The 56157-nt window shown below is 50.0% G+C and carries 57 protein-coding genes (1 of these 57 only partly in view); 38 read left to right on the plus strand and 19 right to left on the minus strand.

Annotated elements, in window-relative coordinates; genetic code table 11:
- Window positions 1-33: 33 nt before the first annotated feature.
- The 3 genes from C6Y40_RS13185 to C6Y40_RS13195 form a co-directional block, all read right to left on the minus strand.
- Window positions 34-1565, minus strand: a protein-coding gene (locus C6Y40_RS13185) for an IS3 family transposase (RefSeq protein ID WP_420836937.1) whose coding sequence is annotated in 2 segments (ribosomal slippage) — window positions 34-1103 and window positions 1103-1565 — 1533 coding nt in all. Because the reading frame shifts where the segments join, the coding sequence is not laid out codon by codon here.
- Between the two features lie 30 nt (window positions 1566-1595).
- Window positions 1596-2636 carry a hypothetical protein gene (locus C6Y40_RS13190; protein ID WP_170308483.1) on the minus strand — a complete coding sequence of 347 codons (1041 nt, stop codon included), beginning with the start codon at window positions 2634-2636 and terminating at the stop codon, window positions 1596-1598.
- Window positions 2637-2823: 187 nt separating this feature from the next.
- Complete coding sequence (locus C6Y40_RS13195; protein ID WP_105934981.1) at window positions 2824-4128, minus strand: tetratricopeptide repeat protein; 1305 nt, start codon at window positions 4126-4128, stop codon at window positions 2824-2826.
- 362 nt (window positions 4129-4490) lie between these two features.
- Between C6Y40_RS13195 and C6Y40_RS13200 the strand changes: the two genes are divergently transcribed.
- On the plus strand, window positions 4491-5342 hold the full coding sequence (locus C6Y40_RS13200) for a DUF2500 domain-containing protein (protein ID WP_146129570.1): 852 nt from the start codon (window positions 4491-4493) through the stop codon (window positions 5340-5342).
- A 36-nt stretch (window positions 5343-5378) separates the two neighbouring features.
- Here C6Y40_RS13200 and C6Y40_RS13205 read toward each other — a convergent pair whose 3' ends face one another.
- The gene (locus C6Y40_RS13205) at window positions 5379-5807 is read right to left on the minus strand and encodes a hypothetical protein (protein ID WP_105934983.1); all 429 of its coding nucleotides are present in this window, start codon (window positions 5805-5807) and stop codon (window positions 5379-5381) included.
- A 200-nt stretch (window positions 5808-6007) separates the two neighbouring features.
- Window positions 6008-6283 carry a hypothetical protein gene (locus tag C6Y40_RS13210; protein ID WP_146129571.1) on the minus strand — a complete coding sequence of 92 codons (276 nt, stop codon included), beginning with the start codon at window positions 6281-6283 and terminating at the stop codon, window positions 6008-6010.
- A 152-nt stretch (window positions 6284-6435) separates the two neighbouring features.
- Here C6Y40_RS13210 and C6Y40_RS13215 point away from each other — a divergent pair, with 152 nt between their 5' ends.
- Genes C6Y40_RS13215 through can form a run of 3 tightly spaced genes read left to right on the plus strand, consistent with a single transcriptional unit; the run spans window position 6436 to window position 8179 of the window.
- Window positions 6436-6939: an RNA polymerase sigma factor gene (locus C6Y40_RS13215; protein ID WP_105934985.1), complete on the plus strand. Its 504-nt coding sequence runs from the start codon at window positions 6436-6438 to the stop codon at window positions 6937-6939.
- Window positions 6932-7525, plus strand: coding sequence for a hypothetical protein (locus C6Y40_RS13220; RefSeq protein WP_105934986.1), 594 nt, complete (start codon window positions 6932-6934; stop codon window positions 7523-7525). Before C6Y40_RS13215 ends, C6Y40_RS13220 begins: the two co-directional genes overlap by 8 nt.
- A 54-nt stretch (window positions 7526-7579) precedes the next feature.
- Entirely contained in the window at window positions 7580-8179 is a 600-nt protein-coding gene (can, locus tag C6Y40_RS13225; protein WP_105934987.1) for a carbonate dehydratase, read from the plus strand.
- Here the strand turns inward: can and C6Y40_RS13230 are convergent.
- Window positions 8176-11841 (minus strand): translocation/assembly module TamB domain-containing protein, encoded by a 3666-nt coding sequence (locus C6Y40_RS13230; RefSeq protein WP_105934988.1) that lies wholly within the window; start codon window positions 11839-11841, stop codon window positions 8176-8178. The genes can and C6Y40_RS13230 overlap by 4 nt on opposite strands.
- Window positions 11838-13589, minus strand: coding sequence for an autotransporter assembly complex protein TamA (locus C6Y40_RS13235; RefSeq protein WP_105934989.1), 1752 nt, complete (start codon window positions 13587-13589; stop codon window positions 11838-11840). The genes C6Y40_RS13230 and C6Y40_RS13235 overlap by 4 nt, the downstream gene beginning before the upstream one ends.
- Before the next feature lie 196 nt (window positions 13590-13785).
- Between C6Y40_RS13235 and C6Y40_RS13240 the strand changes: the two genes are divergently transcribed.
- The 5 genes from C6Y40_RS13240 (at window position 13786) to C6Y40_RS13255 (ending at window position 19020) form a co-directional block, all read left to right on the plus strand.
- On the plus strand, window positions 13786-15726 hold the full coding sequence (locus C6Y40_RS13240) for an alpha/beta hydrolase family protein (RefSeq protein WP_105934990.1): 1941 nt from the start codon (window positions 13786-13788) through the stop codon (window positions 15724-15726).
- Between the two features lie 166 nt (window positions 15727-15892).
- Window positions 15893-16825 carry a polyphosphate kinase 2 gene (ppk2, locus tag C6Y40_RS13245; RefSeq protein WP_240621959.1) on the plus strand — a complete coding sequence of 311 codons (933 nt, stop codon included), beginning with the start codon at window positions 15893-15895 and terminating at the stop codon, window positions 16823-16825.
- A 191-nt stretch (window positions 16826-17016) separates the two neighbouring features.
- Window positions 17017-17181 (plus strand): hypothetical protein, encoded by a 165-nt coding sequence (locus C6Y40_RS24770; RefSeq protein ID WP_170308484.1) that lies wholly within the window; start codon window positions 17017-17019, stop codon window positions 17179-17181.
- A 15-nt stretch (window positions 17182-17196) separates the two neighbouring features.
- Window positions 17197-17499, plus strand: coding sequence for a hypothetical protein (locus C6Y40_RS13250; RefSeq protein WP_105934991.1), 303 nt, complete (start codon window positions 17197-17199; stop codon window positions 17497-17499).
- A 285-nt stretch (window positions 17500-17784) separates the two neighbouring features.
- Entirely contained in the window at window positions 17785-19020 is a 1236-nt protein-coding gene (locus C6Y40_RS13255; protein WP_105934992.1) for a multidrug effflux MFS transporter, read from the plus strand.
- Here C6Y40_RS13255 and C6Y40_RS13260 read toward each other — a convergent pair.
- Both C6Y40_RS13260 and ilvC read right to left on the minus strand, forming a co-directional pair.
- The gene (locus C6Y40_RS13260) at window positions 19017-19364 is read right to left on the minus strand and encodes a hypothetical protein (RefSeq protein ID WP_105934993.1); all 348 of its coding nucleotides are present in this window, start codon (window positions 19362-19364) and stop codon (window positions 19017-19019) included. The two genes, C6Y40_RS13255 and C6Y40_RS13260, sit on opposite strands and share 4 nt — an antisense overlap.
- Before the next feature lie 298 nt (window positions 19365-19662).
- Window positions 19663-21144, minus strand: coding sequence for a ketol-acid reductoisomerase (gene ilvC, locus C6Y40_RS13265; RefSeq protein ID WP_105934994.1), 1482 nt, complete (start codon window positions 21142-21144; stop codon window positions 19663-19665).
- A gap of 155 nt (window positions 21145-21299) precedes the next feature.
- Between ilvC and ilvY the strand changes: the two genes are divergently transcribed.
- Window positions 21300-22163 (plus strand): HTH-type transcriptional activator IlvY, encoded by an 864-nt coding sequence (gene ilvY / locus C6Y40_RS13270; protein WP_105935034.1) that lies wholly within the window; start codon window positions 21300-21302, stop codon window positions 22161-22163.
- Here the strand turns inward: ilvY and C6Y40_RS13275 are convergent.
- Entirely contained in the window at window positions 22145-23656 is a 1512-nt protein-coding gene (locus C6Y40_RS13275; RefSeq protein WP_105934995.1) for a YifB family Mg chelatase-like AAA ATPase, read from the minus strand. The two genes, ilvY and C6Y40_RS13275, sit on opposite strands and share 19 nt — an antisense overlap.
- 508 nt (window positions 23657-24164) lie before the next feature.
- Here C6Y40_RS13275 and C6Y40_RS13280 point away from each other — a divergent pair.
- The 9 genes from C6Y40_RS13280 (at window position 24165) to C6Y40_RS13315 (ending at window position 32739) form a co-directional block, all read left to right on the plus strand.
- Window positions 24165-25097 (plus strand): branched-chain amino acid transaminase, encoded by a 933-nt coding sequence (locus C6Y40_RS13280; protein WP_105934996.1) that lies wholly within the window; start codon window positions 24165-24167, stop codon window positions 25095-25097.
- Between the two features lie 29 nt (window positions 25098-25126).
- Entirely contained in the window at window positions 25127-26977 is a 1851-nt protein-coding gene (gene ilvD / locus C6Y40_RS13285; protein ID WP_105934997.1) for a dihydroxy-acid dehydratase, read from the plus strand.
- Window positions 26974-28512, plus strand: coding sequence for a threonine ammonia-lyase, biosynthetic (gene ilvA, locus C6Y40_RS13290; RefSeq protein ID WP_105934998.1), 1539 nt, complete (start codon window positions 26974-26976; stop codon window positions 28510-28512). The genes ilvD and ilvA overlap by 4 nt, the downstream gene beginning before the upstream one ends.
- Before the next feature lie 133 nt (window positions 28513-28645).
- Entirely contained in the window at window positions 28646-29020 is a 375-nt protein-coding gene (locus C6Y40_RS13295) for a hypothetical protein (protein ID WP_105934999.1), read from the plus strand.
- 97 nt (window positions 29021-29117) lie between these two features.
- The gene (locus C6Y40_RS24775) at window positions 29118-29261 is read left to right on the plus strand and encodes a hypothetical protein (RefSeq protein WP_170308485.1); all 144 of its coding nucleotides are present in this window, start codon (window positions 29118-29120) and stop codon (window positions 29259-29261) included.
- 12 nt (window positions 29262-29273) lie between these two features.
- The gene (locus C6Y40_RS13300) at window positions 29274-29522 is read left to right on the plus strand and encodes a hypothetical protein (RefSeq protein ID WP_105935000.1); all 249 of its coding nucleotides are present in this window, start codon (window positions 29274-29276) and stop codon (window positions 29520-29522) included.
- A gap of 207 nt (window positions 29523-29729) precedes the next feature.
- Window positions 29730-31145, plus strand: a complete 1416-nt coding sequence (gene nhaC, locus C6Y40_RS13305) for a Na+/H+ antiporter NhaC (RefSeq protein WP_105935001.1) — start codon at window positions 29730-29732, stop codon at window positions 31143-31145.
- A gap of 79 nt (window positions 31146-31224) precedes the next feature.
- Window positions 31225-31686, plus strand: coding sequence for an NADAR family protein (locus C6Y40_RS13310; RefSeq protein WP_105935002.1), 462 nt, complete (start codon window positions 31225-31227; stop codon window positions 31684-31686).
- Window positions 31687-31974: 288 nt separating this feature from the next.
- A complete protein-coding gene (locus tag C6Y40_RS13315) occupies window positions 31975-32739 on the plus strand; it encodes an SDR family NAD(P)-dependent oxidoreductase (protein WP_105935003.1) in 765 nt (254 codons plus the stop codon).
- A gap of 91 nt (window positions 32740-32830) precedes the next feature.
- On the opposite strand, the gene C6Y40_RS25480 is transcribed toward C6Y40_RS13315, so the two are convergent.
- The 4 genes from C6Y40_RS25480 to C6Y40_RS13335 form a co-directional block, all read right to left on the minus strand.
- The gene (locus C6Y40_RS25480) at window positions 32831-33436 is read right to left on the minus strand and encodes a putative quinol monooxygenase (RefSeq protein WP_105935004.1); all 606 of its coding nucleotides are present in this window, start codon (window positions 33434-33436) and stop codon (window positions 32831-32833) included.
- A gap of 25 nt (window positions 33437-33461) precedes the next feature.
- Complete coding sequence (locus C6Y40_RS13325) at window positions 33462-33941, minus strand: WbuC family cupin fold metalloprotein (RefSeq protein ID WP_105935005.1); 480 nt, start codon at window positions 33939-33941, stop codon at window positions 33462-33464.
- Window positions 33928-36405, minus strand: a complete 2478-nt coding sequence (plsB, locus tag C6Y40_RS13330) for a glycerol-3-phosphate 1-O-acyltransferase PlsB (RefSeq protein ID WP_105935006.1) — start codon at window positions 36403-36405, stop codon at window positions 33928-33930. Before plsB ends, C6Y40_RS13325 begins: the two co-directional genes overlap by 14 nt.
- Before the next feature lie 83 nt (window positions 36406-36488).
- Window positions 36489-36914, minus strand: coding sequence for a DUF2177 family protein (locus tag C6Y40_RS13335; RefSeq protein WP_105935007.1), 426 nt, complete (start codon window positions 36912-36914; stop codon window positions 36489-36491).
- A gap of 218 nt (window positions 36915-37132) precedes the next feature.
- Between C6Y40_RS13335 and C6Y40_RS13340 the strand changes: the two genes are divergently transcribed.
- The 4 genes from C6Y40_RS13340 to tmpT are packed head-to-tail and all read left to right on the plus strand — an operon-like array spanning window position 37133 to window position 40174.
- Window positions 37133-37681 (plus strand): hypothetical protein, encoded by a 549-nt coding sequence (locus C6Y40_RS13340; RefSeq protein WP_105935008.1) that lies wholly within the window; start codon window positions 37133-37135, stop codon window positions 37679-37681.
- Window positions 37674-39131, plus strand: a complete 1458-nt coding sequence (locus C6Y40_RS13345) for a PepSY-associated TM helix domain-containing protein (RefSeq protein WP_105935009.1) — start codon at window positions 37674-37676, stop codon at window positions 39129-39131. The genes C6Y40_RS13340 and C6Y40_RS13345 overlap by 8 nt, the downstream gene beginning before the upstream one ends.
- A 12-nt stretch (window positions 39132-39143) precedes the next feature.
- Complete coding sequence (locus tag C6Y40_RS13350; RefSeq protein WP_105935010.1) at window positions 39144-39476, plus strand: antibiotic biosynthesis monooxygenase family protein; 333 nt, start codon at window positions 39144-39146, stop codon at window positions 39474-39476.
- A 56-nt stretch (window positions 39477-39532) separates the two neighbouring features.
- Window positions 39533-40174: a thiopurine S-methyltransferase gene (tmpT, locus tag C6Y40_RS13355; RefSeq protein WP_105935011.1), complete on the plus strand. Its 642-nt coding sequence runs from the start codon at window positions 39533-39535 to the stop codon at window positions 40172-40174.
- Window positions 40175-40254: 80 nt separating this feature from the next.
- Here the strand turns inward: tmpT and C6Y40_RS13360 are convergent, their stop codons facing one another.
- Complete coding sequence (locus tag C6Y40_RS13360) at window positions 40255-42198, minus strand: beta-propeller domain-containing protein (RefSeq protein ID WP_170308486.1); 1944 nt, start codon at window positions 42196-42198, stop codon at window positions 40255-40257.
- Window positions 42199-42362: 164 nt separating this feature from the next.
- Here C6Y40_RS13360 and C6Y40_RS13365 point away from each other — a divergent pair, with 164 nt between their 5' ends.
- The 9 genes from C6Y40_RS13365 to C6Y40_RS13405 all read left to right on the plus strand — a co-directional run bounded on the left by C6Y40_RS13365 (window position 42363) and on the right by C6Y40_RS13405 (window position 49436).
- A complete protein-coding gene (locus tag C6Y40_RS13365; RefSeq protein WP_170308487.1) occupies window positions 42363-43241 on the plus strand; it encodes a MipA/OmpV family protein in 879 nt (292 codons plus the stop codon).
- A 54-nt stretch (window positions 43242-43295) separates the two neighbouring features.
- Window positions 43296-43625 (plus strand): DUF3019 domain-containing protein, encoded by a 330-nt coding sequence (locus tag C6Y40_RS13370; protein ID WP_105935014.1) that lies wholly within the window; start codon window positions 43296-43298, stop codon window positions 43623-43625.
- Window positions 43625-44329, plus strand: a complete 705-nt coding sequence (locus C6Y40_RS13375; RefSeq protein WP_105935015.1) for a response regulator — start codon at window positions 43625-43627, stop codon at window positions 44327-44329. The genes C6Y40_RS13370 and C6Y40_RS13375 overlap by 1 nt, the downstream gene beginning before the upstream one ends.
- The gene (locus C6Y40_RS13380; protein ID WP_105935016.1) at window positions 44326-45549 is read left to right on the plus strand and encodes an ATP-binding protein; all 1224 of its coding nucleotides are present in this window, start codon (window positions 44326-44328) and stop codon (window positions 45547-45549) included. The genes C6Y40_RS13375 and C6Y40_RS13380 overlap by 4 nt, the downstream gene beginning before the upstream one ends.
- Before the next feature lie 111 nt (window positions 45550-45660).
- Entirely contained in the window at window positions 45661-46326 is a 666-nt protein-coding gene (locus C6Y40_RS13385) for a response regulator (protein ID WP_105935017.1), read from the plus strand.
- A gap of 3 nt (window positions 46327-46329) precedes the next feature.
- Window positions 46330-47631 (plus strand): ATP-binding protein, encoded by a 1302-nt coding sequence (locus tag C6Y40_RS13390; RefSeq protein WP_105935018.1) that lies wholly within the window; start codon window positions 46330-46332, stop codon window positions 47629-47631.
- Entirely contained in the window at window positions 47628-47984 is a 357-nt protein-coding gene (locus C6Y40_RS13395) for a cupredoxin domain-containing protein (protein WP_105935019.1), read from the plus strand. Before C6Y40_RS13390 ends, C6Y40_RS13395 begins: the two co-directional genes overlap by 4 nt.
- Complete coding sequence (locus tag C6Y40_RS13400; protein ID WP_105935020.1) at window positions 47974-48741, plus strand: FTR1 family iron permease; 768 nt, start codon at window positions 47974-47976, stop codon at window positions 48739-48741. Before C6Y40_RS13395 ends, C6Y40_RS13400 begins: the two co-directional genes overlap by 11 nt.
- Complete coding sequence (locus C6Y40_RS13405) at window positions 48738-49436, plus strand: hypothetical protein (RefSeq protein ID WP_105935021.1); 699 nt, start codon at window positions 48738-48740, stop codon at window positions 49434-49436. The genes C6Y40_RS13400 and C6Y40_RS13405 overlap by 4 nt, the downstream gene beginning before the upstream one ends.
- On the opposite strand, the gene C6Y40_RS13410 is transcribed toward C6Y40_RS13405, so the two are convergent.
- Window positions 49433-49672: a hypothetical protein gene (locus C6Y40_RS13410; protein WP_146129572.1), complete on the minus strand. Its 240-nt coding sequence runs from the start codon at window positions 49670-49672 to the stop codon at window positions 49433-49435. The genes C6Y40_RS13405 and C6Y40_RS13410 overlap by 4 nt on opposite strands.
- A gap of 349 nt (window positions 49673-50021) precedes the next feature.
- Here C6Y40_RS13410 and C6Y40_RS13415 point away from each other — a divergent pair, with 349 nt between their 5' ends.
- The 6 genes from C6Y40_RS13415 (at window position 50022) to C6Y40_RS13440 (ending at window position 55324) form a co-directional block, all read left to right on the plus strand.
- Window positions 50022-50753 (plus strand): substrate-binding periplasmic protein, encoded by a 732-nt coding sequence (locus C6Y40_RS13415; RefSeq protein WP_170308488.1) that lies wholly within the window; start codon window positions 50022-50024, stop codon window positions 50751-50753.
- 280 nt (window positions 50754-51033) lie between these two features.
- Entirely contained in the window at window positions 51034-51744 is a 711-nt protein-coding gene (locus C6Y40_RS13420) for a thermostable hemolysin (protein ID WP_105935024.1), read from the plus strand.
- The gene (locus tag C6Y40_RS13425; RefSeq protein WP_105935025.1) at window positions 51741-53186 is read left to right on the plus strand and encodes an AMP-binding protein; all 1446 of its coding nucleotides are present in this window, start codon (window positions 51741-51743) and stop codon (window positions 53184-53186) included. Before C6Y40_RS13420 ends, C6Y40_RS13425 begins: the two co-directional genes overlap by 4 nt.
- Before the next feature lie 16 nt (window positions 53187-53202).
- On the plus strand, window positions 53203-53874 hold the full coding sequence (locus tag C6Y40_RS13430; RefSeq protein ID WP_105935026.1) for an iron-containing redox enzyme family protein: 672 nt from the start codon (window positions 53203-53205) through the stop codon (window positions 53872-53874).
- Window positions 53874-54683 carry an SDR family oxidoreductase gene (locus tag C6Y40_RS13435; RefSeq protein WP_105935027.1) on the plus strand — a complete coding sequence of 270 codons (810 nt, stop codon included), beginning with the start codon at window positions 53874-53876 and terminating at the stop codon, window positions 54681-54683. The genes C6Y40_RS13430 and C6Y40_RS13435 overlap by 1 nt, the downstream gene beginning before the upstream one ends.
- Window positions 54680-55324: a tetratricopeptide repeat protein gene (locus C6Y40_RS13440; protein WP_105935028.1), complete on the plus strand. Its 645-nt coding sequence runs from the start codon at window positions 54680-54682 to the stop codon at window positions 55322-55324. Before C6Y40_RS13435 ends, C6Y40_RS13440 begins: the two co-directional genes overlap by 4 nt.
- A 98-nt stretch (window positions 55325-55422) precedes the next feature.
- On the opposite strand, the gene C6Y40_RS13445 is transcribed toward C6Y40_RS13440, so the two are convergent.
- The 3 genes in view from C6Y40_RS13445 to C6Y40_RS13450 are tightly spaced (at most 33 nt apart) and all read right to left on the minus strand, a layout consistent with a single transcriptional unit that may run on beyond the window.
- Window positions 55423-55824, minus strand: a complete 402-nt coding sequence (locus C6Y40_RS13445) for a VanZ family protein (protein ID WP_105935029.1) — start codon at window positions 55822-55824, stop codon at window positions 55423-55425.
- Window positions 55821-55943: a hypothetical protein gene (locus tag C6Y40_RS25420; RefSeq protein WP_276309521.1), complete on the minus strand. Its 123-nt coding sequence runs from the start codon at window positions 55941-55943 to the stop codon at window positions 55821-55823. The genes C6Y40_RS13445 and C6Y40_RS25420 overlap by 4 nt, the downstream gene beginning before the upstream one ends.
- 33 nt (window positions 55944-55976) lie before the next feature.
- A protein-coding gene (locus tag C6Y40_RS13450; protein WP_105935030.1) for an SDR family oxidoreductase crosses the window boundary here: on the minus strand, window positions 55977-56157 show its final stretch. It continues 566 nt past the right edge of the window; the window shows 181 of its 747 coding nt (coding positions 567-747); its start codon lies beyond the right edge, outside the window; its stop codon occupies window positions 55977-55979.

Here is a 56157-nt window from a genome sequence, read left to right on the forward strand (position 1 = left end):
CGGCGTTTTTCAAGGTAGTTGTCGCCTGAGCTGTTAAGCTGCTTCTTTTTTATTCTCCGGATTTAGCTCTACGCTTCCGATCTTATCCCAGTTTCTGGTTTCACCAGACCAACGACTTGGATTTCTCACTTTTGCCTCGGCATATAACTCAGTGCGCTTTGCCAGTATCTGTTGGTCTTCACCTTTGTGTCGCTGCTCTGGGGTAACGAATCTTATGCGGCTATGGCGATGTTCGGTGTTATACCAGCGGACAAAATCTCGCACCCAGGCTCGCGCTTCCTCCAGCGACTTAAAGCCTTCACTCGGCCATCTATGGCAGTATTTGACTGTGCGGAACAGAGATTCTGAGTAAGGGTTGTCATTACTGACACCGGGACGGCTACGTGAGCCGATAACGCCCATTTCAATCATCTTAGCTTGCATGGTCAGGCTCTTCATCGGACTGCCATTATCAGAATGTAAGATTATCTCGTCATTCACGCATTTCTCAGACCATAGCGTGCGTTCCAAGAGGTTAGCGGCATGATCACCAGACTCGCAATCATACACTTCCCATCCCACAACTTTACGGCTAAAAATATCCATTATCATGTACAGATAAAAGAACCGACCAATGACCGTAGAGGGGCAGTACGATATATCCCAGGTCCACACTTCACAGGGACCCGTAGCCGTAAATCCATCAGGTTTTGCCAGTGTACCTTTGGGTTTTGCTTTGCCTCTGTGGCTAAGCTGATTATTGGCTTTCAATATACGGTAAAAGCTGGATTCCGAACCCAGATAAACTCCCTCATCGGCCAACATGGGCACAATCTGACTGGGCGGCAGACTGGCAAACCGCTCTTCATTGCAGATATCCAAAATGGCTTGTTGTTCTATCTCAGTTAGCTTATTTGCAGGCGTCGGCCTGCTCGCCTCCGGGCGCTTATCTGCACAAATTCCATCCGCGTCCCGCCATCGTTGTAACGTGCGCAGGGATAAGCCGATGATGCCACAGGCTTTGTGCTTTCTGGCCCCCGCACTAACGGCTTCATCAATCAGTGAAATATAGTATTGCCTATCTGAGAACGTGGTTAGTTGTCCTCGTCTTCCCCCCAGTAGGCATTTAACTTTTTTCTAAGCACCAGAAGCGCAGCAGTTTCGGCTAACGCTGCGTCTTTGCGTTTTAACTCTCTTTCCAGCTCTTTAATGCGTTTCTTATCCGCTTTACGTTCCTGGGCCTGCTGTTTACGCTTATCCGCCTCGGATTGATTACCGGAGATACAGCTATGTTTCCATTGCTGGATTTGCTCCGGGAAAAGGCCCTTTTTCCGGCAGTATTCACTTACCTCAACTTCCGACATGGCAGCAGTCTCTATCACCGCAGAAAACTTCTGCTCTGCGGTCCAATTCTCTGGCGTATTACTTTTAATCAAACTGAAATCGGCCTCTGTATACTTGTCCCGCCAACCATACAACGTAGACAGGCTAATACCTTCTCTTTGCGCAAACTGGCGTAATGATAAACCGCTTTCAATCAACTTACTAACCACTGCCTTTTTATGTTCTTCTGGATAATGTCTCACTCATGCCTAACTTCCGCACCCTGTCTAATACTATGAAAAACTGAGGCGACAACTATCCTGACACAGGGGGATCCAACCTCTCACTTTTTCAATTTCAGGTAAAAAGATCGGTGCCAGGCCTAGCAGTCCATCTACATTTAATGGTGCAAGCGAACCGTCTTCTTCACTTATTGGCTGATATATTGTCTGTCCTGACATCAGGCCATGCCCTGACCCAAGTGTTCCCACTTTTTGCATTGAGATGTCTTTACCATGGTTAAAATTATTATCTTTCCAATAATCTGCCAAAGCATATCCGATATTCAGTGTATCGAATGCGGGCCCGACTCCGAACGTTTGAAGTGTCTGTGTGTCGACAGTGACCGAAAAGGTAACGCCATCTGCATTTTTAACAGGGAAAGCAATGGTGCCATTGTTATATTCATGGAAAGCCATTGTACCATTGCCATTTGATGTAACGTTCTCTATCGTGAAAGCTGCACCCCCCAATTTATCCAGCACTACATAAGTGTCGCCAAGCTGGTTTTCTTCTGCTTTCAGTTTAAAAACTACTGTAACCGGTTTTGAATTACTGCCACCATAAATCATATACCAGTTAGTGTAGGAGTATGGGATTTCAGTAAGTTTTGGAGAGTCATCATTGAACATCACCAAATATTTTTTTTGATTAAACGCCGTCACAATGGCCGCTTTATCACTTAAAGGTAAAACCGAACGATATATGGCGGGTAATATTACAGTTTTACCGTCTTCAGCTATCAGCCCCTGGAAAACAGTGCCGTTCGCCACATCTCCAAAATCATCACTCTCATAGAACTTTTCATACTGGTAAGCATATTTAAGATAGTTTTCTCTTGTGATGTTGAACTCTGCGAGCTTCCTGTCAAATTCAGATTCTGAGGTGCCAAATTTTGACCAAAGCCGAATTCCAATATTACGATCCGTACCACGAAAGTATTTAACCTCTTTAGAAATGCATTGGTTCGCAAATTGTCCATCATTATCAAGGCATATTTTTCGGCTATAGTAGTTTTCTACTACCTGTTTTCGCGAGTATTCGCGCCAGGCCATAGCCTCGGTACTAATGCACAGAAGTAAGGTGATTAAAGCTGTATTACGCAATATCAGAATCATCTTTATTTACCGCAGATATTTTATAATGTTGAGTTGAATCGGTACATGCTCAGAGCCAGGATTCTCCACATCGAAGCGGTGAGTAATCCTGTACGAGGTATTTTATATTGCGGGGCATTACCGCTTAATTCCGACACACACTGGCGCTGGCATTACTGCCGGCCATTGCACAATGTGCATAGCGGTATTTTTCGCGTGTTTGGGCAGATATTTGGGCGGCACTGGGTACAGCAATCGTACTTGGTGAAGACGATGATAAGGAGGGTGAAGGTAATGTACTGCCATAAGCCTCCTGCCATCTGGCGCTGGCAGCGCCCGCTGTGTTAGTGCCTTCCCCAAAGGTACCTTCCAGTCCGGTTCCCCGCGCAGACATTTCGGCATTGGCGGCGCCGCGAACCGGGCCCGAAGAAAACCATGAAGCAATAACGTATAAATCATTGGTGGCAACCTGCCCCATTGCACTGGCGCGACTAGCGGCCATGACGGCCTGCTCAAGATGCGCTTGTGAGCGTAACTGATGAATGGCTGCCGATACAGCATTCCCATACTGACCTTGCGAAAGTGCGTTGTTAATTACCGCATCATTGCGGGCTTTTTGTTCTTCGAAGGCCACTTTTTCGTCGTAGTATTTGCGCCATTTTTTTGCATACTCACAGGCGCTTTCGTGACCCAGTTCACAAGCTTTCTTTAGGTAATGGGTGGTTAATTTATCTTCTTCTATCTGCCAGTAAATACTCCCCACATTATAGCAGCTGGCTTTAGACGAATAGCTATCACAGCTAAGCTTGGAGTAAATTAACGCTTTTTCGGCATCAAAGCCGGGTGACTCGGGATTGGCGTAGTAAAGCTCTGCGGCATGACAACCGAGAGCATCATTGTATTTTCGGCAGGTAAACTCGCCAAACCAGGCGGCTTTTTCCTTATCAATTAACTCGGGATGTTTACCCTGGCTGCCATCGTATGCGCGGTATAGCCCCCAAAAGCAGGCTTTTTCATTGCCAATGACACAGGCATTTTTAACCACCAGCATGCCCTTAGCCGGGTTGTAAACGGGTGATTTTTCATTGCTACGGTAATAAAACGCATTGTCGCAGCCCTGTTTTACACCTAAGGCACAAGCATTTTCAAAATTGACGGTCGCCAGTTCAATATTTGCGGGCAGGTTACCACCGCCACCTTTTGCGATCATGGCTGCATTCATACAGCTATTGGATAAGCCCATTTCGCACGCCTTGCTAAAAAAGGAAACGGCTTTCTTAATATCCTGAGGGATACCGGCACCGTCGTAGTAATCGAGCGCGGTATTAAAGCAGGCGTCAGGGCTGCCTTTCATACAGGCTTGTTCTGAGGTGGACGTTTGAGACAGCGCGCAAAAGTGGGTAAATAGAGAGAACAGAACAACGAATTTCAGTCCTTTAAAATATTTCATAACGATACTCCATGTTAATTTTTTGAATATTAAGTGCCGTTTAGTATTTGATCAATAAGTTTGTGTGATTTTTAAACAAGTTAAACTTGAATATGCTGGTAACCTATCGTAAAACTATCGCTTAGCAGCGCTGATGGGTATAAAAAATCCTGACCGGATACACAGCTCAGTTTATGGATGAATGACTCTTGCCGAATACCTACGATGTAAAGCCTTTATCAGACAAAGACCGTCAGCAACTACAAAAACAATATTGGTTAATAGCCGGGTTTACCCTGTTTGCCGGCGGCATTTTTTTTGTAATTTTCTCCAACGTACTATCCGGCCCTCAAATGAGTCAGGCCCCGCTATACCTATTCGGTGTGTTTGCCGCCATTTTTGCAACTGTGATAGTTGTGGTGTTGCGCCAGAATTACCTCGAACTTAAAAACGGGGTAAAACATTGCTATACCGGCGTCGTGACCAATAAACGGGTAAACCGGCACACGTCAACAACCGGCAGTCATTCAACTAACGTCAGGGCTGGCCATGGCTCAAGACGAACAACAACTCGCACAACTTACTATGTCAGCCTTGATGACAAGGAATTTAGTGTCGATTTGAGTGTTTATAATCAGGCGATTACAGGCGACAAAGCTTATCTTGAAATTAGCCCGCAAAAGAAACAAGTACTGCGGTTTCGGGTGTTAGCAGCGCAACCGCAACAGCACTCACCCAGATACTCTGCCAGCTCGACCGTAAATGAACGGATGCGGGATAAAGAGTGCGCGATATCTGCTAAAGAGCGATTAATTGTGCGGCGTATTTTCTTTAGAGCGTGGCGAAAAAAGCTCTTTTTCTTTTTGGCGATCGCGCTATTTTTTATATCCGTTTTTACCTCGGGATTTATTTTATTTACCGTGCCGCTGGCGGTCGTGTTGATTATCAACGCATACAAACTGTTTGTGCCGCTGTTACGATACCGTCAGTTTTTACACGCTGCGCGGCCTAAAATCATCTCATCAGTCCGGGTAAAAGATAAAATAACTTTTACCTCAAACCGGTCTAGAACCCGCTATCGGTTGGTCACTGACGATGGAACGCTAGATGTGCCTGAAGCTGTGTATCAGAGCGTGACAAAATCTGATGTGCTATCGGTTCATCGGGCGGTATGTATCGATATTGTTTTTGGGGTAGAGCAAAAGCAAAGTAATGCGCTATTTTATTTAGATTAAGTTCCGTTTTGTGAAATAGAGAGCCTTAAGGCATACTTACCAGATGCTATCCGGGTTATTCATATACGATCGAAAGCGCTTGCCGAACTTGCGTCCGTCGCTAAAGTCTGCAAAATCTGACTCGCGGATAATGCCTAAACGCTGATAGGGAAACTTGGTATTTTGCGGCTGCATAAATGACAGTTTGTATGCTTGTCCTGAAAAAGACAACACACCGCCGCCGCTGAACATGTACCAGGGAGATTCGAACCGGGCATCCTGGCGAGATATATCAAACACTTTCACTGCTTCGCCATTGGCTATGCATTCAAAGGCTTCGTTGTTGTTCAGTAATCCGTTGAGTTTATTCTTGCCAAACGTCCCGGTGTCAATCAGCGTAAATGAAACCTGGTCGCCATCTATTTCAATGTAGCCTGGCGCACTGTGAAAAATGCCCTGCAGTAACCATGTTTTAAATAATACCAACTTCAATTCCTTTTAAGGCTGCAGGCTGACATTCAGTATGAAAGCGCCCCGGTGTTAGTCGTGATATCTCATTAGATTACATTTTGAGCGATTTGTGAACGGGTGTGATTGTTAAGCCGGTAGAATTGGAAGGACTATTCACACCAGCCGAGCCTCAATAAGCGCTCGACGGGTGTATTGAATAGAAAAATGCTCATCGCCTAGTTCCGTAATTTGTTTAATTCCAGATTAAGCTCATAAGCCGGTTCGGTAACGATTTTCTCCAGCACTGCGATACGCTCTTTTAAGGCCGCAATTTCAGCGTCTTTTTGGGCGGAGGTTTGCGAGTTTGCCTGCTCTGTTTTCTTAAACGGATTTACTGGCTTGCCGTAAAACCAGGCGCTTAGCTGCCATTGATATTTGGCATCCAGGTAATGACAAAATAAACCCAGGCCAAGCATGGCTGTTACCAATAAAATTATCTCTGTATGTGTCATGGTGATTTCCTCTGTAAGTACTAACCAAATGGCGTTGTTACCGGTATAGTCATGAGCCATTAAAAAAAATTACACAACAGTGTTATTTTTTTTGCCTAGGGCAGACTAAAAGAAGTAAGCAAAGTCATTTAACCTTTCATACCAGGATTTTTGTGCACAAGGACTTTAAGCAAATACTCGCTGAACATCAGGCCCTGTTGAGTCGCGTAGCGTCGAGCTACGAGGCCAATGAGTCCGTGCGTCAGGAGCTGTTGCAGGAAATAGCGCTGGCAGTATGGCAAGGGTTAGAGCGCTTTAATGGCGACGCCAGTCTGAAAACTTACATCCTGAAAATTGCCCATAACCGGGCAGTGACTCACGTGAGTAAAGAAGTTAAGAATCGCGATCTGAGTCAGCCGGATGACGACGATATCGTTGGTACAGCAGGGGCGATTGATGAAGAACCTGAATATGTGGCGGCTCGCAGTCGGCAGGTGACCTCTCTGTTGGAAGCCATTCGTACCCTGCCGGTTACCATGCGTCAGGTAATGACACTCACCCTGGAAGGCCTCAGCTATCAGGAAATTGCCGAAGTGTGTGGCTTAACTAAGAATCACGTTGGTGTATTACTGCAGCGGGCGAAAACCACGCTGCAGCAGAGGATGAACCATGAATAACGAAAAACCAGAGCAGGATTTAACCGCACTCTGGCAACAGCAGCCAGTGAGTGAAATCGATCTGAGCGATGTAACCCGGCGCCTCAAGCATCAGCAACGCCTCCAGCGCTGGTACATTGTTTCAGATTTCACGGGCTTTTTAATTGGCCTTGGGATGCTTATTTACAGCTGGGAAAAGCTGCCGTTATATATGGCCCTGGTATTGTGCTCCGTTATGGTATGTGGCGGTATATATACTGGCTTTGTTATCTGGTTGCGTCGGCATGCCGTACTGGCCTCGTTTGAAGATACCAGTCATTACCGCGAAACGTTAAAAAAGCAATATATCAGTAATCAGAGAATTGCGCGGATCACCCTGCATTCTGCCTGGAGCAGTGAATTAATATTATTGGTTATATGGGGAATTGCTGCCGTGGTTGGCGATCTCAGCTGGGAGTCGTTTGTGGATAAAGGCGGTGTGGCCACCTTTATTATAATCAGTGTGCTGATGGCCGGATTTGGCTACTGGGCGTACAAGCGGGAGCAGAAATTTAAACAGGAATATGCGCGACTGGTCAGTCAGGAGCAAAACGACTTGTTCCCTTAGGCGTGCAGGCCTACACTGCCCGCTCTTTTCCCGTTTAAACAGGCCACCGGCTGCATGGATGATATTAAAAAATTACTCGATAACAACGCCCACTGGGCTGCCCGAACTCATCAGGCCGACCCCACTTTTTTCGATACGCTGTCTAAGCAGCAGGCGCCTGATTATCTTTGGATAGGCTGCTCAGACAGCCGGGTGCCGGCTAATCAGATTGTCGATTTACTGCCCGGCGATATTTTTGTGCATCGCAATGTGGCCAATATGGTTATCCACACCGACTTTAACTGTTTATCGGTGCTGCAATACGCGGTGGACGTGTTAAAGGTTAAGCACATTATTGTTTGCGGGCACTATGGTTGCGGTGGTGTGGAAGCGGCAATGAGTGACAAGCAGTTTGGCCTGATTGATAACTGGCTTGGCCATATTAAGGATATCTATCAGCAACACTACAGCGAAGTGCGGGCATTGCCAGAGAATAAACGTTCTGCGCGCTTGTGTGAGCTCAATGTGCTGGCCCAGACCGAGAATGTAAAGCGCACTACCATCGTAAAAGATGCCCTGGCCCGAAATCAGGCTTTAACCATCCATAGCTGGATTTACAGCCTTAATAATGGCCGGATCACCGACCTGGGCCTGAATGTGTCATCCGCCGACTAGTCTTTGTTGCCTTTTTCAGCGGTGTCTTTGGGCTTGTTATCTCCCAGTGTGAACTGGTAGTAAAGATCGACCGTGGTATACAGGCTGCGCACAATCTCCAGGTACAGGTTAGACAGGATTTGATAGCGTAATGCAACTTCCTGACCGCCACTATCTTCGTCAGAAAACATACCCACGCCGTAGCGAACGGTAAGGTTTGAGGCGATCTTGCCAGAAATAGCTACCTTGGTATCACTGCCCTGGCCAGTGGTACTGAGCGATAAATCCTCAATGCCCAGTGCGTTACCCACATTACTGGTGAGTGATTCGGAGCTGGATAAACCAAAACCTATCAGCATGGCAGCATAGGAGTTTTCATCCATCTGGCCGCCGCCGAGCCCGCCGCTGCCGTTTAACAGATAGGCCAGGTTTCGGGCCTGATCCATACCGGGCTCAGAAAATAACGACACGCTGGGTTGATTGACCGGACCTTCAACCCGTACACCTGCAATCACATCGTCTTCAGTCAGATCGGGATCGCGAATGGCTTCTACCAGCAGAATGGGCTGGTCTAACGGGCCGTTAAACTGCACTTCTCCGGTGCGGATGATTAGGTTTTGACCATAGGCCGCGTAGCGCCCGTTAATGATACGCAGGTCGCCATACCCGGTAAGTGCTGGCTGGGTTTGCACATTCACGCCGCCACTCAGTGTCGCCTTTAAGCCAAAGGCATCGAGTCGCACTTCCTCGCGCTCGTCTTCATCGATGGTCACCATGATGTTGGCATTAATATTATCTACCAGTGCTTCGCTTGGCGGCTCACCACGCAAGTGAACATCCCGCGACGGAGACACCGCACTGGGCGGGAGTTCGTTAATTTTCACCCGGGCATAGGGAATATCAATGTCTCCTGAAATATCCACGTTTTGTGGGCTCAGGTTAATCTGTAGGTCCGGCGAGACTTTAACCCGGCTGTCGTCGTAATTCACGGTAAAGGCATCGCCTTTCACCGCCAGATCGACCAGCAGGCTGTCCTGCCAGTCTACCGAACCGTTCAGGGTACCCGGGCCGTCACCAAGCAGAAACTCCCCTTCAAAGTCGGCACTGGCACCATTGAGATTAATGGTTTGCTGCCACTGACTCACCGCTACCGGCAGGTCTTCACTGTTTATCTCACCCTGTTTAAGCGTTAACTGACCATTCACCTGGGGCAGGCTTAACGGCCCGTCCAGCTTAAGCTCACCATTGATATTGCCGTTAAGTTCATTCATGCGTGCAATCAGTGGCTTAAATGGCGCGAGCTGCCAGTCGGCAATGGTAATGTGAGCTTCGATGGAGGGCTGTTCGGTAAACGGAAATACCGTGGCCTGAGAAGTAATTGCACCAATTTGCGGACTGGTAATAGTGCCAGTCAGGGCCACCTGCTGCTCATCAAACTGGCCGTCAAAGCTTATCTCATCAAGGTCAATGGTGACTGGCTCATTACCCGCTAACTGCCATTTATCCGGGCTTACGCCTATTTGCAACTGACCGGCGACTTTTTCACTGGCCGGGTCGAATTTACCTTTGGTTGTGATCTTAAGTGTTGCACTGTTGCGCTCCACCAGTAATTCAGGCATCAGCTCATCAATCCACAGACCGATAGGCAACGCATTGGCCTGAACATCCCAGATGACCTGCGCTGGTGTATAATCCACCGCATTAATACACAGGTTGCCTTTTTCTCTGGCTTCCCAGCAATGCTGACTCACCGTGAAATGTTGCGGGCTGGCTTCATAACGTAACGCCACATCCGATTGTAATTCCCAGACCGTATTGAGCAATGCCAACTGCGTGTCTGATAACTGCCCCTGCCATTGCTGATTTTGCCACTGACCGTTCAGGTTCAGGGTGGTGGTGTGCTCAGGCAACTGCAGATTGGCATTAAGGGCATGCTCGGCTAATGAGCCAGTAATGGTGATTTCGCCATTCAGCGGGCCCTGATTAGCGGCAGCCTGACTCAGGCGGGTAGTGGCAAGGATATCGGTCAGTAATAGTTTTGTATCGATCACCGGTGCGTCCCAGGGACCTTTTACTGCCACTGTTCCAGCCAACTGGCCGGATATTTCGGGGTACAGAGCCGTCAGTTTCTGCAGATCGATGGCTACCAGAGCATCCAGATATTGTTGATTAAACACCTGTCCGACGGCTGAAAAATGGTTCGCAGCCAAGGCGCCGTTGAGGTTGGCGACCATAATATCACTGTTCGCCGAATACACCGCATCGCCGGTAAGGGTAAACATCTCCTGGAGGTGCTCACCGCTTAAGCGAATATCCGATACCAGTACGTTAGGGCCTTTATCACTCAGGCTCACCTGCGCTTTTACCACCCCGTTAACATTGGTTGGGGCGAATTCAGAGAAGCCTTGCAAATCAACCCGCGTTAAGCGCGATATGCCCTCCCAGCTCAGTGAATCGCTAAAATAAAGCACGCCACTGTTGGTCAATTCGCCTTCAAGTAACTCGCTGTTAAGGGCCGAAACGGCCAGCGAACGTTCGCTTAACAGGGCTGTCAGACTGACTTTTACCGGTGAAACATCGGGGATGGTGGCACCACCGTCGAGCTGTATGACGTATTCTCCCATCTGGCCCTGCACCGACAAAACGCCGCTATCGAGTTCAATATCAGCCAGCGGGTTAAGGGCCTGTGCAGGCCATCGGCTATGTAATGATACCGGCAGGCTGTCACTCAGCAGGTTGGCTTTGCCGGTGAACTCTGCACTGACCAGTCCGCTGCTATTGATAGTAAGCCCAAGGTCGCTCAAATCCCCTTCGGCGATAAGCTCTATGTGCTGGGTAGTCTGCTCAACAGGAAGGTCTGCAATGAGAGTTAAGTTGAGCGGGTACTGACCGCTCAGGGTGACTTCACCGTCTAGACTCGCATTAACCTGCTCCATGTTCACACTGAGTGCCTGTAAGGCTATCCGGCTGTCCTGTATTTGGGTTTGTTGCACGGCTACATCCAGTGCGGCGATTGCCTGTTCACCCTGCACAACCCGGATATTTGAAATCTGTACGTCATTGGCCTGCAGGGTGAGCGGAATGTGCACTTCCGGCAAGGCTGGCGCCTGATAAGTGATTGCCACTGGCGACGGCGGCTGTGGCTCGCTCTCAGGCAACATCAGGGTGAGGCCGTTGAGTGTCAGATGGTTGATTTGTAGCGAGTCTATCCACTGAGCAGAGCTGGTTAACTGGTCGGCCTGCACAGTAATAGCCGGGCTCTCAAAGCGCGCGTCACTGATTTTCAGTTCATTCAGCGCGATGACCAGCGGCAGAGTAATTTCGCCGCTCGGTTCAGATGGCTCCTCATCGGTGCTTTCTGCACTAGCCAGTTGTTTTACATGCGGTGAGCTAACCTGAAGCGACGTAATACAGGCTTTGCTGTTTAGCAGGCAGGTCCATTCGTGGGCCAGAATGACTTTGCTTACGGTCACCTGCCACTGTTCGTTCTGCCAGTTGACTTTCTCCAGTGTCAGCTCACTTAACGGGCTTCCTGATACCGAATCAACCGCCAGACCGGGCACATATTTGTTAGCGGCGTAGTTAATCAGCGGTGCGCCCAGCGGCGATAGCACAACCGCGATAATAAGCAGCAGAGTGAGCAGCAGTATTAAGAAGCCTTTTGCCAGGCGATTAATACTCATAGCTCAGGCCCCAGCGAGAAGTGGAAGCGCCATTGTGTTTCGAAGTCATTTTTACCCTGGGCAATGTAAAACCGTACCGGGCCAATCAGCGTTAACCAATGGGCACCAATGCCCAACCCCCGGGACAAGCCATCAGAGAAGTCATTGGTGGCGGTACCTACATCGGCAAACACCGCTGCCCGCCAGTTGTCGGCTACCGGATAAGCATACTCAACGCTGGCAGTTGCCAGATAGCGCCCCCCGGTCAGTACCGAATTGCCCTCTTCATTGAGCACCTGTGGGGAAATTTCCTGATAACGGAAACCCCGAATACTCTGATCGCCACCGGTAAAGAAACGCAGTGTCGAAGGTACCCGATCAAAGTCATCGGTACGAATGGCGCCGGCATCGGCGCGCAGGTAAATTCGGTGGGTATCATTGATAGTGGTAATTACCTTGGCGTTGGCGGTAATTTTAAACAGTGAGATATCACTGCCTGCACTTTCATGACCGCCCTGCACTGCCACAATATATTGTTGGCCCTGATTGATCGTGAGTTCCTGATCAGATTTGGTATATCCAATGGAATAACCGGGCATCAGCAAATTAATGGTTTGCGGGTCGCTGATACCCTGAGTAAACATTTCCCGTTCAAAGGTTAACGACACGCTGCGTTGCCAGGGCGAACCGGCCTCTTTCCAGAAACGATGCCCGGAGATACTTAAGGTTTCACTTTTAGTATCGCTTATGGAGTTGTCTTCAAACTCATAACTGGTTTGAACACTGGCGTAGTCGTTATTAACGTCTTCCAGTGGAATGCGGTAATCGAGGCTGGCTGCCTGTTCGAGCTTGGAGACAAACACCTGGCCGGTTACCGAGTGCCCGCGGCTATTGACCCATGGACGCTCCCAACGCGCTCGAACTCTGGGACCCTTATCGGAGTTGGCGCCGCCACCGACATTAAAAATATCCCGCGGCAGGTGGGTCAGTGTCACTTCGATGGGCACCCGGGCTCCTTCGGCGCGACTCACAATGGGGCGGGCAATGGCGCGGGCAAAATAGCCCGTTTCATTCAGGCGGCGGTTAAATTCAGTCAGTTTGGCGGAGCTGTACTTCTCACCGGCAGTGAAATTCCTCAGGCGGCCAATAATGGCTGCAGCCCGGTCGTCACCCACCAGTTCGACTTCGCCAAATTCATACTGACGACCACTTTGTGCAATAAGCAGAATATTGGCTTCGTTCTCTTCGCGTACCAGGTCAAGCCGGGTGGCCTGCCAGTAAAAGTCAAAATAGCCGTTTGATAGTGCATAGTTAAACATCTCTGACTTAAACTTTTCGTAGGTGGGTTGATGTAACACGTCGCCCTGTTTGAGCGGGAAGGCATTATACCGTTGCCGAAAAGCATCATCATTGCGCCCGTCACCAATGATTTCGCGGGTAACGTTACTTACCTTAAGCGGTGTACCAGGAGTAACGTCGATAACAAGCTCTTCGTCCTCAAAATAGAGAGTGACTTCAGCATTGTAAAAACCGAAAGGCTGCAGGGCAGTTTTTACAGAGCGGATAATGCGTTCTTCGGTGGGTTCATCAAGCGTGTTGTTGGCCAGTTTCACCTGCGCCAGGTGCAGTTCTATGTTGTCTTCCAGTTCACTGCGCTCCACGCCTTTTAGTTCATAGTCCAGAGCCCACGTAGGATAGCAGGTGAAGAGCAACAGCGAGGTCAGCGCCAGCAAAGCGCGACGAAAAGAGAAAAAGATACCAACAGACATTAACGGACTGCGTGCTCCTTGCACTATATTGCAAACAAAAGGGGTGAACTCCTAAAGCAGAATCCACGCCAAAAGTGTAACGCCTTAAGCGGTTTGGCTACAGCGTTTTTAGCTAATTTCCTGTTTGTTGCGACAGGTATCGCCTTTCGTTTATATTAAGCGCAAAATTTTATTATAAATAAACAAGGAACGTTGGATGTCTTGCCTGAAAAAACCACTGGCAGTGCTGCTGTTCAGTTGGGTTGTACTGCTGCCTGCTGCTCAGGCCGCAGAACCGCAACCTGTCGAAGTTTTTAGCCGTCTGCCGCAGTTTTATGGCGTATCGATGTCACCAGACGGACAGCGTTTCGCTATGGAGCGAAATTCTGCCGACGGCGATCTGGCTGTATTGATGACGCTGGACCTTTCAACCGGAGATGCGTTCTACCTGCTTAAAGCTGATAACAAGAAAGTTAAAATTAACTGGTATCGCTGGGCAAATAATGAAGATCTGTTAGTAAGCGCACGGTACGAAGTAAGCCGGGCAGGCAAAAAGTTTTTCCGCACCCGTTTGTATCTGATGAAATATAATCAGCAAGGGGGCGACCCTGAAATGGTTATCGACTGGCGGCATATTCAACGTTATCAGAACGATGTAGGTTATGTGCCGCAGTTTCAGGATGATGTCATCGATTATCTGCCTGATGACCCGGACCATATCCTGATGGCTATTGATATTTCCCGGCCTTTCGAAAAATCGGTTTTTAAGGTCAATCTAAAGAACCGTTCGATCAATCGGTTAATTAAAGGCAAAAAACGTATTCGCGACTGGGTAACCGACCGTCAGGGGAATGTGCGAATTGGTATTTCACTGAATTATGAAACCGGCGACCGCGAGATCTTCCTCCGCGATGAAGACGATAACTACGAAGAGCTGTATGCCTACAATGTATCTAACGATAAACCGGTTTACATTTCGGGCTTTGCCGCCGATCCGAATATTCTGTATATCAATAAATATCTCGGTGAATATAAGGCGCTATATAAACTCGATTTAACCACACGCGAAGAAACCCTGGTATTCTCTGATAATAACTATGATGTGGATGGCGGCCTCATCTACTCCCCGGCTACGAATGATGCCATTGGTGTTTATCACCCACAGGCGCCAGGCGGCCGCTTCTATTGGAACGATCGTTATACGCCGCTGCAGAAAGGACTCGATAAATTATTCAAGGATAGTCATAACTCGTTGAGGGCGTTTAGCCAGGACGAACAAATCTACCTGCTTTATTCCGAGAGCGATACGCAACCTGGCCGCTACTACATTGGTAATCGCAAAGAGGTGACGATTGACCTTCTGTTTGCTCAATACCCGGATATCAATACCGAAGCGCTGAGTGACCACGAGCGGATTACGTTCACGGCCCGTGATAAAACAGAGATTGAAGGCTATCTAACGTTACCAAAAATCGGCGAAGCGCCCTATCCAACGGTAATCTTTCCTCATGGTGGGCCGGGTGTTCGTGAATACAGCGGTTTTGATTACTGGACAGCTTACTTTACCACTCGTGGTTATGCAGTGCTGCGACCCAACTTCCGTGGTTCTTCCGGCTATGGTTATTCGTTTAGTGAATCACAAATGCAAAACTGGGGCATGGCCATGCAGGATGATGTGGTGGACGGTACCCAATGGATGATTGACCAGGGTCATGCGGATAAAAACAAAATTTGTATCGTAGGCGCCAGTTATGGTGGGTTTGCCGCGTTAGCTGCAACCGTAAAGAGTCCTGAAGTGTATAAATGTGCGGTGAGCTTTGCCGGGGTGAGTGATTTGGATCGCATCGTTCGGCGCGCACGGGGCTTTTTAGGTTCGAAGTTAGTTAAAAAGCAGATCGGTGAAGACGGTGATGATCGTGACAGACGCTCACCCATTAACTATGTGGAAAATATCAAAACGCCTATTTTGCTGGTCCACGGTGAAGAAGACCGGGTGGTCCATGTAGAGCAGAGTCGTCTGATGGCCGATGAGCTTGATGATGAGGACAAGGAATACCGCTATGTTGAGCTGCCTCTGGGTAACCATCACCTGGAAATCCAGTCGAACAGGATTAAGCTCTTCAAAGAAATGGATAAATTCCTCGCCGAATACCTATAACCAACAGTTTGTAATACCCTGTCCGGGTGAGCTGCTCTAAACGCGCCCGGACAGGTGCTGAATTAACCGGTTGATCCAGATCAGCCGAGCTTCGATTAAGCGGTGATTAGCCCCCTTGTTGTGGCTAATCGGCGTACAATAACTCCGTAACGAAGGAGAATTGAACGTGACCGATAGCCAAAAACTTACCGCTGTACCTACACCAGAAGACGCTCACGAGCATCCGCATTCACTGTCGGAAATGCGCCATGACGAGCAGTATATTGCTGAGTCTTTCCGCTCTGGCGAATACCCTTACAAGCGCAAGGTAACGCGCCAGTTCTACGAACAGCATAAGCATCAGCTGCAGGTGGAGCTGCTCAAGGTCCAGAAGTGGGTTAAAGAGAGCGGTGAACGGGTGGTCATGCTGTTTGAAGGGCGCGATGCGGCAGGTAAAGGCGGCACCATTAAGCGCTTTATGGAACATCTCAACCCTCGTGGTGCCAGAGTGGTGGCACTGGAAAAACCGTCGGAAGAAGAAAAAGGCCAATGGTATTTTCAGCGCTACATTAAGCACCTGCCCACCGCGGGCGAAATTGTCTTATTCGACCGCTCCTGGTACAACCGCGCCGGCGTAGAGCGGGTGATGGGTTTTTGTGAGCCCAATGAGTACCTGGAGTTTATGCGCCAGACCCCGGAGCTGGAGCGCATGCTGGTAAACAGCGGCATTCGGGTTTTCAAGTTCTGGTTTTCGGTTACTCAGGAAGAGCAAACCCGCCGCTTCCAGAAACGGGAAACCGATCCGCTCAAGCAATGGAAGTTAAGCCCCATTGATAAGCTGGCGCAACAGAAATGGGATGACTACACCGAGGCAAAAGAGGCGATGTTCTTCTACACCGATACCAACGATGCGCCCTGGGTAGTGATTAAGTCGGACGATAAAAAGCGCGCCAGGCTTAATTGTATGCAGTATTTTCTGCATGCCATGCCTTACCCGAATAAAGACCGCCGTATTGCCAAAGCGCCGGATCCTCTGATTGTGGGCAGGGCCTCAACCGTAATCGACCGAGACAACCATATTCTGGGTAAATCCCTGCACCCCGACCAACAAAAAGCCTGATCCTCCAGGCTCTGAAAACTGTGTAAAGGTGTCTGTTTGAGCAGACACTTTTACCAGGCTAACCCTCTGCGCTCTTACCCATTCAACACTAAGTTGTTGTTAAATATAGCTATTTAAAAACTGGCAAGGTATTCGCTATACCATGTTGTTAAGCCGCACAAGCGGTGCAGTATTTTAAAAAGGAATGGCTAATGTTTATTGTCATCTTACTGGGTCTTACCCTACTGGCAACGGTTATCAAATTTCAGGGCGCATCGCGCCTTATGAATCGTTTGGGTAAATTCATCATGATTGCCGGTATTTATGTGGTATTTTTAAACAAAGTCGTTAAAGCATTATTGTTCAGACATCATTAAAAAAGGGCGCTCAACATGAAAACAACCAAACACATTCTGACTCTGGTTTTTATTGGCTTATTTTCGCTGGTATTAACCGCTTGTAGCGAAGAAAAGCAAGAACAGGCTGAAGACTCTTTGAGTGACTTTAAAAATGCTGCCAGCCAGGCTATGGACGATGCTAAGGATGCCGCCTCTGATGCAGCTGACAAAGCCAAGGACATGGCCGAAGATGCCGCCGATAAGGCTGAAGAAATGGCCGACGACGCAGGTAATGCACTTGAGGATGCCTGCGAAGACGCAAAAGAGAAAATGGATCTGGAAGACAAAGACTGTTAAGCAGGTTTTGCCTGTCGTCGACTCTGGTTTATCTGCTACCAGATGACTGCGTTATGCCGGTTAGCCGTTTGTGCGCTATCCGGTGTGCAAATCAATGAAGTTTCCAGTGCTTCATCATCTCTGACAGCTACCCGGCTAAATTTTCCACAGCATTTTACCGTTAATTCATCCTTATCCGAGCACCGTTGTCACAATCTTCCGGTATACTCACCGGCTGAATTCGTTTTCTTCTTTGAGGCTGGTTTATCCCGCCTGTAATACCTTTTAACCGGAACATCCTTTTTTATGACGCAGAAAAGTACTCATGTGAAACCCGCTCTTGGCTTGCCGGAGTTTATTGCGCTGATGGCGTTAATGACGTCGTTGGTGGCGCTGAGTATTGATGCCATGCTACCCGCGCTGGATGCTATCGGCACGGCGATGGGCGCGAAGGATATTCACGAAAGTCACCTGATTGTGTCTTTGTTTTTCGGTGGCATGGCTGTCGGCCAGTTATTTTTTGGCCCCTATTGCGACACCCGTGGACGCCGCGAGGCTATTATTCTGGGGCTGGTTATCTTTGCCCTTGGCACTGTGGTGTGTATGCTGGCCGATGATATGCAAACTATGCTGATAGGCCGGGTGATTCAGGCCTTTGGGGTATCAGGCCCGCGCATAGCCTCCACCGCCGTGATCCGCGACCAGTTTGCCGGTGAGGCTATGGCGAGGGTTATGTCGTTTATTATGATGGTGTTTATCCTGGTTCCCATGCTGGCTCCCATGGTGGGTCAGTGGGTGCTGAATATTGCTTCCTGGTTGCATATTTTTACCCTGTTTCTGCTGGTGGCCGTGCTTACCGGCACCTGGTTCTGGATTAGACAACCTGAAACGCTGCCTGCTGACCGGCGCAAGCCTTTTTCGTGGGCACAGTTTTTGCGCTCATCGCGGTTTATACTTACCCATAAGCCAGTGATTGGCCCGACGCTTGCGATGGGCTGTGTTTTTGGCGGCTTTCTGGCTTATTTAAGCGCGTCGCAGACCATCTTCCAGGGCTTCTATGGTGTGGGCGAAATGTTCTCTTATATCTTCGCTACCCTGGCGTTCTCGATTGGCCTGGCGTCTTTTATCAACAGTAAAATTGTGATGCGGCTGGGGATGTACCGGGTTACTCAGGTGGCGCTGATTGGGTCAGTAGTGTTTGCGGTTATTTTTCTTGGCATCATCGAACTGTTTGATGGCCTACCGCCACTGGTGGTGACCATTGGTTCGTTGTTTATCGGCTTTTTCTTTGTGGGTTTGTTGTTTGGTAACCTCAATGCCATGGCTATGCACCCGTTAGGCGATATGGCCGGGCTGGGCGCAGCCATTATTGGCTCACTATCGAGTATTATAGCCGTGCTGGTTGCTACCACGGTGGATTCTTATCTCACGGTAGACCTGTTCCCCATTGGCGCAGGCTTTGTGGTGTTCTTTAGCCTGGCTTTTATTATTATCCGAATGAGCCTGCAAAGGCCGGATAAACCGGCAGAATCGCTTTCTTAGCGAAAGCGATTGCCGTTTACCAGTTGAACCACTGCCCGAGGGCGCTGGTTTTCAACGATTTCTACATTGCGTGAATGGCGTTCACCGTTACGTAATTTGTCGTATTGCAGCTGTTTCATTTCCAGCTGTTTGGCAAATTCGTAAAATGCCATACAGTCTTCCCGACTTAACTCATTGTGCTGGCGGGTGAGCTGCGTATCGATATACATGCTTTCCCCGTTAGCGGTCAGTGTCGCCACTGCATCATAGGGTTCACCGTAATTTTCGACTCGCAGAGCCCTGACCATTTTAACTTCGAAGATCCAGTCGCCAATTTGCGTAAATCTGGAAATGCCTGACTGCATGAAATTCTCCCCTCAGGATAACATTAATTATTATGGTTACTCTTTTCAGATAACCAGTAGCTACTACAAGCATTGTGCCAACTATTATGTTATGGATTATCAATAGCATAGCGATCGCGTTGCCAGTTGGTGTAAAGCGATCTGTATGCAGTTGGTAACACATTCTCAAAAGCCAGCCCTGAGCAGTAAAACCTGTAAAGCTGAGGGACTATCTATATGCTTTCTTACGGGCATAAAAAAGCCCGACCAAACTGGTCGGGCAAAAGGGCTTGGTTAAGCACCTAACGACAGAAACTGTCTACGCTTCGATGATGGCTTTCATATCCGTCATGTAACCGCGTAATTCTTTACCAATGGCTTCAACGCCAGTGTTGCGAATCGCTTCGTTAACCTCGGTAAGACGCTTGTTGTCTACCTGGTTAGACGTTACGTTCAGACCTTTACCGATTACTGACGTATCGATGTTAGGCATGAACTTTTCGCGCAGTAATGGTACTGCTGCGTTCGCAAATAAATAGTTACCGTATTCTGCTGTGTCAGAAATAACCACGTTCATTTCGTACAGACGCTTACGCGAAATAGTGTTCGAAATCAGTGGCGTTTCGTGCAGTGATTCGTAGTAAGCCGACTCTGGCAGGATGCCCGCTTCAACCATTACGTCGAAGGCCATCTCTACACCGGCTTTAATCATTGCTACCAGCAAGATACCGTTGTCGAAGAATTCCTGCTCTGAGATGTTGCCGTCGTAAACCGGGGCATTTTCAAAACCGCTTTGGCCGGTTTCTTCACGCCATTTCAGCAGGTTTGCGTCGTTGTTTGCCCAGTCAGCCATCATGGTGCGGGAGAATTCGCCGCTGATGATGTCGTCCTGGTGTTTTTCAAACAGTGGGCGCATCAAAGAAGTCAGTTCTTCTGACAAATCATAAGCTTTTAATTTCGCTGGGTTAGACAGGCGATCCATCATGTTGGTTACGCCGCCGATTTTCAGCGCTTCAGTAATGGCTTCTAAACCATACTGGATTAAGGCTGCCGCATAGCCGGCATCGATGCCGTCAGCAGTCATTTTTTCGTATGCCAGAATCGCCGCAGTTTGTTGCATACCACACAGGATTGTTTGCTCACCCATGAGATCTGACTTCACTTCTGCAACAAAAGACGACTCCAGAACACCAGCACGGTCACCACCAGTGGCGCTTGCCAGTGCTTTAGCGATTGGCCAGCCTTCACCTTTCGGATCGTTCTCCGGGTGAACAGCAATCAGTGTTGGAACACCAAAGCCACGCTTGTATTCTTCACGTACTTCTGTACCCGGGCACTTAGGCGCACACATAACAACAGTGATGTCGCTACGAATTTGCTGACCTTCTTCAACAATGTTGAAGCCGTGTGAGTAACCTAAGGTTGCACCTTCTTTCATTAAAGGCATAACCGCTTCTACTACACTGGCGTGCTGCTTATCAGGAGTCAGGTTGTAAACCACATCCGCAGTTGGGATCAGATCCTGATAGGTACCTACTTTAAAACCGTTGTCAGAGGCGCGTTGGAATGAGTCACGTTTCTCATCAATCGCAGCCTGACGCAGTGCATAAGCAACGTCCAGCCCTGAATCACGCATGTTGAGTCCCTGGTTCAGGCCTTGTGCACCGCAGCCAACGATGACAATCTTTTTACCTTTAAGAAACTCACAACCATCAGCAAATTCGTCGCGATTCATAAAGCGACAGCGACCTAACTGGTCCAGCTGCTGGCGTAGAGACAGAGTGTTGAAATAATTAGCCATAAAAAAAATAATTCCGAACTTCTTTTGTCGTTATCCCTTTGCTTTACTCAGCTGGGATGACCTCGTCATTGACGACTTGTAGCAAAGATACGCTACCCCTTTCGTTTTGAAAAATGATATATTTGCAAAACAGTGTTGCAAAAAGTGAAATCACCATGGATTTTCGCAGTCTACAGCTATTTAATCATCTCGCAAAAAGCTTACATTTTGGTGACACGGCCGATGCTATGTTTGTGTCGCCGTCCACCTTAAGCCGGGTGATCCAGCGCCTCGAAGAAGAGTGTGGATGCGTGTTATTTAAACGGGATAATCGCTCTGTAGCGCTCACCCATGGTGGTCATAAGTTGTTGAATTTTAGTGAACAAGTGCTTGGTGAATGGCAGCAGGTCCGGCAAGAGCTACGCGACGATGGCAAGGCCCTGCAGGGTGAGTTGAGCCTGTATTGTTCTGTAACAGCCAGCCAGAGCCACCTGCCATCTGTACTGTCTCGTTTCCGCCAGCGTTATCCCGGCGTAGATATCCGTTTGGTGACCGGCGATCCGGGGCTGGCAATTGAACATGTAAAGCATAAAAAATCGGATGTGGCTATTGCTATTCACTCCCCGGAGTTTCCAACCGACCTGTGTTTTTCCGGATTAGACTTTGTTCCGCTGGTTCTAATTGCCCCCCGCGAACGGCGTTTAACCCAGTTGGCGCAGGTGGACTGGCGGGTTAATCAGGTGATACTGCCCGAACAGGGGCCAAGCCGCCGAATTGTTTATCATTGGTTTGCCGAACACGGCATCCGGCCTAATGTGTATGCCTCGGTAGGGGGGAACGAAGCCATTGTGTCTATGGTGGCGTTAGGCTGTGGGATTGGCTTTGTGCCGCAGGTAGTGCTCGACCATTCCAGCATGTCATCCAGCGTTACCCGCATCCAGGTAGATGATATCGGCTCCTATGAGTTAGGCCTGGCCTGTTTACAGGAACGCCGTCACGAGCCATTAATCAACGCGCTGTTTCAGCTTGAGTTAAACTGACGAATTAGATTATCCAGTGCCCGGTAACCTAATGCCTCGCCAATATGGTCGATGTTAATTTGCGACTGGTTCTCAAGGTCTGCGATAGTTCGGGCGACCTTAATAGTGCGATGAAACACCCGCATAGACAGCTTTAATTTGGTGGCAGCACGCTGCAGAAAGTCCTCAGTTTCTGCCGGCATGGCGCAATAGGTACTGAGCTCTGCCACGCTTAGTGCAGCATTGCTCTTGCCCTGACGCTGCTGCTGAATTTGGTGGGCCGCCATCACCTGTTGCCTGGCCGTTACCGCAGAATCTTCACCCGACACTGGCGGTGCAAACGCGTAGGAGCCCGGCCGACGCACTTCTATTTGAATATCAATACGGTCGAGTAGCGGCCCGGAAAGCTTACTTAAATAGCGCTGGATCTGTTGAGTGGTGCTGCGGCCGTCATCTATATCGCCGGTCGGGCTCGGGTTCATTGCCGCCAATAATTGAAATCGGGCTGGATACTTTGCCTGACCTGAAGCGCGGGAAAGGCAAATATCGCCAGTCTCCAGTGGTTCACGCAGTACATCGAGCGCCTGGCGACCAAACTCAGGCAGCTCATCTAAAAACAATACCCCATTATGGGCCAGAGACACTTCGCCTGGTTGCGGGTGCGCACCACCGCCCGTCAGGGCAATGGCTGAGGAGGTATGATGAGGAGACCGAAACGGCGGTGTTAACCAGTCTTCGGTGTCACGCTGTTCACCCTTAACCGAATAGAGCGCGGCAGTAGCCAGCGCCTGCTGATGATCAAGTTGCGGTAACAAACTCACCAGGCGGCTGGCGAGCAGGCTTTTTCCGGTCCCTGCAGGTCCTACCATTAATAGATTATGCGATCCCGCTGCGGCAATACACAGGGCTCGTTTCGCCTGTTGCTGACCGATGATGTCATCCCAACGCGGACTCGGTGGCGCCAGACACACCTCGTTGCTGGTGTGCTTTAGTTGAAGAGGTTGTTGCCGCGTAAAGTGCAGAAAAGTATTCAGCAGTGTGGCTGGCAGCAGATATTCCAGGTTATCCACCAACTGAATTTCTGCTTCGTTACCTGCCGGAAGTACCAGGGTATGGTTATCTTCTGCACAGCGCATAGCCACCGGCAGCAAGCCGGGTACCGGGCGAATATCGCCATTTAAGCTCAGCTCTCCGGCCACTTCGGTACTATTAACCGGTGATTGTTCAATTAACCCCATGGCTATCAGGATCCCCAGCGCGATGGCTAAGTCGTAGCGTCCACCGCTTTTGGGGATATCAGCCGGTGCCAGGTTTACCGTGATGCGCCGGGCCGGATATTCAAACCCGCTGTTTATTAAAGCGCTGCGTACGCGCTCTTTGGCTTCCTGCACGGCGGTTTCGGCCAGGCCGACTAACTTAAAGGAAGGCAGACCGTTGGATAAGTGCACTTCCACCTTTACTTTTGGTGCGCTGATCCCGGCGGCACCGCGGGTATATACAATTCCCATTCCCATGATGTTCTGCACTGTTGGGGCGTTTTAAAGAGCAGTTTAGTGAGGATGGGTACTCAAGAACACTGAGCCTTGGTGCAGATTCGTCGAAAGAATGGCGGGTTTGGTCGGTCAAAAGGTTAATTTTTATGCCCTGCCCTTGATCAGGCCCCGGGATCCGTGGTATTTCTACGCCCCTGAAAGGTCAACGTTATAGCCAGGCGTTAATTTTCCTTTCAAAAGCCAACCAAAAACTTCCGAATCTGTGTCTGTATCTCGTTATTGTCTGCCAATAAACTATCGGCGATAACGGTGTTTATTATTCCGTGCAAATTGCACCGCGAGTGCCGAAGCGCTTTACGCGCACCTTAATTGCACGAGTTTACACTGTTTATCTGCGAAAAATGCCGCTGTGCATTGGGTCGCAAGCCCGCGTCATGTATCATTTGACGCGGTATTAATTATGGTGGTCAGTTAGCAACTGGCTACTCTTTAGGGTTATCTGAAACCCGCTTGTTCTTAAGGAAACGTCATGGCTAAGCAACTTGCTGATTATATCTGGTTTAACGGTAACATTATCCCCTGGAAAGAGGCTACCGTTCATGTAATGACTCACGCTATTCACTACGGTTCATCGGTCTTTGAAGGTGTGCGTGCTTACAACACACCGGATCAGGGTACCTGTGTCTTCCGTTTACAGGAACACACCCGTCGCTTGTTCGACTCAGCCAAAATCTATCGCATGAACATTCCATACACGATGGATGAATTAAATCAGGCGCTAATCGATATCATCGTTAAAAATGAGCTTAAATCCGCTTACATCCGTCCGATTGCTTTCTTTGGTGATATTGGTATGGGCATTAAAGTACCTTTGGATGCGGAAGCTGAGGTATCGATTGCGGCCTTTGAATGGGGCGCTTATTTAGGAGAAGAAGCGCTGAAAAACGGTGTTGATGCCGGTATTTCTTCATGGAACCGTCTGGCGGCTAACACTATGCCGACTGGCGCGAAAGCGGGTGGTAACTACCTGTCTTCACAGCTTATCTCAATGGAAGCCCGTCGCCACGGCTACGGTGAAGGAATTGCGCTGGACCGTAACGGTTACATCAGTGAAGGCGCTGGCGAAAACATCTTCGTGATCCGCGATGGCGTTATCAGCACTACGCCTAAAACCGCGGCAATCCTGCCGGGTATTACCCGCGACACGGTCATGACGCTGGCCAAAGAACTGGGTTATGAAATCCGCGAAGAGAACATTCCGCGCGAAGCCATGTATCTGGCCGACGAGATCCTGATGTGCGGCACCGCTGCCGAAGTAACGCCGGTAAACAGCGTTGACGGCATTACCGTTGGTAAAGGCGGTCGTGGCCCGATCACCAAAGAAATTCAAGACATGTTCTTCGGCTTGTTTAACGGTAAAACCGAAGATAAATGGAACTGGTTAACCCCGGTTTATAAATAAGATATACCCCCACGGGACGAGAGTTTTTTATGCCTAAGTTAAGATCTGCAACCACAACACAGGGACGCAACATGGCCGGAGCGCGCGCTTTATGGCGGGCCACCGGTATGAAAGACGGTGATTTTGGTAAGCCTATTATTGCCATTGCCAACTCCTTTACCCAGTTCGTGCCAGGCCACGTTCATTTAAAAGACATGGGCCAGCTGGTGGCTCGAAGTGTTGAGGCTTCAGGTGGTGTGGCAAAAGAATTCAATACTATCGCGGTAGACGACGGTATTGCTATGGGGCACAGCGGCATGCTGTACAGCCTGCCGTCCCGTGAGATTATCGCCGACTCAGTTGAGTATATGGTTAACGCGCACTGCGCCGATGCCATAGTGTGTATCTCTAACTGTGACAAGATCACCCCGGGAATGCTGATGGCGTCAATGCGTCTTAATATTCCGGTAGTGTTTGTTTCTGGCGGACCGATGGAAGCGGGTAAAACCAAGCTGTCTGATCAAATCATCAAGCTCGATTTGGTGGATGCCATGGTGGCTGCTGCAGACGATAAAGTCTCCGACGATGATACTAATGAGATTGAACGTTCAGCGTGCCCGACCTGCGGTTCCTGCTCTGGTATGTTTACCGCTAACTCCATGAACTGCTTAACCGAAGCGCTGGGTTTATCACTACCGGGTAATGGCTCTATGCTGGCTACTCACGCCGATCGTGAAGGCTTGTTTAAGCGCGCCGGTGAACTGGTGGTTGAGTTGTGTGAGCGTTGGTATAAAAACGATGATGCCTCAGCGCTACCACGTAATATTGCCAATTTTAACGCTTTTGAAAATGCCATGAGTCTGGATATCGCCATGGGCGGTTCTACCAATACTATTCTGCATTTACTGGCCGCGGCAATGGAAGGCGAAGTGCCATTTACCATGGCTGATATCGACCGCTTGTCGCGCAAAGTGCCGCATCTTTGTAAAGTGGCACCCTCTACGCCGCAATACCATATGGAAGATGTGCACCGCGCCGGTGGTGTATTAGGCATTCTCAACGAATTAAACAAAGGCGGTTTGCTGCATGGTGATTGTGCTCATGTGCTGGGTAAGCCTATCGAAGAGGTCATTGCCGAGTGGGATATCACCAATCCGGATAATGCCGATGCCACAACTTTTTATCGGGCAGGCCCGGCGGGTATTCGCACCACTAAAGCGTTTAGTCAGGACTGTCGTTGGGACGAAGCCGATGCCGACCGTGAAAAAGGCTGTATCCGTGACTTAGAGCATGCTTACAGTCAGGAAGGTGGTTTGGCCGTACTGTTTGGTAACCTGGCAGAGAACGGTTGTATTGTAAAAACCGCCGGGGTGGATGAATCCATCCTGACATTTACCGGCCGCGCGCGTATTTATGAAAGCCAGGACGAAGCCGTTGCCGCTATACTGAACGATCAGGTGGTTGCCGGAGATGCCGTCATTATCCGCTATGAAGGCCCGAAAGGCGGCCCGGGTATGCAGGAAATGCTCTATCCTACTTCCTATCTGAAGTCTAAAGGTTTAGGTAAAGATTGTGCGTTGATCACCGATGGCCGCTTCTCAGGTGGTACATCGGGCTTATCGATTGGTCACTGTTCGCCAGAAGCTGCCAGTGGCGGTGGTATTGGTTTAGTGCAGGAAGGCGATACCATTGAGATCGATATTCCCAACCGGTCGATTAATATTGCCATTACCGATGCAGAATTACAGGCCCGTCGCGCCGCGATGGAGGCCAGCGAGCGCCCATGGCGCCCGGTTAGCCGCCAGCGTGAAGTGTCGCTGTCACTGAAAACCTTTGCCATGCTGGCCACCAGCGCCGATAAAGGCGCAGTAAGAGACCCATCCAAACTGGAAGATCTATGACCGTTACCGATCACGAATACCTGAAAAAAATCCTGTTAGCGCCGGTTTATGACGTGGCGGTTAACAGCGATTTGGTATTGTTATCGCGCTTAACCGCCGAGCTGGGCAACGACGTTTTCTTAAAGCGTGAAGACCAGCAACCGGTTAAGTCGTTTAAACTGCGCGGTGCCTATAATCGCATCGCCAGCCTGTCGCCTGAGCAATTAGATGCCGGGGTTATTGCTGCCTCGGCGGGTAACCATGCTCAGGGCGTGGCTTACAGTGCCAATATGAAAGGCATTAACGCCACTATCGTGATGCCGGAAACCACGCCGGACATTAAAATTGAAGCGGTACGCCGTTTTGGCGGCCAGCACGCTAACGTTGTGCTGCACGGCACCAACTTTGATACGGCCAGTGCCCATGCCCGGGCGTTAAGCGCTGAACATGGCTACACGCTGATCCCACCTTTTGACGATCCGGATGTGATTGCCGGTCAGGGCACTATTGCCCGCGAATTGCTGGAACAAAACCCAAACCTCGACATGCTGTTTATTGCTGTGGGCGGCGGTGGTTTAGCGGCGGGTATCTCGGTATACCTTAAGCAGTTAAAACCTGAGATCAAAATTATTGCCGTAGAGTCGGAAGAATCCGCCTGTTTTAAGGCAGCTAAAGACGCCGGTGAACCAACCAGCTTGAGCTCAGTGGGCATCTTTGCTGATGGCGTGGCCGTTAAACTGATGGGCAGTGAGACCTTCCGCCTGTGTAATCAGTACGTCGATGAGATCATGACGGTCACCAACGATGAGATCTGCGGTGCCATTAAAGACATCTTCGACGATACCCGCGTGATTGCTGAACCGGCTGGTGCGATGTCGGTAGCAGCGATTCGCAAGTATGTGAAGCAAAACGACATTCAGGGCAAAAAGCTGGGTGGCATATTGTGTGGCTCAAACACCAATTTCCATACTCTGCGATATGTGTCTGAACGTTGTGAGTTAGGTGAGCAAAAAGAGGCGGTATTCGCGGTTAAGATCCCTGAGCGCCAGGGTGCCTTTAAGCAGTTTTGTGAATGTTTGGGTGGCCGCACCATCACCGAGTTTAATTACCGCTATGCGTCGCAGACCGAAGCGCATATTTTTGTTGGCATTAAACTGCGGGGCGGCAAGGCCGAATTTGAAGCCCTCACTGCTGAACTGGGTGACAAAGGCTACGATTGCTTTGATCTCTCTGATAACGAATTAGCCAAACTGCACGTGCGCCATATGGTGGGTGGTCGTCCGCCAACTATTCTTAACGAAGTGGTATTCAGCTTTGAGTTTCCTGAATACCCGGGCGCTTTGCTTAACTTCCTCAACACCCTGGGTGAACGCTGGAACATTACCTTGTTCCATTATCGTAACCACGGGGCGGCAGAAGGCCTGGTGCTGGCCGGGTTTGATATTCCGCCAGAAAGCCGCAAAGCCTTTGATGAGCACGTTACTGCGCTCAACTATACCTGTCAGGATGTCACAGATAACCCGGCTTACCGGTTCTTTTTATCAGAGCCCAAGTAATTCCGAGATAATCTTAAGTACCCGGCATCAGCCGGGTATTTTTTTGCCTGATGAAATCAGGCTGGTTGAAAATTGGCCAATTTAGACTCGCCACTCTATACTAATATCAATCAGTGTTCATAAGGAGTGTGACATGTTTAACCCTTTTTCCTTTCCGCCCTTTGCCTGGAATATGCCGTTAAGCGGTGATGTAAAAGATATTTCGCCGGTGACAAGTTGGTTTTCCCCTCAGTATGAATTCAATATCGCTGGTAATGCGGCCCTTGAGAAGCAGGTGATCACGAAAGTGGCCAGCTATGGTAAGCAACTGGGCAAACTCACCAATGCTGTACTGGAACTTGCCGATGGCGAGCCCGGAGCAGCGGTGGAATCGCTAAGAGCCATGGCTAAGGAAATCGAAGATTTAAAAAATAAAACGCTGGTTGATAGCATAGAGGCCGATCTGGCTAAACTGAAAAGTCAGGATACAGCGGCATATCAGGAATTATTGAAGCGTCTTTCCAGGTAATCACAAAAACAAATTAAACTAATCAGTTTTAATTGTTTTAAATCTTTCTGGTCGGCAGCCATACTTTGCTCTCAGAACAAATGTTGAGGAAAGTCTGATGCAGCAAATTATTAATCACCTTCTAAACCGCAAGCCCACCACCCATGCTGAGCAATCCCAACGGGACTGTAATTTTCGCGATAACTATTATGGCGATCAGCTATGCAAAAACGTGGAAACAGAACAGTCTCCTGAGGCTTAACAGGAGGCGGCGATGTTACTTTTATTACTCACTGCCACGTTATGTTGTATTCCACTGTGCTTATCGGTGGTTATGACCAGTAAAACCCGCTCGCAACTGTATCAGGATGCGGCCAGGCAGGGTGACGTTGCCATGCTCCGATACTTTCGCTACACCGGTAATGATATGGCGCTGAAGGCGCACGAAAGAAAGGCCGCATTATCGGCCGCCCAACAGCACAACCATCAACAGGTGCTGGCGTTTCTTAATCAGTCTGACTGATAGTTGTTATCCGATTTAATTGTGTTATCCCAATCCTTGCTTGCCCTTTAAGCTATGGCGGGAAGTTTCCCCCGCCATTTTTTATAGTCTCTCGACGATCTCCTTTACATGCATAATCTTATGTGGGATAAAAAGTATACAGAATAATATTCAGGCGTAGTAACTACCGTTATCGCGGCGTTATGGCAGCACAGCCACGGGATCTTCATGCACAAAACGCGATTGCCCTCACTGACCGAAATTCTCATTCTCACCCTTCTGCTGCTGGCCATTATCTTTGTGGCGGTACATCAACTTGGCCTACCCATTCAACTGGCCTTTATTGGCTGCTGGTTTGTGGTGATGGGCTTTGGGAAATACCTTGGTTATCACTATCATCATTTGCAAAAAGGGGTGATTGCAGGCGTTACTCAGGGCATGGATGCGATTATGATTTTGATCGCTGTGGGTGCACTTATCGGTAGCTGGATGGCTGGCGGAATTGTGCCCAATATTATTTATCTGGGTCTGTCGGTAATGGATCCGGCGCTGTTTCTGCCTGCTGCGTTTATTATTTGTGCCATCACCTCACTGGCAACCGGTACGTCGTTCGGTACGGCTGGCACGGCGGGGATTGCCATGATGGGCATAGGTGCTGGCTTTGATTTACCTCCGGCGCTGGTGGCCGGTGCTGCCATTTCGGGGGCTTACGTTGGCGATAAGCTTTCGCCGCTTTCTGATACCACGGTCATGACCGCCTCCATGTGTCAGGTAAACCTTATTGCGCACATTAAATCCATGCTGTATGTCAGTGTGCCTGCCTGCATCATTGCCTGTATTGCATTTTTGTTGGTCGGCCTGGGGTTTGATCATGATGGTGGTACCGGTACCGCCCAGCAGGTAATGGATGCCATTGCCGTTCATTACACTATTGGCTGGTATATGTTGTTACCGGCGCTGATTGTCATTGGTTTACTGATGATGCGCCTGCCCTCGTTTCCGGTTATCTGGCTAGGGGCATTGCTAGGTGTGCTCTGGGCAATGCTGTTTGAACAGGCCTCTTTGGTGAGCGCTTTCGACAGTCTGTATAACGGCAATTTTATTGATACCGACGTTGAGTTCCTGCAAATCCTGCTCAATCGGGGCGGTATTACGTCGATGTTGTCGGTGATCCTGCTGGTTATTCTGGCGCTGGGACTGGGCGGACTGATGGAGTCTATTGGTGTGCTTACGGCGGTATGTAATGTCCTGCAACACTGGGCCACCACTACCGGCCGCCTAGGGCTTTCCACTATGCTTAGCGGTATCTTAGGTAATGCGCTCGGCGGCGCGGCCTATGTATCGATAATGACCGCCAGCACCATAACATCCCGTAACTATGAACAGATGGGCATTGATAAACGGGTACTTTCCCGCAACGTTGAATCCGGCGGAACGGTAACTACTCCAATGATCCCCTGGACCGACGGCGGTATCTTTATGGCGACTACGCTGGGGGTAAGCACGCTGAATTACCTGCCGTTTTTGTGGTACCACTGGCTGGTACTCGGCATTGCCCTGCTATATAGCTACGCAGGCTGGTATCACTTTGCCCCCGTTGAGTATGATGCAGAGGGCACGCCGCAACCGCAGTCGGCAAGCTAGGTCATACTCATTACAAAATTACAACGGCTTCAGAACGCTATATACTGCCTGACGATTACATTTTGCCTGAGGAATTATTGTGTTCACTGCTAACCTGGTTATTGAGAAAGCGTATCAGTTTTCCCGGTTCGATAGTGCAAACCCACTTTCTACGTGTTCGGCACATCCCATTTTTCTGGATGAGCAGAACTGGCTGACCTGCGAACATTATGTTCAGGCCAAAACCTTACGCAGCGCCCGGCATGCCAGTAAAGTGGTTGCGCTGCCGAGCGGTGAGAAAGCCAATGCCTATGGTCAGGCCTGGTTTCGTGGCAAAATCGCGGACTTTAAAGTCACTGCGCCGATCCTGATGAAACGCGCTTTGTACACCAAAGTACAAATGTATGACGAAGTCCGCGAAGCACTGTTTGCAACCGAAGACAGATTGATTATTGAAACCTCACAATATGATTATTTCTGGGGCATTGGTCGCGATCAGCGCGGCCTGAATCATATTGGTAAAGCGTGGATGGACATTCGTCAGAAACTACTCGGCGATTGATCTAACCAAAGCCAGGCTAACAGCGCACTGGAAGGCTGCCGGGATTTGTAAATATGCCCGTCGGCTGTGATGGCCGCTTGTTAGCACCATTGGGCAATTCCTTCGCTATCACTACGCTAAATTCTTCACTTTCACCGGCGGGTACAATCGCTTCCTTTCAATGAGTTTCACATGTGAAACAAACCTGCGGTATTTGGCGCTTTCGCCATGGATTACTTGCTTCAATTCAGGCCTGCCAACCACACTATAGGCTCATTTGCGAACGTTAGCTGACAGGAGAACGGGTATATGACCTCCCCTGATTTTGGATTAACCAACAAGGTTGCTTTAGTAACCGGTGCCAGTCGTGGCATTGGTCAGGCGCTGGCTACAGGGTTTGCGGGTGCCGGTGCGAAAGTCATTTGTGCCAGTAGTCGTGAAGGCGGTTGTGCAGACACCGTCAGCAAAATTACCGATGCAGGTGGTGAGGCCACAGAACTGTTTGCTGATTTGTCAGACGTTACGGCCGTGCAGGCGCTGGCTGAAAAAGCCAAAGGCGTATACGGCGAGGTGAATGTGCTGGTGAACAATGGCGGCACTATTTATCGCAGTCCGGCGGTAGAGTTTCCACTGGAACAGTGGCAGCACTCGTTGCAGGTAAACCTCGATGCCACTTTTATTTTGTGTCAGCAAATCGGAAAAGACATGGTGGCACGTCAGCAGGGCAAAATTATTAATATTGCGTCTATGCTCAGCTACAGCGGTGGCATCACGGTGCCAGCGTATACCGCCAGTAAGCATGCGGTAGCGGGTTTAACCAAGGCTCTTGCCAACGAGTGTGGGCAGCACAATGTGCAGGTCAATGCTATCGCGCCGGGTTATATCCGCACCGACAACACTCAAGCATTGCAGGACGATCCTGAGCGCAGCAGTGAAATTCTCAAACGTATCCCAGCCGCGCGCTGGGGCGAAACCTCAGACTTACAGGGTGCGGCCGTCTTTTTGGCCAGCGCCGCCAGTAACTACATTAATGGGCTTGTACTCGCCGTCGATGGCGGGTTCCTGGCCCGATAGCAACGAATTGATTTAAGGACTTATATGTCTAACAAAACTGAATATGAAGTCAGGTATGCAGTAGGGCAGCGCGAGGTAAAAGGTTACGACACTACCGAGCTGCGCGACACATTTCTGGTCTACAAACTGATGACACCCGGCAAGGTATACTGGGTATACAGTCATTACGAGCGATATATGCTGGGCAGCGCAGTACCCACTGACTCGCCGTTGGTGCTGGAAACGCTGGATGCCCTGAAGGCTGAGCATTTTCTTGATCGCCGTGAGCTGGGCACATTAACATTGGCGGTGGCGTTGCCATTTTGCTAAACAGTATTGACATGGTGCGAGCATCGATGGCCTGCATATCAATCAGCCGCAACGCTTTTACCATGTGTAACGTGGCCTTTTTATACTTTAAAAAATGGCCAGTTTGAAGGTGTGACTCATAAGCCTGCTGACTGGCGTATATCTCCAGGATCCGCACGGCGGTGGGGTTTTGTTCCTGTACCATAGGAAATATAGCGATGACGCCGGGTTCAAGCCGTACCGAAGCCTCGGCTTCTTCGGTTAACAGGGCCAGGTATTCATCCAGGTGCTGCGGGTCAATGTCCAGTTCAGCGATGCGAATGATGCCAGGATAATCGGCCGCGCTGGCCTGAACCGGTGATATGGCTATCATTAGCCCGAGCAGTATTACGCTGATCCAGGATTGCATTGCCTTCTCCTTCAACTGATTAACCTCAGCTCAAGACGTTCCCCGGCCGCAGTATTTTCATACTGGCCAGAAAAGCCGCAACAGCGTCGTCGCCCTCGGCCGGCGCCCAGTCGGCAAAGTCTTTATCGTCAGTCACTTCGTAGGGGCCTTGTTTTACCTCAACAAAAGTAACCGGCTGATTACACACGGTGGCATGCCAGGTGTTAGGCGGGATTTCCACTCCCAGGCAATCACTGCCAGGGCCCAGAGCAACGCGCTCGGTGAGCACGCCGTGATCGTCAAAAAACAGCAGCTCCAGACAGCCGTCTACCACCATAAAAAACTCCCATTTATGTGGTTGGCTATGGCGATGAGGCCTGACATAAGAGTCTGGCAGCATACACACAAACAGGCGCTGTACCGGCTGCTGGTAGTCGTCATGCACATTATGGTGAGCGCGACGGCGCGGGCTGGCTTCTGCCCGGGTTCTTAGTTCACTGAGTAATTCAAGATCAAACTTTTTCATCGGTGCCTGCTTCCCTGTCGGCCTGAAGAATATCCTGTTGTAAATGCTGCACTATCTCCGGCCAGACTAACGCCATGATATCTTTACGCAGGGCCGAGGCTTCCTCGGAATACTTCAGGCTGCCGTCTTCGTCTGCATCCAGCCAGTGATTATCCCGTAAGGCGCTGATAAAGCTCGACAGCACATTTTTATCGTAAAACTCCGGCGAGTGCATGCCGTAAAGTTTGGATAAACGCTCGGCCACGGTTTTGCTTTCCCGCTCCAGGGCATTACGGCTAATCGATTTGTCGCGTTTAAGAATGGTCAGCACTACTGCGTAACGCTGCAGGGTTTCCTGCATGCAGCGACTCAGCAACCAGCTTGAATGGAATTGTTCGCTGTCGGCTTCCGGCAACGCCAGATAACGCCCTTTTTGCTGCAACATGCCGGTTTGTTTGAAAGCATCAATCAGCTGCGCGGTGTAGGCCAGCGCTTCATCCTGCGAAAGGTGCAGGAATAATTCACGCTGCAGCAGCGGGTAGAGCGCCGCAATTAGCTGCAGAATGGTGTTTTTCTCCAGTTTGCCATGGGCAAAAATGGCCGTCATAACAATGCCCGGCAGGGCGAACAGGTGAATAATATTATTCCGGTAGTAGGTTAAAAACACCGCATTATCCGGCATCGGGCTAATCAGTGTGCCGTAATTATCTTCGCTTACCTGCAACCGTTTTAACGATAAAGTGTGATCGAGCAGGGCGTCGGCATCATCTTTGGGCAAAGTGGCATTAGCGCTGTACGGGGCCAGCTCAAACAGGGCGAGATAATCGCGCATCGCCTGGGCCAGCTCCGTTTTACTCATGGTCTGGGTTTTTGACGCCAGCAGGCACAACGCGGTAAGCGCCATACCATTAATCGCAGCCGCACTATTTACCCGGGTCATTAACTCATTGGCCAGGCCATTAACCGTGGGGGTTAACCAGGCGGGTTTTTTCTCGGGGTTTAAGGTCTGACTTTGACGCCAATCAGGGGCTTTATTGTCGAGAAATTGATTAAGCGGCAGTGGCTCGCCGAAATTCACAAAGCCATGACCGTAATTCTTGAGTTTTTTAATGGCTGAAAATACCTGCCAGTTGGACTCTTTCTTTTTCGCGCCGCCCTTCAGCTCGCTCAGGTAGCTCTTCACTTCCATGACGTTTTCATAGCCAATGTACACAGGTACCAGACTGATTGGACGGTTGACGCCTTTAACCGCGGCCTGAATGGTCATGGCCAGCATGCCGGTTTTCGGTGGGATCAGGCGTCCGGTGCGGCTGCGGCCGCCTTCCGGGTAATACTTAACCGCGTAGCCTTTTTTAAACAGTAATTCCAGATACTCGCGGAATACGGCGGTGTAGAGCTTGTTACCGGCAAAGCTGCGGCGCAGGAAAAACGCCCCGCCGCGCCGGAAAATACCGCCTACCGGCCAGAAGTTAAGGTTAATACCTGCCGCGATATGCGGTGTGACCAGGCCTTCATGGTATATCACGTAGGTCAGCAACAGGTAGTCCATATGACTACGATGGCAGGGCACGTAGATGATTTCGTGGCCATTATTGGCCAGTTCACGAATACGGTTGGCGTGACCAACACTGATACCGTTATAAATTTTGTTCCAGATACGGGTTAACAGGCGATCACCAAAGCGGATCAGCCCTTCCCGATAATCTGCGGCAATTTCAGTCAGGTAGCCTGCAGCGACCTGGCGTGCCTCGTCGGCACTGAGCTTTTTAGCGCGCATCTCTTCGCCAATGGCATTGCGAACCATTTCGGAGCCGAGCACTGCATTGTTCAGCTCCTGACGTTCCAGCAGGGTTGGGCCTGTCATGGCCTGGCGTTTACGATGAAAGTGAGTGCTTGCTACACGTGAAAGCTTATGGGCCAGCTTTTCATCGGTACTGTGCTGATCGGCCATTGCCCGTGATGACACCGCCTGACTGTAACTGATAAAGGTGTCGCGACCCAAAAACAACACGATAAAGAATTTGCGTAACCAACTTGGCGCGGCTGACAGGGTGAGTAAATCCGCCAGCCCCGGTTTGCCTTTGCCTGGTGCTCTGCCCCAGGTGATAAATACCGGCACCACCTGAACGTCGAGGTCGCTGTGATCGCGGTGCAAATGAAACAAGTCGGTAAAAACCGGCTCAAAATCAGTGTTTTGATTGCGTTTGCGCAGCAGTGCTTCAGTACGACGCAGGAACAGGCTGCCCGGATAGCTTTTATTTGCCAGCGTCACCGGTTCAACGGGGTCAGGCAGACCCATCTTCTGCGCGGACATTTGCAGTGCCAGCTGATCGGTGACCGAATCGGATGGCAGCAAATAAATAATGGGGCGTGATTTATCGATGCCGAGTTCACTCTCAACATCAGAAGGAATACTGTTGGTTTTCACCAGCCACTTAACCGGTAGACGAAACACGTTAAGCAAAGCCTGACGCATCCAAGTCATGAATTGGGTGTCCTGTTTAATGAAATACCTGCGTAGTGTATCACGATTTCAGGCAGTTATAGCGTGACAGACCCTGCTTGCGGCTAATCCTTAAGTTTTATAGCCAGTGCGCCGCTGGTGCTGACTAAGGCGGTAGCGACAGTGCCCCAGGTCCAGTCTATCAGGGTGATGGGTAACGGCCAGTCGGCGACGATGGAATAATTGGTAAGGTTATAGGCACCATAAGCCGTGGCACCCACTACAGCACCATTGAGAAACGCTTTGGCCAGGTTTTGTCTGGCCGGGAGCACCGCCAGATATAAACCCGCCGCGCAATAGCCAATATAAAACACCAGCCAGGGCCAGGTGATAAAAGGGTCGCGCAACAAGCCGGAAAGACTGCCGAAATACCATTGATTTGCCACCACGCCCAGCCACACACCATCGAGCACGCCAAACACCAGCAGCATCGTGACATAAGCCAGTAACAGCTGACTAACACTGGTTTTAGAAGCGTAAGGGGATGTCATGGTGTTTCCTTAATATGGTGGAGTTCCGTTACAAATTGATATGACAGTAAGCCTGAAACAGATCGCTTTGTGCAGATTGATCTTTTTGTAAATGTAAATTATTCTTATTTGCGTTTTAGGGTCAGGCCTCTGCCTGACAAAATCAAACGGTGTAATAGCGGTTAATCAGGCACTAACGTGCTAAACGCTGCATCAGCTGAAAATAATAAGTAAGGTTTATGATTTTAGAAAGTTTTCTGGCTTTGGTTGGGTCAACCGTGGCGGCCGGTGGTATCTACCTTAGCTGGCGTAACAGTTCAGCGGTGTATGCCTGGTTGGGCTGGTTAGCCGCGGCTGGCAGTGTGTATTGTTGGTATTTGGTCCTCGGCGTGGAATATGGCCTGACCATTGGCTTGTGCTTGCCTGCGCTGACCGTGTGGGCCGCTATCGCGGTTGAAGCCAACCCCCAACGTCAATCTACAGCGCGTATTAAGCCGGCGCATCAATGGCGACTTGCCCCGCGCCAGATTGCCCTGCAAACCGGGCATATTCTGTACGTCTTACCCGGGCAGCTGTTTATCTGTGCGCTCATTATGATCGCCGTGGTGTATCAGCTGCCTGTCTCGGAGCCCAAGCAAATGGCTATTGGTGTGCTGGTGATGCCAGTGTTGTGGGGCCTGTTGGCTTACTGGTATGGGCTGTCATCGCGTAAGTGGCTGCATATTGCTATATCTTCAGGCGCAGCGGTTGTGGCTGGCTTGTGGTTATTTGGAGGTGCTCATGGCTAAACCGGTTTCTGCAGGCAGTCTGGCAAAACGCTCGCTGCAGTCTCACACCTGGCTGGGGCTCGTTGTTAGCGCGGTGATGTTCCTGATTTGTTTATCCGGCACCATTGCCGTATTGCATAAAGAGTTTGAGCGCTGGGAGCAACCTAACATCCCGGAAACAACAAGCTACACTATCGAACAGGTGGAGCGCGCCTATACCAGCTTTACAGAGCAATACAATGATGACACCCATCACTACTATTTTGTGTTCCCTGGTACCGGCATCCCGCGGCTGGTGATGGAGGATGATCACCGGGCTCACTTTGTGGATGATCAGGGCACACTTATTGAGCAGGAAAATGTTACCTGGTCGCGGATGCTGGTGGATTTGCATTTGTACCTGCACCTGCCTCATTCGTTTGGCATGATCCTGGTGAGTGCCTGTGGCGCCTTATTGTGCGCGTTGATTGTATCGGGCTTAATGGCGCATCCCCGAATTATCAAAGACGCCTTTAAGTTTCGTTATGGGGGCGACGGGCTGAAGGAAAACATCGATCTGCACAATCGCCTGAGTGTATGGGGCACGCCGTTTGATCTTATGATAGCAATCACCGGTGCCTATTTTGGCCTGGCCGGGGTGTTTGTAACCCTCATTGCCCAGGCGTTCTACGATGGTGATACCCAGGCAGTGTACGACCGCGCTTTTACGCCGGAGCCTGAGCTGGTGCAAGAGATTGCCCCGCCTGACATCGGCACCGCCATGCGCGATCTGCAGGGCCGGGTAAATACCGAAGGCAATTTGCTGTTCTTTACGGTGCACGAACCCCATACACCGCAGCAGTTTCTGGAGTTTTTTGTGAAAACCCCTGAGCGCCTGATTTACTCAGAAAACTACCGCTATGATTCGGCCGGCAACTATTTAGGTAAAGCCGGGTACTCTGATGGTGACGGCGGCATGCAAACCCTGTATTCCGTTTTCCGCATCCATTTTGGTGACTTTATCGGCATGCCCGTAAAGATACTCTACATTATACTGGGCATGATGCTGACTGTGGTGTCTGCCACCGGCATGAATATCTGGCTCAAGAAGCGCCAGACCCGCGACGCACTTAATCTGCTCTGGCCAGCATTTGTGTGGGGTACACCCGTAGCGTTGGTGGCTAGTGCGGTGAGCTATTTTGCGGTGGCACTCTCACCTACCCTGCTATTCTGGGTGGCAATGGCTGTGCTTGCCGGTGTGGCGTTACGCCTTAATGACGAAGCGCGAATTGTGCCCTTGTATAAGCAACTGCTGGCAGTAGTGATTGCTTTGTTCTGGCTGGTGTATCTGGTGCGCTTTGGCACTGCCGCATTTTCTGTGGCAGCATTACAAATTAATTTGCCGTTGCTCGCCGTTGCCGTGTGGGCTATGTGGTCTGCACGTCGCAATAAACGAAAGGTGATGCAGGTCGCAGCACTAAGCGCTGGTTAAACAGGAGAAGCCATGTTTATTGTTATGTTTGAGTTCGTTCCCAAAACCGGTAAGGAAGCAGTTTTTCTGCGCGCCTGGCCGAAAGTAACTCAGGGCATTTACCTGTTTCATGGCAGCCTTGGCTCACGCTTGCATAAGGATGAAGAAGGGCGCTGGATTGCCTATGCTCAGTGGCCCGATAAGGCTACCTGGGAACAGGCCGCAGCCAACAGCATGAGTGAAGACTACGAACAGCAACGTATGCAGATGCATGATGCGCTAAATCTTGAGGCCACCCGTATTCTGTATAAAATGGACGTTGCCTGCGATTATTTGCAGCGCCGCCCTTTTGCGCTGGATAGCTAACAGCCGTTAGCGTCTTGTGCAGTTAGCAGTTTGGTTGTGGTTAATGAGGAGTGGCCATGGAACATACGTTCTGGCATGACAAGTGGGAAAAAGGTGAGATAGGCTTTCATCAGAGCGATATCCACCCAATGCTGGCAGGCTTTGCCGATAAATTCGGCATAGGCGATGGATGCCGGGTGTTTGTCCCGCTTTGCGGTAAATCCAACGATATGACGTTTTTGCTCGAACGTGGTTGCGAAGTGGTGGGCGTTGAGCTAAGCCAACTGGCCGTAAGCCAGTATTTCGAGAGCCTTGGCGTTACACCGGTGATTGAAGAATGTGGCAAATTAATGCGATATACGGCACCGGATATCACTCTTTACTGTGGCGACTTTTTTGCGCTTACTCCTGAACAACTGGGCACCATTGATGTGGTTTACGATCGCGCCGCGTTGGTGGCCCTGCCCCAGGATATGCGTAAGCAATACAGTCAGCGCTTGTGTTCACTTACTCCCGGCGCAAAACAGCTGTTGGTGACTTTCGAGTACGATCAATCATTAATAGGCGGCCCGCCTTTTGCCATTCCCAGTGAAGAAATCCAGCAAAACTATGGTAAGTACTGCGCAATAACGCTACTGCACAGTGAAGCGCTGAAAGGCGGCTTAAAAGGTAAAGTCCCAGCCGTTGAAAATCTATGGTCGCTTACCAGTAAAGGATAACGGGTTACCGTTAAAAAAGGTCGGCAAAGTGCCAGAAATTTGCACTTTACCAACCTTGCACCAGTGAATTTTGAAAGCAATCAGTAAGGCCCGTCAACCACGGCATCTGGTTGCCATAGCGCGTGATAAACCAGGTTACCGCGAAGATAATAAATATGGCCATTGTGCAACACGCTGCGATCCTCATAGCTGCCAATGTAATAGTCGTCCTCTGTTGTCGGAGTTATCGAATCAATAAGGCTCAGCGTCCGATCTGCTTCATTGACCTCCAGCGTCTGCAAGGCATTATGGGTAAACCAGTAACCGGAGTCGTCGAACCCCCAGGTTTGTGAGGGTAGTGCAAACTGGTAGCCGGACTCCGTTTTCAGCACCGACAGTGAGCGGTGGTCGTATTCCACCGGGGTATAGGCTTGCGGCCAGACAAATTCACCCAGTACCACCGGATTGGCCGGGTCGAGTACATCAAATAAACTGACTTTCATGCCTTCCTCAATGGGGGTTTCCAGCGGGGTGCTGCCGCTTACGGGGATCGCATCATTCCTGACCTGTTGGCCTACGCCCAGTAACAGCCCGTTTTCCATGGGATGCAGGTAGCTGGAAAAGCCTGGTATCTCCAGTTCGCCGGCAACCATTGGCGCGTAAAGGTCCGTTAAGTCAATCACGTACAAGGGGTCAATCTGTTCAAAGGTAACGATAAAGGCTCTGTCTTCAAAAAAGCGCACCGCATAAATGGCTTCACCTGGCTTACCAATGGGCGCGGGTTGAGATTCGTTGGGCAGGGTGGCAATTTCTACCAGCTCACTGCCCTGTTGCTCAAGGATATGCAGCATATGCTCGGGATCCTGTGACCAGGCGCCCACTGTAGTCACAGCCAGTAATTTGCCGTCGCGCTCAGCCAGTCGGAATTGCGCTGAACTTTGCCGACCCAGAGTGCCTACCACACTGGCAGTTGCCTGATAGCGGATCTCATTGCCCAGAGCGACTTTATGCACAACCGTTTTTTCTTCGCTACTGGCATGTAAATACAGGTGATCGGCCGAGGCGAACAGGCCATGGGCTTCGGTCAGCATGCACAGCGAGGAATAATCCATAGGGTTATCCAAATTAATTTTAACCACGCTAACCATTTGCGTATGACCATTCTGTTTAGTGGCACGCTGGGGTAACAAGCAATCAGTTAACTGATAAAGATCACTGGTTTGGCCGTTAATGGTGATTTTGGGAACCAGCTCACTGCTGTCTTTTGCCTGGATTGCGTTGTACAGATCAACCAGGCTGCGGTTGCTGGTGCCGGCATGAGGCAAGTCTTCCAGATTAGGCACAAACTGCGTGGCGATAAACAAATGGTTGTCGATACGTCGAGAGTTAATCAGACCGCCATCAATACGAATGTTACTCACAGAACTGGGATTGGCAGGGTCGGCGACGCCGTAAATATCAATATATGTATCGTTCTCTGGTTGTTGCCAGGGGCTTGAGTCGACCAGAATATCGGCCATGGCGTAATACTGGAAAGAGTGACTAACCACGCCGAGGGTATCTTCATACAGGTACATGCCCGCTACGTTAAGGTTGTCCTGCAATGATATTGTCGCGGCTTCGGTTAAAGAATAATCGTTCTGGCGCGCCAGAATGTGCACTTTTTTGACTTCTCCGTGGTCCGCGGTCCACACCGGTAAATCGGCCACAAACAGATAGTCACCGTTGTATTCAATACGGTCCGCCTCATCGACACCGGCAATCTGGGTGTTGGTGGTCGAAAAGCTGGCCGGCGCCGCAGTATCATCGGCGGCTCTCTCCACCGCCGTTGCCTGCGATTTTTTCATCAGATAGATGCCATTTTTAACATAGCGTTCGGCACTGACCTGTTGCGCAGTGGTTAAGGCTGAGTCCGTCGCTGTCATGTAGCTGAGCGTCGGCGGACTCTCGTTACCGTCGTTGCTGCAGGCGGTAATTGTACAGGTTGAAAATATCGCTACAGCCAGGCACTTCCACATCAGGTCGGTTTTTTGCTTCAGGTTCATATCCATGTCCTTTTAAGCGGTGAGGTTGATTACTACCCTAGTGCTTGTTTAAGGAATAATCCGATCCAAACTATGTAGAAATGTGACAATTTGTAATCGGGTGCTGTGCAGGCTCTCAGGGTTTGATAATCTTAAAAATCTGAATAACCTGCCGGAGCTATGGTGTGCGGATCCCTTTGCTGTGCTGTTTATTGCTGTGGCTGTCAGGCCACGGCATTGCGTGGGCCTGTGAGAGTGACGATGCCTGCATAGCACCCAACTCCTGGAAATTAGGCATCGCGGTGGGCATTGGCGCCAGAACCAATCCACTGGTCGATGGCGATCCTATCCCGCTGGTGGTTTTACCCGATGTAGCCTGGTATGGCGAAAATGCTTATTTCGACAACGGTGAGGTTGGCTATCAGTGGCTATTGCGCAGTGATGTAACCACCGAATTGTTCGTGAGAGCGAACCGAGAGCGTTCCTACTTTGCGTTCTGGCACCCGGCAAATATCGTTTTGTCTGTTAATACCAGCGCGGCGGATGTTATTGGCAGCCCGTTGCAACCCGGCGATAGTGACGGTGAATCCCCCGCCCCCCGGGATTCAATATCTATCAACGACATCAGCAGCCGAAAGTGGACCGCTGATGCTGGTTTCAGAGTCAACTGGAATGGCTCCGACAGCCTGTTATCTGCTGCGGTAGCCGGCGACCCGCTCGGCGTACATCAGGGGTATTATGCACAACTAAAATACCAGTACCGCTGGCAGTGGGACGACTGGCGCTTTGCCGCTAATGCTTCAGTGACCTACAAGAGCGAGAAGCTGATAGATTATTATTACGGTATAGATGGTGAGGATACGGCTAATAGCAGCCTGTGGTACGCCGCAGACCATGCCCTGCAAACCAGTGTCGGGCTGCTACTCAATAAATCTTTAAGCAAGCACTGGCGCTGGGTGGGCCGGGTGCAGTTATCCACCCTGGGCAGCGGCATGACCGACAGCCCGCTGGTGTCTAAAGACTACGTTGCCAGTGGTTTCATTGGCTTCGGCTATCAGTTTTAAGGGGTTTGGGTGCGTTTATTCTGCTTACTTCTGCTGCTCTCAGGGGCATTGTTAATGCCGGCAGAAGCTGAGGACGACGCCTTTTCAGCCACGCCCAGTGAGTGTATCGCTGCAGAACAAGGCGATGAATGTGTTATGTCAGTCACGCTGCACTATCCACCGCTTCCTGACGACAGATATTGCCTGACGCTGAACACCGAGCCGCTGGGGTGCTGGCCTCATAGTGGCATGCCAGGTGCTGTGAAGGTTAGGTTAAAAGAAGAGTCAGAGCTTAGCCTGGTGAGAGAAAGCAATACGTACCAGGCTTCGGTAATACTCACACTGCGTTATCGCAGCGCTTCGATGCTCAGACGCCGCGTTAAAAATCCCTGGAGTTTATTCTGATGAAGTCGCTTATCCTGGTTGAAGACGATGAAAGACTGGCTGAGCTGGTTAGTCAGTACCTGACGGCCAATGATTTTAGCGTGGACCGGTTTGCCGATGGTGAAGGGCTCGTAGAGCGAGTGAAGGATGCACCACCGGATGCCATTATTCTGGACGTCATGCTACCGGGGGATGATGGCTTTAACTTATGCAATCGATTACGTCAATTTTATACCGGGCCGCTGCTGTTTATGACGGCGAAAAGTGAGAGCTTTGATCAGGTGCTGGGACTGGAAATAGGCGCTGACGATTATGTGGTTAAGCCGGTGGAACCGCGGGTGCTACTGGCCAGGCTGAATGCCCTGATGCGTCGCGCCGCCTCGGCTGAAGCGCCGGTTCAAAGTGGCTCGGTAGTGACTTTTGGCAAGTTGAGCATTGACAAGCTGTCGCGCAGAGTCAATCTGGGCGGCGAGGATATCACTTTAACCAGCCACGAATTCGACCTGCTGTGTTTACTGGCTGATAACGCCTCTCAGCTGGTAGAGCGAACTAACCTGTATAAGGAGCTAATTGGGCGTGAATACGATGGTCTCGACCGTTCGGCTGACGTCAGGGTGTCGCGCTTGCGTAAAAAACTCAAAGACAATCCGCAAAACCCTTACCGCATCAAAACTATCTGGGGCAAGGGATTCTTTTTTGTGGCGGATGCATGGAGTGACGAATGACCCGCCTGTTCGTGAGCTTTTACCTGTTTATGGCGGTCTCTCTGGTACTTATCAGCAGCACGCTCGAACTGATTTGGCCTGACGAAGATTACCGCGAGCCGGCCGACATGGTGTTGGCAAAGGCCTTATTGCCGTTGACATTAAAAGATCAAAAGCAACTGCTGGCAACACTCCGCCAGGCGGGTATCGATTACAAGCTGAAAGACAGTGCGGCGATTAACTGGTCTGCTGCGGAGCAAGCCGACCTGGAGGCCGGCTTGCCCGTAACCTTGTATACCGACACTGCAAGGTTCATTTATATACCGGCCAGTGAACGCCGTTTGATTGTGCTTTCGTTGCCGTTTACCGAAGTGTCCAGGCCCTATTTACTGATCTATCTTTCGGCGTTCCTGCTGTTGCTGGGTGTGATGCTGGCAATCTGGTTATGGCCGCTGTGGCGCGATCTGGCCTATCTCACCCGCAGGGTGGATCACCTGGGGCAGGACAGCGAAAACGTATCGATTACGCTGAAGAAGCGTTCTGTCATCCAGCCTATTTCGAATAAACTCAATATGCTTAGCGAGCGGGTGCACGGCTTGCTGCGCGATCAGCGGGAACTGACCGGCGCTGTGGCGCATGAATTCAGAACGCCTATTGCCAGATTAAAATTTGCCCTGGAAATGAAACCCGAGCCAGACAGCCAGGCCTGGCGAGGTATACAAGCCGATCTGGACGAACTTGAGGGGTTAGTGCAGGAAATGCTGGATTATACCCAGTACGATGCCATGACCCCTGAACTGAATATTGCCGATATTCCAATTACAACATTGTGTAGTGATGTGGTGGCCAGGTTAGCACTAACCACCAGTAAGACCTTGTTGGTGAGTGGTAACGAATTTACCGTGCGTGGGGATGGTCACTTTATAGAGCGGGCTGTTATTAACCTGCTGAATAATGCTATCCGCCATGCTAAGTCGCAGATTATTATTGAAGTTTATCAAACCGATACTGCGATAAACATTGCCGTAAACGACGACGGTACCGGCGTAGAACCCGCCCAGGCCGCGCGTATTTTTGAACCGTTTTTCAGGCCTGACAACAGCCGCGTACGTTATGCTGGCGGCGCCGGTTTAGGGCTGGCCATTGTAAAACGAATTCAGCTCTGGCACGCAGGGACGGTATCGGTGATTTCCAGCAACTCGCTGGGGGGTGCCTGTTTTATTCTTTCTTACCCCCTGTAGGTGACTGGCGAACTGCGGGTATAAGCATTGCTATGCTGCAATTTCCCTTAAGGTTTGCTTAAGATTTAACTGCTATACTGGGGTTAACTTAAATTTCACGTTATCAATAACATGCGAATACTTCTTGTTGAAGATGACCAGCCGCTCTCGGCCGCGCTGAGTAAATCGCTGCGGGACGCCAGTTATGTGGTGGACTGTGTTTATCGCGGCAGTGAGGCGCTGGCAATGCTGGCGGCAGAGCAAACCGATATTGTAATCCTCGATCTTGGCCTGCCGGATATGGATGGGCTGGAAGTGCTGCGCCAGATTCGCCACAAAGTGAAAGACATGCCGGTGATCATTCTGACCGCCCGGGATAAAGTGACCGATAAAATACTGGGTTTAGACGCTGGTGCTGATGATTATTTACCCAAGCCTTTTGATATGGACGAACTGTTTGCCCGCTTGCGTGTCCTTGAGCGTCGTTTAGGTACGGCCAGTACTGCCATAGTAAAAATTGGTGAGGTGGCCTTAAATACACAAACGCTGGAGCTGAGCGTGGCTGGAGAAGCTGTTTCGCTGCCTCGACGGGAGCTGATGTTATTAAAGGTGTTAATGGAGAACGGCGGGCGTATTCAGCCCAAACAAAAACTGGAGTCACGGTTATATGAATGGGGCGACGAAGTCTCAAGCAATACTATCGAAGTGCACATCCACCATTTGCGTAAAAAGCTGCCGGAGAACTTTATCAAAACCATTCGTGGTGTAGGCTACAGTATCCCTGTTAACGGAGCCTGACGATTGCACTCAATACGGCGCACGATAACGCTGGTGCTTATCAGCTCGCTGATCCTGGTGATTTTCAGTGCTGCGATCCATGGTTATCGCGCAGCGCTCTCGATGTCGTCGCGGTTTATGGATCAGGAGCTAACCACTCTGTTGTATTCGGTAGCACTGAGCAATGGTCAGCAAATGGATGGCTTCGGTAGCAGTGAACTGGTGTATCAGATCTGGCGCGACGGTACACTAATCACCGACTCGCCCAATCAGCCAGATGAGCCGCTCACCATTGGCGCGGATGGTTTTTCTGAGCAAAACTTCGATGGTCGGCGCTGGCGGGTTTATAAACAGACTCTGACAGACGGTACTACAGTTATCGTTGGGCAGCCGTTACAAAGCCGCGTGGGGTTAACCGATGCTTTAACGGTATCGGTCATTATGCCGTTTATTTATGCGGTACCGATATTGGCGCTTATCGTCTTCATATCGGTGAGTCTGGGGTTAAAGCCCCTTAAGTTACTGTCATCAAAACTGTCTAACCGCCAGGGCAAGGATTTGTCGCCGGTGTCTTTGCCCCAGGTGCCGACTGAAATGCAGCCGGTGATGGACACCCTTAACACCATGTTCCTGCGCCTTAATGAAGCCTTTGAGCGCGAACAGCAGTTTGCTTCCAATGCCGCCCACGAGCTGCGCACACCACTGAGCGTAATGAAAATTAACCTGCATAATCTGGCCAAAGAGCGCCATGACGATGCGGGTAAACTGCAAGCCATACAGCAGGACACCGATCGAATGATCCACGTAGTGAATCAAATTTTACTGCTGAGTCGCACCAGCCCGGAGATGTTTCACTTGCAATTAAGTAAGGTGGACGCTTTTGTTGTGGCGCAAAATGTGATTGCCGACCTCTATAGCAAAATAGAAAGCAAACAGCAGGAAATCAGTCTTGAGGGCGACAGTGCATTTTTGATGAGCACCGAATTTACCCTGTACACCATGTTACAAAACCTGATTGCTAACGCCAGTGCCTATTCGCCTCAGAGCGCAGCCATTCAGGTAACGGTGTTGAGTCAGGATAATCAGGTGTGTTTTATGGTGGAAGACTCAGGCCCTGGTATAGCACCACATGAGCGCACCCAGGTGCTTAAACGCTTTTACCGCGACCAGAAAGATGAAAAGTACAAGTCAACGGGGAGTGGTCTGGGTCTGGCCATCGTTGGGCAAATTGTCACCTTGCATCATGGCAAAATTGCTCTCGATGATTCTGTGCTGGGGGGCTTAAAAGTGACGGTGAGTTTACCTTTTGAGGTAACTGAGTCATGAAGCTGATTCTGCAAACCATAACGCTAACCCTGTTAACACTGGCGCCATTGCATGCGTTGGCAGCGCTGCCAGAAGTGGTGATTGAAATTCGTGACCATCTGTTTATTCCGCAAACCGTGCGCATTCCGGAAGGTAAGAAAGTGCGTCTGGTATTTATTAACCATGATCCCTCGCCAGAGGAAATTGATAGTTTTGATCTTAACCGCGAGAAGGTGATTTTTGGCCACAGCAAAGGCACTATTTTCGTTGGCCCATTGCCAAATGGCCGCTATAAGTTTTTTGGTGAATTGCACCCGAATTCCGCATTGGGCTATGTCATTGTAGGCGACAAGGAGGCAACGGATGCTGATTAACACCGTGATCCTGTTTATTCGTGACACCTTGCCCGTATTTCTGTTGTTCAGCTTTTTACTGGCTCAGCAGGGGGGAAATGCGCGTTATCTGCTTGGCGGCACACTGGCGGGTTTTCTGATGGCTGTGGGATTGTATTTCAATTTATCCGTCGTTTCTGAATGGTTTGAGGGGGGCGGTCTGGAGCTCATTAAAACGCTGGTGCTGGTTGTTATGCTAAGCGGGTTGGGAGAGTTTGTCCGCCGGCAATATCAGGGCAATACCTCTTCAACGCAGTGGTTAAGTGCCTTGCTGATGGTTGGCATTACGTTTATTAACGTGATCCATTTTATTATTTATTTACTTGCCTATTGGTCGGCATCCGATGCCGGTACGTCACTCATTCTGGGCAATGTCATTGGGCTTGGGATCAGCCTGAGCGTGGGGGTACTGCTCTATGTCGCAGTCGCTGCCATTCGTATTCAATTAATTAAGCTGGCAGTCCTGACGGTATTTTTTGCCGGTCAGATAGCTGGTATCGCCATGTTACTGGAGCAAATTAATTTACTGCCAAATCAAAACCGTTTATGGGATACGTCTGGCTGGGTGGCAGACGACAGCGAGTACGGCCACTTCTTAAATGTATTAAATGGCTACGAAGCCACGCCTACCGGTGCTTACATGTTGATTTATCTGGCTGCAGTGCTGTTTCCTGTGATGTATTGCTATCTGTATTCGTTGCTTATTGGCAAGCGTCAGCTAACCGGGGATTTGAAATGAGATTATATCTGGCTATCGCCCTCTTACTGCTTTTGCCGGGCAAAGTACTGGCCGACAGTTTTACCGTGGATCGGGTTTATCACCCTTACGTTTTGCCCTTCGAACGGGAAGTGGAATGGCGCCTGACCTCCAGGCAAAGTGAGGAAGATGGCAATATCCTCATGCAACGAATTTCTTTTGGGCATGCTTTATCGGAGTACACCATTCTGGAAGCCTATATTGTTGGCTCCCGCGATGAGTCGGGGGATTTTGGCGTGGCCGGTTACGAGCTGGAACTGCGCTCTATGCTTACCGAGCAGGGTCAGTACTGGGCTGACTGGGGTCTGTTATTCGAACTGGAAAAGCAAAACGCTAGCAATGACTGGGAGTTCAAAGGCGGCGTGCTTACCGAAAAGGAACTGGGCCGCTTCAGCTTAACTACCAACGTGCTGTTGGTGTACGAATGGGGAGACACCATCGAGTCTGAGTTTGAAAGCGAGTTTAAAATGAAATTTCGCTATCGCTGGATCCCTGAAATTCAGCCTGCGGTAGAATTTTACGCGGCCGAGGATTTTATTGGCGTGGGCCCGGCCTTTATGGGTATCAAACGCTTTGATAAACAAAAGCAGCTTAAATGGGAGCTGGCGTTTATTGCCGGACTCAACGGTGACAGTAAAGACCATACGCTGCGTATGGCCATGGAATACGAGTTTTAGTAAATCGCTACACCCTTGATGTATATCGTCGCTACGCTACTGGCAATGGTGTTTGGCTGGCTGTCTTGGGCGGCCAGGCTCCCGCCAGATGCGTGGCAATGCCTGAAAATAGCCGCTTGAGTTAGCAAGACTGTAGTGCGCAAAATATAAATTGTACCGCCATCCATACCGGTAAACCCCAATTGCAATGCCAACATCTCTTGTGGCGTGCTGCACTGATGGTTGCTCCTGACCATTACTGTATACGCAGCCTGACTTAGTTTATGGATTAAGAGGTGTTCACCTGAGTAGGCCAGAAATTGCTTGAGGCGCTAAACGATCAGTGAAATTCAACTCTTTGTCATTATTAACGAGTATCAACTTGCCACTATAAATAGCTAAATACCATAGGTACTGCATCATGGGGAAACAGTCCGCACATTATATTGGTGTTAGCGTGCAGAGAGGCCCTGAGGTATACTCTGAGATGGTTTTCAGGCAGCATAAGGTTGCTTTGGCAGATGAGGCAGAAAAATTAGCACAATGCGGTTAATTTCCTATTGCATACTCTTACTTCTAAGCAGTGTATTCTCTGCCGGTCGTGCAGTGGCCTTACCGCCGACGCAAGAGATCATCTTTGCGATTAATTCGCCCGGCTCACCGCCCTATCTGTATTTTGATACGCAAAGTCAGTCCTATCAGGGTGTGGTTGTGGACTTTTTTAACAGTTTTGCCGACAAGGCAAACCTGCGGGTCACTTACCTTGATTCCAGCCGCGCCCGCAACGAGTTATTCCTGCGCCAGGGTAAGGCCGATATGTTTCTTTCTGGCGAGGAATGGCTGGACGACCCCAAGGGATTTATCTTCAGCAATCCGCTGCTACAGCATGATAGCTATCTGTACGCAACAACCGCTTTTGACGGGCCATTTGAGTTGGCTGAGAGTAGCGGAGAGTTGGTTTGTACCCGCCTTGGGTTTAAATATCCGGTGTTACAGACGGCTTTTGAAAGTGAACAGCACCCACTGATTCGTGTAAACTCGGCCAGCCAGACACTGATGGCGCTTATGCTCACCAAAGGCCGTTGTGATTATGCCATTATGAGCGAACAAAACGCGTTGTCGGTGCTCAATAAACGACAATTCTGCGACAATGAGTTTTATCAGTCTCCCAATGTGATCAGTAGTGTTGATCTGGTGCTTGTCCTCCGGCCCGGAAGGCAAGATCTGCTGCCAGTCATCAATCAGTACATGGCCAGTTATATCAACACGGGTCAACTCGCCCATTCCATTGAACGCCATTCCGGCGTCCACACATTTCCCAAGTTGCTCTGTGATTAAAAGTCCGGCATTGCGGATTGAGTTTGTCGCTTAATTTGCGCGGAACGGCAGATCTCGTCAGCAGTTTTAGCCGGATTCGGATGGCTAACCCGTTGGTGTTATATAAAAAGAGCCAAGGCAAACCCGCTGATTTTTATTGGTGAGACAAGCTTTTAAGGAGATCCGGATAACGTAGACGTTTCCGGAGTGCCCAAAAATCTGTAGATTTTTGGGCACTTAAGGTTCGCTTAATATTGACAGTTCATAATTTCGCTCAACAGTCACCCAATGAGACGAAGTTATGTTGAGTACCATCCAACCTGTTTCAGAACAATTATCACGCCTGCGTGTTCCGCGTAAAGGCTCGACTGTGGTGCCTGCTGCCAGCTTACCAACGTTACAGGTAGTCAATCAGCAAAGCACAAAGAGAAAAACCATTGAAAACCATATTGCTAAAGGCTTTAACCAGGCCTATCAGGCAGACATTACCGAATTTATGCCCGTGCTGGTTGCCCTCGGAGGTAACAACATCGAAGCCGCACTGGGCATTCGTACCGGCAATGAAAAAATGTTTGTGGAAACCTATTTCCCTGACTCTTTGGAGCAGGCACTAAGCGATAATGGCATCCATTGTCCGCGCCATCGACTGGCCGAAATCGGTAATCTCTACAGCAAATCTTCCCGCTATACCATGCCGTTGTTATTGCTCACCGCCATGGGATTATTTCAGCAGCATATTTCAGTATTGGTGTTTACTGCCACTACCCGACTACAAAGAATGATGGAACATGGCGGCCTGGCTCTGCATTACCTTACAGACGCCGATGAAACCCGGTTAGGTGAGCCAAAACAAAATTGGGGTACCTATTACCAAACAGGACCTAAAGTCGTGGCAGCCAAGGTCGCCGATATTATTCAGTTAACCCTGGACAACCCGAAATTACGCACCGGCTATGAGCAGTTTGCGCCTCTGGCTCCGGCGTTCTCGGCACAATTGGGAGCACAGTTATGATTTTGCAAAACTGGCAACAATGGCCAGCCAGGCAAGCGCTTAGCTGGCGAAGCGGCAGTCTGACTTATGCAGAGTTGAATGACCGGGTGAGTCAGGTGGCTGACTGGTTGGCTTCGCACTTTGCAGAACGCATAGCATTGCTGGCCGATAACAGTGCCGAATGGATTACTTGCGATTTGGCCTGTCAGCGGGCAAATAAATTACTGGTTCCGGTACCACCTTATTTTTCAGCGACCCAGCGGCAACACCTGCTTGCCGAAGCCGGTATTGAACTCATTATCACCGATCAACCCAGATTGTTTTCCGGTGGTCAGCCGACGTCTTCGCCGTTTAATCAATTGTACGCAACATTGTGGGATAACCCGATGTTGCCAGAAGTCCCCGTCGGCACTGGGAAAGTTACCTTTACTTCCGGCTCTACCGGTAATCCTAAAGGCGTCTGCCTGAGCAATGTCTCGCAAGCCAGGGTTGCTGCCAGTTTGGATGCAGCGCTGAAGATGCCGCATGTGCGCCATCAATGCCTGTTACCTTTGGCAACCCTGCTGGAGAATATCGCTGGTGTGTACGCTCCTTTAATCTGTGGTGGCACAGTGGTGATCTGCGGTAGTGACGAGCTGGGTTTTTCCGGCGCCAGGTTAACCGACCCGGCGGCGATGCTAAGTGCTATCAGCAAAGCTCAGCCTCAATCGTTGATTCTGGTGCCAGAGCTCTTATTGATGCTGGTTACCGCCTGCAGTAATGGCTGGCAGCCACCACGGTCATTAACGTTTATTGCGGTGGGCGGCGCTCATGTGCCCGCTGGTTTGATAACCACAGCCCGAGAAGTCGGTTTGCCGGTTTATCAGGGCTATGGCCTGTCTGAATGTGTCTCGGTAAATACTCTCAATCTGCCTGGTGCAGAAAGTGCCGATAGCGTAGGGCGCTCGCTTGGTCACAATACCCTAACGGTTGAAAACGGTGAGCTGGTGGCCAGTGGGACGATTTTTCTTGGCTACCTGAATCAGCCTGAGTCGTTTTATCCATCAAAAGTGAAAACCGGCGATTTGGTGAGTAAAAAGGATGGTTATTACTACGTGGCTGGTCGCAAAAAAAATCTCATCATCACCTCTTTAGGGCGCAACATCTCGCCAGAGTGGATCGAGAGTCAACTGATGGCTGGTGGCTTGTTCAGCCAGGTATTGGTGGTAGGCGAAGCGCGCCCGCACTGCGCTGCACTACTGGTACCACGCCATAAATCGGTCACCGCGCAAATGATTGAACAATACCTTGCGGCAGTGAATAAACAACTGCCCGACTATGCCCGCTTACAGGCGTGGCAAACCCTGCCTGAAATTGCTGCCGATACCGGCTTATTTACCGCTAATGGCAAATTAAAACGGGATAGAGCCGTTTCGCATTTTCAGTCTGTTATCGAAACTATGTACGCGCCAGAAATTGTATAGGCGAGGAGTAATCAGCATGAATTTATATACCCGTTTAGAGCAGGAAACCCAGGCAGAAAGAGCTTATTTAACCAGTTCGCCTATCATTCAGCAGGTGTTTAAAGGTGATATTTCCCTGCACGATTACACCGCCTTCCTACGCGAAGCTTATCACCACGTAAAACACACAGTGCCTTTACTGATGGCCACCGGCGCGGCATTACCAGAGAGTAAAGAATGGTTGCGCGAAGCGGTTGGCGAGTATATCGAGGAAGAAATGGGCCACCAGGAATGGATCCTCAACGACCTGGCTACCTGCGGTGTGGATAAAGAGGAGGTTCGTCACAGTCAGCCTGCTGCGGCCACTGAATTAATGGTGGCTTACGCTTACGACGCAATACGTCGTAAAAATCCTTTGTGCTTCTTTGGCATGGTGTTCGTGCTGGAAGGTACCAGCATCGCGCTGGCGGATAACGCTGCCGCCATAATCAGGAAAACCCTGGATTTACCCGGTGGCGCGTTTAGCTATCTGCGTTCTCATGGGTCGCTGGATCAGGAGCATATCGTGTTCTTCCGTGACCTGATGAATAAAATTGACGATAAAGCTGAGCAGGATTTAATCATTCACTCTGCCAAAATGTTCTTTCAGTTGTACGCCAATATCTTCCGTACGCTGGAATGTAAAACAATGCTGGTGGAGGCCGCGTAATGGCTATTCAATGGCAACATCAGGTGTGCCTGATCACCGGCGCCTCCGGCGGTATTGGTGAAGCCATTGCCCGCAAACTGGCTGGCCTGGGTGCCTCGCTGATCCTGACTGGCCGCAATAGCGCTAAACTCAGCGAACTGCTTGAATCATTGCCAGGGCGTCACACGGTTGCCTGCGCTGATATCACCACGGCAGATGGTCTGGATAAGGTTGTGGCGGTGTGTCATGAGCACCCGCCCACGATGCTGGTCAACAGCGCCGGTATTAATGAAATTGGCGATTTCAGTGCTATTCCAATGGCCCGTATTGAAGCGCTATTGACCACTAACTTAACGGCGCCTATCGCCCTGACCCAGCGCTTACTTCCTGTATTGCAACGTGCAGGCAAGAGTTACGTGGTCAATGTTGGCTCTACCTTTGGCAGTATTGGCTTCCCTTGTCATGCAGCCTATTGCGCGTCTAAGTTCGGTTTACGCGGATTTACCGAATCACTTATTCGCGAGTATGCGCACAGTTCAGTTAACTTTTTTTATCTGGCGCCGCGGGCCACTCAAACGGCCATTAATTCCGATGCAGTGGTATCGATGAATAAGGCTCTGGGTAATCAGATGGACCCGCCTGAACGGGTTGCTGATGCCCTGGTTGCACAACTGGAAGGTAATAAATCCCGTTGGTTTATTGGTTTCCCGGAAAAACTGTTTGCCCGCATTAATGGTGCATTTCCTGGCATTGTCGACCGTGCGCTTATTAAAAAACTACCCGTTATTCAACGCTTTTTGACATCTGTCACAAAGGAGAAACTGTCATGAAAACTGTTCGTTATCTGTTAACTTTGCTGGCGGCTGTGTGTCTGCCACTGACTGCCGCTGAGAGTACACCTGGTTTGGCTGACATTCAGTCGGCCTGGGCTAAAATTAACTACGCTGATATCGATAGCGATAAAAAAGCCGATGAATTTAAATCACTGATCAAACAAGCCGAGGCGTTGGTGGAAGCCCAGCCTAAGCAGCCGGAATATTTAATCTGGCTGGGTATTGTGCAGTCGAGCACTGCCGGTGCACAAGGCGGTATAGGCGCGCTTAAATACGCTAAATCCGCCAAGAAGAGCTTTGAGGATGCCTTGTCTATCGACTCGCATGCCCTGCAAGGTTCAGCGATGACCAGCCTTGGTGTGTTGTACCATAAAGTCCCCGGCTGGCCGATTGGCTTTGGCAGCGATAAAAAAGCCGAGCAGCTGTTAAAGAGCGCACTGCAGGTCAATCCGGATGGCATCGACAGTAACTATTTTTACGCCGAATATCTCTACGATGATGGCGAATATGAACAGGCGCTGGCTTATCTGGATAAAGCGCTAAATGCCGCACCACGACCCGCACGACCATTAGCTGACGAAGGTCGTCACAAAGATATCGCGGCTCTGCGCGCCAAAGTAGAGAAAAAGATCCACTAAAAGTTATAGCTGTTTGTTCGAAACGCCCTGGTGGCAGGTTACGTCAATACCATAGTTTGCTTATTAATGGCGCTGGCCTACCACTGTTTTGTAAGGCGTCAGCGCTGAAGGTAGGTTTGCATACCCGCCGTTTTCTCCAGCTTGCGTAACACCAGTACGGCCAGCAGAATACCTACTGCATCGGCGCTTAGATCGGCAAAGTCAAAGGTACGGGAGGGGATAAAGGCCTGGCTGATTTCCTCTCCGATCACGAACAGCGTAACCGCGATGGCACCGAAATACAGCCTGGTGTTATTTAGCGTCCAGCCGGTAAACTTAGATGCCAGCACAGTTAAAAAGGTTAAGGTGCCGAATAAACCTACGTGGCCAAGTTTGTCGCCGTAGGGAATGGCTGCAACAAAGTCAAAAAATACACTGTTGTGCCCGGCGTTGGCCATATAAATAACCCACACAATAAACAGTAAAAAAGCAAGGGCTGCTAAGCGGGTTAAATTAGTCATTGAATGTGTACCAAACGCTGATTGACTTCGTCCTGCAGACCGCCGTCAGTAACTTCCCGGGTAGCCGCAAATAATCCCGGCTTGTAGGCGAGGGTTTTGGTAAAAATTCTGACTTCCATGTGTTGCCTTTCAAAATAGCCAGTACAGTGTGACTATAATCCACCGGATGCGTCGATAAAGCTACCTGTTACAAAGGATGATTTATTAGTTGCCAGCCAGACGATGGCTTCAGCAACTTCTTGTACAGTGCCCGGTCGCTGTAGAGGGATCTTTGTCTGTAAGCGTTTGACTCTATCCGGCTCGCCACCTGAGGCATGCATCTCAGTATCTATC

It is taken from the genome of Marisediminitalea alba (genome assembly GCF_002993365.1).
In the GTDB taxonomy this organism is placed as follows: domain Bacteria; phylum Pseudomonadota; class Gammaproteobacteria; order Enterobacterales; family Alteromonadaceae; genus Alteromonas; species Alteromonas alba.

What these genes read in the sequence shown, in the direction of transcription:
- C6Y40_RS13260 (WP_105934993.1), bottom strand. Translation starts at nt 19,364, where the DNA reads ATGCAGTCAGGCATTTCCAGATTTACGCAAATTGGCGACTGGATCTTC.
- C6Y40_RS13400 (WP_105935020.1), top strand. Translation starts at nt 47,974, where the DNA reads ATGCTGATTAACACCGTGATCCTGTTTATTCGTGACACCTTGCCCGTA.
- ilvC (WP_105934994.1), bottom strand. Translation starts at nt 21,144, where the DNA reads ATGGCTAATTATTTCAACACTCTGTCTCTACGCCAGCAGCTGGACCAG.
- C6Y40_RS13395 (WP_105935019.1), top strand. Translation starts at nt 47,628, where the DNA reads ATGAAGCTGATTCTGCAAACCATAACGCTAACCCTGTTAACACTGGCG.
- C6Y40_RS13220 (WP_105934986.1), top strand. Translation starts at nt 6,932, where the DNA reads ATGAATAACGAAAAACCAGAGCAGGATTTAACCGCACTCTGGCAACAG.
- C6Y40_RS13325 (WP_105935005.1), bottom strand. Translation starts at nt 33,941, where the DNA reads ATGAAAAAGTTTGATCTTGAATTACTCAGTGAACTAAGAACCCGGGCA.
- C6Y40_RS13430 (WP_105935026.1), top strand. Translation starts at nt 53,203, where the DNA reads ATGAATTTATATACCCGTTTAGAGCAGGAAACCCAGGCAGAAAGAGCT.
- C6Y40_RS13435 (WP_105935027.1), top strand. Translation starts at nt 53,874, where the DNA reads ATGGCTATTCAATGGCAACATCAGGTGTGCCTGATCACCGGCGCCTCC.
- ilvD (WP_105934997.1), top strand. Translation starts at nt 25,127, where the DNA reads ATGCCTAAGTTAAGATCTGCAACCACAACACAGGGACGCAACATGGCC.
- C6Y40_RS13195 (WP_105934981.1), bottom strand. Translation starts at nt 4,128, where the DNA reads ATGAAATATTTTAAAGGACTGAAATTCGTTGTTCTGTTCTCTCTATTT.
- C6Y40_RS13295 (WP_105934999.1), top strand. Translation starts at nt 28,646, where the DNA reads ATGTTTAACCCTTTTTCCTTTCCGCCCTTTGCCTGGAATATGCCGTTA.
- C6Y40_RS13340 (WP_105935008.1), top strand. Translation starts at nt 37,133, where the DNA reads ATGATTTTAGAAAGTTTTCTGGCTTTGGTTGGGTCAACCGTGGCGGCC.
- C6Y40_RS13350 (WP_105935010.1), top strand. Translation starts at nt 39,144, where the DNA reads ATGTTTATTGTTATGTTTGAGTTCGTTCCCAAAACCGGTAAGGAAGCA.
- C6Y40_RS13275 (WP_105934995.1), bottom strand. Translation starts at nt 23,656, where the DNA reads ATGGGAATGGGAATTGTATATACCCGCGGTGCCGCCGGGATCAGCGCA.
- C6Y40_RS13280 (WP_105934996.1), top strand. Translation starts at nt 24,165, where the DNA reads ATGGCTAAGCAACTTGCTGATTATATCTGGTTTAACGGTAACATTATC.
- C6Y40_RS13230 (WP_105934988.1), bottom strand. Translation starts at nt 11,841, where the DNA reads ATGAGTATTAATCGCCTGGCAAAAGGCTTCTTAATACTGCTGCTCACT.
- C6Y40_RS13255 (WP_105934992.1), top strand. Translation starts at nt 17,785, where the DNA reads ATGACGCAGAAAAGTACTCATGTGAAACCCGCTCTTGGCTTGCCGGAG.
- C6Y40_RS13250 (WP_105934991.1), top strand. Translation starts at nt 17,197, where the DNA reads ATGAAAACAACCAAACACATTCTGACTCTGGTTTTTATTGGCTTATTT.
- C6Y40_RS13370 (WP_105935014.1), top strand. Translation starts at nt 43,296, where the DNA reads ATGCCGGCAGAAGCTGAGGACGACGCCTTTTCAGCCACGCCCAGTGAG.
- tmpT (WP_105935011.1), top strand. Translation starts at nt 39,533, where the DNA reads ATGGAACATACGTTCTGGCATGACAAGTGGGAAAAAGGTGAGATAGGC.
- C6Y40_RS13190 (WP_170308483.1), bottom strand. Translation starts at nt 2,636, where the DNA reads ATGGCCTGGCGCGAATACTCGCGAAAACAGGTAGTAGAAAACTACTAT.
- C6Y40_RS25480 (WP_105935004.1), bottom strand. Translation starts at nt 33,436, where the DNA reads ATGCAATCCTGGATCAGCGTAATACTGCTCGGGCTAATGATAGCCATA.
- C6Y40_RS13300 (WP_105935000.1), top strand. Translation starts at nt 29,274, where the DNA reads ATGTTACTTTTATTACTCACTGCCACGTTATGTTGTATTCCACTGTGC.
- ilvY (WP_105935034.1), top strand. Translation starts at nt 21,300, where the DNA reads ATGGATTTTCGCAGTCTACAGCTATTTAATCATCTCGCAAAAAGCTTA.
- C6Y40_RS13240 (WP_105934990.1), top strand. Translation starts at nt 13,786, where the DNA reads ATGTCTTGCCTGAAAAAACCACTGGCAGTGCTGCTGTTCAGTTGGGTT.
- C6Y40_RS13445 (WP_105935029.1), bottom strand. Translation starts at nt 55,824, where the DNA reads ATGACTAATTTAACCCGCTTAGCAGCCCTTGCTTTTTTACTGTTTATT.
- C6Y40_RS13420 (WP_105935024.1), top strand. Translation starts at nt 51,034, where the DNA reads ATGTTGAGTACCATCCAACCTGTTTCAGAACAATTATCACGCCTGCGT.
- C6Y40_RS13335 (WP_105935007.1), bottom strand. Translation starts at nt 36,914, where the DNA reads ATGACATCCCCTTACGCTTCTAAAACCAGTGTTAGTCAGCTGTTACTG.
- C6Y40_RS13425 (WP_105935025.1), top strand. Translation starts at nt 51,741, where the DNA reads ATGATTTTGCAAAACTGGCAACAATGGCCAGCCAGGCAAGCGCTTAGC.
- C6Y40_RS13405 (WP_105935021.1), top strand. Translation starts at nt 48,738, where the DNA reads ATGAGATTATATCTGGCTATCGCCCTCTTACTGCTTTTGCCGGGCAAA.
- C6Y40_RS25420 (WP_276309521.1), bottom strand. Translation starts at nt 55,943, where the DNA reads ATGGAAGTCAGAATTTTTACCAAAACCCTCGCCTACAAGCCGGGATTA.
- C6Y40_RS13385 (WP_105935017.1), top strand. Translation starts at nt 45,661, where the DNA reads ATGCGAATACTTCTTGTTGAAGATGACCAGCCGCTCTCGGCCGCGCTG.
- C6Y40_RS13440 (WP_105935028.1), top strand. Translation starts at nt 54,680, where the DNA reads ATGAAAACTGTTCGTTATCTGTTAACTTTGCTGGCGGCTGTGTGTCTG.
- C6Y40_RS13410 (WP_146129572.1), bottom strand. Translation starts at nt 49,672, where the DNA reads ATGGTCAGGAGCAACCATCAGTGCAGCACGCCACAAGAGATGTTGGCA.
- C6Y40_RS24775 (WP_170308485.1), top strand. Translation starts at nt 29,118, where the DNA reads ATGCAGCAAATTATTAATCACCTTCTAAACCGCAAGCCCACCACCCAT.
- C6Y40_RS24770 (WP_170308484.1), top strand. Translation starts at nt 17,017, where the DNA reads ATGTTTATTGTCATCTTACTGGGTCTTACCCTACTGGCAACGGTTATC.
- C6Y40_RS13360 (WP_170308486.1), bottom strand. Translation starts at nt 42,198, where the DNA reads ATGAACCTGAAGCAAAAAACCGACCTGATGTGGAAGTGCCTGGCTGTA.
- ilvA (WP_105934998.1), top strand. Translation starts at nt 26,974, where the DNA reads ATGACCGTTACCGATCACGAATACCTGAAAAAAATCCTGTTAGCGCCG.
- nhaC (WP_105935001.1), top strand. Translation starts at nt 29,730, where the DNA reads ATGCACAAAACGCGATTGCCCTCACTGACCGAAATTCTCATTCTCACC.
- C6Y40_RS13235 (WP_105934989.1), bottom strand. Translation starts at nt 13,589, where the DNA reads ATGTCTGTTGGTATCTTTTTCTCTTTTCGTCGCGCTTTGCTGGCGCTG.
- C6Y40_RS13375 (WP_105935015.1), top strand. Translation starts at nt 43,625, where the DNA reads ATGAAGTCGCTTATCCTGGTTGAAGACGATGAAAGACTGGCTGAGCTG.
- C6Y40_RS13315 (WP_105935003.1), top strand. Translation starts at nt 31,975, where the DNA reads ATGACCTCCCCTGATTTTGGATTAACCAACAAGGTTGCTTTAGTAACC.
- C6Y40_RS13210 (WP_146129571.1), bottom strand. Translation starts at nt 6,283, where the DNA reads ATGACACATACAGAGATAATTTTATTGGTAACAGCCATGCTTGGCCTG.
- can (WP_105934987.1), top strand. Translation starts at nt 7,580, where the DNA reads ATGGATGATATTAAAAAATTACTCGATAACAACGCCCACTGGGCTGCC.
- C6Y40_RS13345 (WP_105935009.1), top strand. Translation starts at nt 37,674, where the DNA reads ATGGCTAAACCGGTTTCTGCAGGCAGTCTGGCAAAACGCTCGCTGCAG.
- C6Y40_RS13380 (WP_105935016.1), top strand. Translation starts at nt 44,326, where the DNA reads ATGACCCGCCTGTTCGTGAGCTTTTACCTGTTTATGGCGGTCTCTCTG.
- plsB (WP_105935006.1), bottom strand. Translation starts at nt 36,405, where the DNA reads ATGACTTGGATGCGTCAGGCTTTGCTTAACGTGTTTCGTCTACCGGTT.